The following is a 57098-nucleotide window of genomic DNA, read 5'->3' as shown; positions in this document are numbered from 1 at the left end:
AAGGCTATCAATCGGCCTAACTTTGGCTGAACTAGAAAATATTACTGGAGTTAACAGCAGCCAGATTTCCAGGTTCGAAGCTGCTAGTTTCAAATTCGCCTCAAAAAATTTACAAAAAATATGCAATTTTTTGCAAGTTGAGACCTTATACAAAAACCCGAACACTGATCTTGGGGAAAGAGTGGAAAAATTTGCGGGGAAATCGCCGTTACATCGCCTAGCCGTAGAAGAATTACTGCGAGCAATTGAGCATATTGATTCGATTAAGGCTTCCGATTAGCCAACTTATCATCAATAAAAATATGGTATGCCCGATCACCGATGCCCCTTTGGATCTCCGAACACTTGGAAAAGTCCTTGAGTTTGAAGCTTTGTAGCCACATCAATAGAAAACAGACATCGCGCCAGTATGGCTTGATGTCAATGTTAATCTCATTAACGTCAACACACCCGTCGCACCTCACCAAATCGGCAACCCTTTTCACCTCATTGATTGCGGGCCAAGGATCACCTACCGGCATTGGATTCATAGAGATTTTATTCATCCAGCCTTCTTCCACGTACCCACGGGCTTTGTCTAGGTGATCTTCATATAGATGCAAGCTACCCGCGCAGTGTTGGTAAACCCCAACATCCACCCCGACCGAGCGAGCAATTAGCTCTTGGAGCATGGTGAATGCAAAAACGTCGTGAGGTAGGCCCCAATAGGCATCATTCGATCTCATATTCACCAGTAGATTTAGCTGACCACCTCTAATTAAAAACTGGAGCGTACAAGTACAAGGGATCGATTTATATGGTACAGCTAGGTCAGAAGCATCGAACAATTGTATTACAGCCCGTCTTGAAGAAGGCTTTTCTTGTAACAAATTAATTATATTTTGGATCTGATTTATCCACCCCCCATGATTGAATAGTCGCTCACCATAGCCACTGCGAACTGTAATTCCGTCTTCTGATTCACCTTCATAAAACGACCCAACATAGTATTTTATGAACTTGAGATCATTTTTCCCTGTCAAATACCACAGAAACTCTCCTAAGGCACTGAAAAGCTTTCCCTTGCTCTCACTTCTACTCAACCTGGCACGAGGGTTCGTGAGCAGGAAGGTCGCCCCGAACAGCTCCTTCATGCGGCCGCGACTAGCTTCTACATATTCGTCCAACGACAGGAGTTTTTCTAAAACCTCGTGCATTAAATCGTCAAGCGTTTCTGCTTTAAAAAAGTTTTCCGACATGTCTCACCAGAACTCACCCGAAAGATTTACCTAACTTGTGTTAGAACCATAGAGAAGAATCGCTTCGACATTCAGTCAACGAATTCGAACAACTCACCGACTTCACACTTTAGGTAGCGGCAAAGAGCGTCAATTGTTTCAAGCTCAACGCGGCTAGCGGTCTCATGATAAAGCCGGGTAATAGTGCCCCGGTTCACGCCCGTTTCCCTTGCCACATCAACAATCTTGAGCTTCTTCTCACCCATCAGCTTAGACAGATGGCACTTAATCATTTGGCCCACCAAAGAACAAATTAACCCACAGGAGATCAAAAAGACTTGCAAAAGGTCTTTATGAGTGCATAATGATCTACAGGAGGACATTTTGAGGCGCAACACGAACCTTTTGCCCTCCATGGCTGACAATATCAAAGGAGTTTTCTTATGTCACAGGAATATCTCACTACTGAAGAACTGGCCGAACGGATCAAGTACGACACCCGGACCATTCGCGAACGTTTGAAAGACTCGGTCCTGCTTGAGGGTGTGCACTACTTCAGGCCGTTCGGTGGTCGCAAGATCCTCTACATTTGGGACGTTATCGAGCAGGACATGCTCAATCACTCCAGCAGCCATGCCTTTGCCGTACCAATGGCCGGAGGAGGTGTGTGCCGTGGGTAAGATCGTAGAGCGCCCAGAAACGGGCAAACTATTTTTTGACTTCAGATATGACGGCAAGCGCTGTAGGGAGCAGACAACGCTCGATAGTACGCCGGCAAATCGCAAAAAACTGGAAAGTATCCTCAAGAAAATTGAGGCGGAGATCACGCTCGGCACGTTCGAGTACCACCGCTACTTCCCCAACAGCCCTCGTGCAAAGGAGTTCACCAAACAAGCGGAAGTACAACGAGCCAGGGAGACACATGACACGCCGTTGTTCGAAGCCTTCTCGAAGGACTGGCTCGACGAAATGAAGATCCAGTGGCGCCTGTCACACATCACCACCGTGGAGGGAACATTGAAAAACTACCTCAACCCTTGTTTCGGGGAAAAAGAGGTTGGCCGCATCACCAAAAAAGACGTTCTCGATTTCCGGGCCTCACTCGCCAAAGTTACAACCCAGAGCGAAAAACATCTTTCAGCCAGTCGTATCAACCGAATCATGACGCCTTTGCGCATGATCCTTAGCGAAGCAGCCAACCGATTTGAGTTTAGCTCACCCTATCACGGGATTAAATCACTGAAGGTCCCAAGGACTGATGTCGAACCGTTCAGTATCGAAGAGGTGAAGCAAATCATCGATACCGTTCGACCTGACTTCCGGAATTATTACGTCGTTCGATTCTTCACCGGGATGCGCACTGGTGAGATCGACGGGCTTCAATGGGACCACGTGGATTTCAAAAGGCGCCAGATTCTGGTTCGTCAGGCATTGGTTCAGGGACGTCTGGAATACACCAAAAACGATGGCTCCTTCCGCACCATCGAAATGTCTCAACTGGTTGTGGATGCGCTGAACAATCAGAAGAAAGCGACGGGCAAAATGAACTTCGTTTTCTCCACACGGACCGGTGGCCCGATGAACCACAACAATGTCACTAAGCGGGTTTGGTACCCCCTGCTTCGACACCTGGGCTTACGCAAGCGACGTCCTTATCAAACACGCCACACCGCGGCTACGTTGTGGCTGGCGGCCGGGGAGAATCCGGAGTGGATTGCTCGTCAGATGGGCCACACAACGACTGAAATGCTGTTTCGGGTGTATTCACGGTATGTGCCGAATCTCACCCGACGGGATGGGTCAGCTTTTGAGCGACTTCTTATTACCGAATTCGACAGCAAACCAAAGGAGGTGTCCGATGAAACCTAATCTTACTGTGATTCAGAATAACAACCGGGCCTTGGCACCTGACCCGCAGTTTGTTTATAAGCTTGCTGATGCCCTGAACTGTGCCCTCCAGATCCAATCCGGGCGTCAGCTAATTTACTGGCTTGGCACTGGAGAGGAACTATCCAACCTGGAGGCACTACAGACATGGGTACGTTCTCAATTGCTGGAGCATGGATTACATCCAACTAGTCAGACGCTCGCATTCTTGATGGTCGAGCTGGAAAAGTCGCTGAATCGCTGGGAGGCAGACCAATGAATCGTTTTGCCATGATGAGGAAATCGTCCCATGAGGTCGGCACCTACCTCGTCGTCATGATCATCGCGCAAGAAAGCCGTGAGGAGCAGACTGCAGTGCAACTACTGCTGCAATCAGAGTCTGGCAGCATCCGGGCGTTCCTCGCCCTTCAAACGCAGGAGAATCGGATACCAGGGCTCTACGAACGAATTTTCGCACTTTTACTCATTCTTCATTTTGGCCAACCGCCATACGGTTTCATCGAAGAATTCGTGCAGCTTCCTGACATCCTCTAACTTAAAGTCGTGCCGGTCTGTCACGCTGCGTCCGTGGCAGACCGGCTTCTTTTCCGGGCATCGACCAGGATTCCGCCCACCCTCTCAATCGGCGGCAATAGAATAACGGCAGACACCAGAACAAACTCGACCACCGTCCAGGTACTTCGATTGCCGCGCCTGTCTGGGTAGAAATCAATATGAGCAGTCCCGTTCGGCAAAGGTCGGGATTGACCAGGCTTACCCCCGCGAACCTTGATCCGCTCAGCGGAAACACCCAACGCTTCGGACCAGTATGTCTTCGCTACCTTTGCATCAAGTTCAGGGGCAACCACCAGGTCAACAAAGGCTCGGCCTTTTAATCCAATCGAGTCGATGACTCTGAGAAAATCTCGCTTATCGGCCACGTTCCTGAGTTTGATCTGCGTCTTGGATCGCTGAAAGCTCTTTGCACAAGCGGCCAAAACGTCCATGACCATCGCCGGCTCGCTTGCGAATAACTCCGTTAAATGCCGAAAAACCTTGTCAGACTCTGCCTTCAGCACTTTCTCCCTTGGCGGTGCGATAAGAATTTCTATGGCTGGCGCATGATCGGGACGCGTCTCAGGCAGCGTGCGCTCCTTTCGGTACTGAGTACGATGGAATCTGAGTTGGGGCGTGTTCCGTTGGGTTGTCGTGTTCGAGAGTAGTTCGGCGCGATAAAACCACTCCCGAATCGAAGCAAGCGGAAGATCATAACTATCCGCCAACGCGCGAAACGCGTCACCCTCGGGCATTTGAGCCAGGTGGACATCTCTCTGTGATAGCTTGTCCAACGCTGAAAACATGTCGTACAAAAGCATAGGGGAGACTCGATCAAGCGGACTATTTTCTGTTGCTTGCAATTCAGGTTGGGCGGGAAGTTTGCTTCGAAACCAATGGGTTTTCACGAATGAACGTTTCCATTTCCGCCGCAAGATATACTGGAATTCTTGCGCTCGAGTCTGGCCTGAAAGCCCGTTTCGACCGCGAAACTTTTCGATTCCAGAGTCGCCAACCCCAAGCAGTTGTGCCTGTTGAGTCAACGAGAGCTCCGGATCCCTGCGTTTGCACAAATAAACACCTAACATCCAGTCCAACAGATGGCTGTAAGTTGACATGGTTTCTCCTGGAGACAGGTGCCCACACCAGGTACAGAGCTCCCAAAGATGCGATTGTGTTGGTGCTCCAGCGCTTCCCAGATCCGCCAACTGAGAGAAGTCCTTCGCCCAATGGGGCAGGAGTGCCTTGCCGCGTTCATCCATTACCCAGTGATTGAGGGTCAGCTCGCCAGGCTCAGCCTCCAGCAACCTCAAAAAATTGAACGTAGCGAAGCTGTGCCGGTTGTGATGAAACCTGATTGTCGGATCACCACTGGCCGATTGCATTGCCCGGGTCACCAACTTAAAGCAGTCGTTGTCATAGGCGATTGAGGTGGAACTTCCTTCCGGCGAAAACAAAAAAGCGTTCTGGCGTTCGCCTCCGAGCTCATGCTTTCTCTGCCCAACCCAACGCCGGAGTTTTTGTAGTTCTTCATCAGTAAACAACAGCCAGGCAGGAATTCTCCGGACAGAAGAAAGGGATTTTAGTTTGTGCCCGCGCTGATTCATCATCCGAATCGAGACCTTCCCGAAACCCGGCTCCATCAACCCCTCCAAATCCTGCAGCCGAAGACGGGCCACTTCCCCTCGCCTCATTCCACAGCGGTAAGCGATGGTTAGAACCAAAGAGCAGGTGCTTGCCTGCCGCTGATTGGGGATACACTCCAACCACTCTACCGCCCGACTGTATTCGCGCGGGGTTAAAAAGTTTGCATCAACGTTTCGCGGGGTCGCGGAGTCGTGATCAAGATCCACCTGCGGAACTGAATACTCCCGGCAGAGCCAGGTATGAAACTGATGCAGGCGCTGGCGACGATAAGCCTGGCTCTCGCGGCTGGGGCTGATGAGGATCGCTTTTTCGTACAGCTCAGTCCAATCATCGCCGTCGTAGCTCCCTAGATCTGGATCATCAAGGCTGGCCACAAGCAAAGGTTTGCCGATGGATTGCAGGTATTGTTTCGCCGAAGAAAGAGCCAGCTTTTTCTCATTGAGTGAACGACGACGAAGCCTATATAGCAGCCACTGAGCAATAAGGGTTAAGACAACCGGGCCATCCTGGGAAGCTTCAATAAATCGTTCGAGAGCCCTGGTCGCTTTGGATGTCGAGCGGTCGCTTCCGGCGTCCTCTTTACGCTGTAGGAGGCATTGGTTTAGACGCCTCAAAGCGCCCTTATGGTCCTTGCCAAGCCGTCCGCCGTCTAGCGCCCTTTGAACCGGAATGGACTTCTCGCCCCTTACGGGGGCCCAAAGCCGGTCTTCTTGATGTCCAGTTTCATTGTTCGTGTCCCCGGCAATTAAACCAGTCTGCAGTCGTAACCAGGCTTCTCTCGGGACGGAAGGGCCGGACTCCAAAGAACTCGCGTAATGTATTAGAAAGCCGGGGTAGTCTTTGGCGGCCTCTCTACAGGCGTGTTCCTGCAACCACCGCGTGATTCTGGGGCGCCCATTTTTTTGGGATGTCAGGCGAGGTATATCCAGAGCCTTGGGCAAAGCTAAGGCGTTCAAGAATGCTGCCAAACACACCTCAATCTGATAGTGAGGTGCTTCCTGAGAGAAAGGCCATGATCGCCCAAACTTTCTATACCACCGAAGTAACAACATCGACGTAATCGGATCTGGAAACCAGCGCCGAGTGGCCTGCGCTTTGGTGACATCCAGATCGGATCGGTAGGCCCCGATATCTCTCATACGCAATTCTAGAGATATTCCCATTTCCTCTGACCAAGGGCCTCGTTCAATAGCCTTTGGCAGCGCTGTCACCCAACTCGCGTTGAGCAGCGCGCCTCGAGTAATTGCAGAAAAAATCAGACGGCCTGCTTCGACTTGCGTTGCACTAAAACGGGCTTCTTTGCGACCGGGGATCACGACCTCTGATCGTTGCCATTCCAGATGTTGAGAAGCGATCTGTAGAAGCTCACGATATGGTCGACCTCGTCGCTGGCCGTCGACAGAAATCGCGGACTTCGGGGGGTGATACACTCGAATGGGACTGGGCACGTCCAGTCGCCATCCAAGCTCACGAACCCCTTTAGCGAGCCCGGTGACGAGAAAATTATATCGATCCCGATAATCGTGGTTGCAAGCACCCTCGCCCAAGCATCTCAGAATAGCCTCTAATTCAGTTTGCTCTAGAGAAACGTCTCTCTCACCCAAGAATAACGAAGGGGCCTTTTCTTCCAGGACCTTTAGTGCTTCCCTCTTCTCTTTCAGGCGACGAGCGTCGCGTTTATTTTTACGGTTTCTGTCACCCAGACTTTCCCGGGTTTTAAGCGCTTTCAGAGACCAGCCAACCCATGCCTTCAACTCTGTCACGCCAATCCCTCCAACGCTTCCCAGCCCATCTTTGAAAACAGCTCGCCTATAGACTCTCGAAACTGCTCGTAATAAGTAACCGGATCCATTGTGGAAAAGTGGCTGAAGGGGTTTTGGCTGTCGGACCAGTGCCCCATGAAAGCATCGACTGCCGTTCCGGGCAGACCATCGCGCCTAAAGCTACTTCTTAACAGGTGTCGATTGATATTCAGGGGGAGGTCGTATGTGTCCTGCAGGTATTCGGTCAATGTTTTCTGCCCAACGCTTTCGGGTACCAGTTCGGTTGTCAGAAAGAAAAACAGTGGCAAATTGTCGAAGGCGCCGTCTTGCTTGAGTATGCGGACGCGGTTCAGAACGACGCTACGATGACGAATGTAGTGTTTCAATTGCTTTTGGCACTCAGGAACCAGCGGCACGACGCGGTCTTTCTGTTCGGAATCGCCAGATTTGTCGTTAATCAACACGAGGCTTCGCTGCCAATCAATATCCTCGGCATAGGGTATCGGATCCTGAACGGCACGGTGACCCGTGACAAACAGCACCATCATCACCACGTATCGGGTGTAACTGTTGTGGAAATCGATCCAGGCCTTTGACCCAACGCCCGGCTGCATTGTCAGACGGATCGCTCTCTGAAAATCTTTGACAAGCAACTGAAGTGGTTCAATCTTGGGACAGATCTGGGAGCCCAGCCCCAGCCCATGTTTGTAGGCTCGCCCGCCAGTTCCAACCCACATGTCGATCGGAAACTTGGAGAGTGCGCGGGCGTATGCAGCTGAGATCTGTGACTTCGTGGCAAAGTGATAATAAAGTGATGCAATCTGACCTGTTGTTGGCATTTGTCCGGTGATCAGAGCCGCTTCTGCTCTGTCTCCCTCTCCGACAGTCAGCGCATCGAAGAGGGCCTGTTGGATGCGTAGAAGCGTAAACCTCGTTTGGTGTCGTTTGTTGAGCCGAGAGAGGAGTTCTTTCGCAGGCTCAATGATGTCTTTGGACTTCTGTCGGAATAATGGGCCTGACTTTTCTGGCAAGAGTTCGGACGGAAATTCTTTTATTCGATTGATCAGGATCAATCGCAACTCATAGGGCAAGCGGAGCCGCAAGACGGCTCGAGTCGCCTCAAAGTACGGGAACCAATCAGATTTCCTCGACCTCGCCTGGTTTGGCCGAACCACCCCTCTGCCCCAGATTCCGTCACTTGGCGCGAGAAAAAGTGCGCTCGCTCTGAGCTTTTTTCGAACGTCCGTTGAAGAATTATAGAGCTGGACGTTAGTGACCTCGGCCAGTGAACTGCCGGTAATCAGTGATAGGAGCAATGCAACAGAAATGACCGGGTTTTCTGCATTGCTGTCAGCAATAGCACGAAACAGCACGTAGAGCTCGTAAGCGCTTAACTTTGGCCACCGAGACGGGACTGTCTGCTGATTTTTCACGGCATGCCGGTAGGCGTTTCGACTTCGGTAAGGTTGATGGGAGAGCGATTCCCCCAAACTCGTCTTTACAGGCCGATCTCCGATGACGAGCTTTATCGGAGATAGTGCCTCCTCCGTTGCTGCTCCCGCATCTCTCAGGCTTTTCTGGCTCGGGCCAGACGGCTCGACCTCCTCCCGAATTTTAAAGCACTCTTCACCCACGTATTGATCGTCGGGGTCGGGCAAGTTAAAGCGGGACTCCCAAACCTGCCTGGCGCTTAGCTCCTCTGCTCCCGGTGCGCCTGGATAAAGATTACGATGCGGGGACCGTCGCCGCTTAAAGGAATATGCCAGACATCGCTCGAGGACTTTCCGGGCCTTTGCAAGGCCCTTGTTCGAGGGTGCATAGGGGATGTGTCTAACCAGTTCGTACAAGCGCTCGGACGAGCCCGGTATGGCTGGAAATTGGTCCAACGCATCGGCAGGTAACATTCGCATTCGACGGCAGACTTCCCGACAGTTGTCCAAAAGGCCACCGTGATTACCAACGATTTCATTTTTTCGCTCGACCGCCTGCTGCAAAGTCTTCGCAATCCACAACACATGGCAGCTCAAACGAAGGTACTCCTGTGGCCAACCTTTTCGTGCGCCGATGTGCAATAGCAGTGCATGAACGGGAAAATCCATTTTTAACCCATGGGCGCCAGACGAACGATCGAACGGGTCTTCTTCAAAAGTCGCGCTTTCATCGCCAATCCACCACTGAAGATTCTCCAGCGTCCCTCGATCAAATACACCTCCGTTGATCTCCTCAAGGCACGGTACCAGTTGCGAAAACGCACTCTTCAAATGTCTCTCACCCGACAGATCCTCTCGCAGACCAATTTCTTGAATTGCTTCAGGCGACAGCTCCGGGAAAATACTCATGTACCCTGCCTCCCCAGCGCCAGAAATTCAGAGCGAAAATGCGCAGGTTTTTTGGAAAAGTCTCGCCGGTTAATGCCAACGGCTTCTGCCACTCCTGACCTGCTGACGAATCGCGGTGACAGTTGCCCTCTGTGCCGTTTGTCTTCAAGTTCTCCCCAAAGCAACGGAACCACGAGTGAGGCTGACTCGCGATCCACCACCCGCATAATGACGTCAATAAGCGCCGACTGAGCGGCAAAGATTTTCGGGTCGGGGATACTGTCAGGAGGTAAAATTACCATGGGGACTTTTGCTGCTTCGTCCAGTTGCCTGACGAGGTAGAACGAGCGCAAGCCGCCGATAATACGGTACTTCCCGCTTTTCGATTTGAAGCCAACCAAGGGTGACAAAGCGACTGCGATCTCCACGGCATAACTCGACAACTGCATCGTGTCGAGACGAGCCCCGCAGACATTAGCAACCGCTTCAGCAATCTTTTGAACGGGCTGAAAAAGTTCAACATCACCGACAGAAACATACTTCACGTTACAATTCACCAAGCACTCCTCGGAAATCTTTAACAAACTTATGAAACCTTGAAATAAAGGCAAAGGTCAAATAAAAAAATGCCCGCCATCTATATATGTAAAACTTGTTTTATCTAATGCCAAAAAAACAGAACTGATAATATAAAAAAGAAGATCAGACAAGTTGCACGCGTTCAAAATTTGAGATAAAACTGATGCCATCTGAAAATTAACGGCGGAATACATCACGTATGATGTATTTAACGGGTAGCGGCAATGAGCACTAAATCTTCCATCACATCTGGGCCTATGTTTCACCTTTACCATGAGCTCACTTTGGACTCTGTAGAACCGCAAGACGTTTATCTAGAGCTGGACGATGCCAAAGAGCTAATGATCGAAAAAGAGGGCGAGCATCATGGGCTTAGGGCGCGAATACAGCTGCCCTGCGAGCTACTCGACAAGGTTGCCATTGCCTGGATCAAACATCGAAAACTTCAGGGCGCTGTCGGCGGTCCTGTGGGATTAGAGTGGGGATCACCGGACTGTCCTTACGACTGAAACGTGTTTTTTTCTTTTTGTCCGTAAAACACGTTTCACCTTCGATCTTACCCACTCTTCTGTTGGAATTTATTTAAAGGGTGGAAGAAAAGCGACTACTTACTTTAAGTAAAACGATCAACCGCCCATAATCCACAGCAACCAAGACACAAGGATGATCAGAGCACCATCAGTCCAATGACTATATAAATATTTTGATAATTATACCGGATTAGACCAGCGAAGATCTTTTGTCATTTCCGGGGATGAAAATGTCGTTTACCCAAAATCTTCCAGCTTTGCTGATGAACTGAAAAATAATGTATGAGGAGATTGTCGATGGCGTCCCATACGGGCAATGAACGGAGCACAGAACGAGATCAGAAACGTCTCCGAACCGCGATCCGGATTCTCGATAACTGGGGACTGGACCAGATAGGCCAGGCCCAGATTCTGAGAGTGGAGCCCCAACTACTGAGCTCGCGCGAATTGGTGGGGGCCTTGGGAATTGATCATCTCGCGAGGATTTCCTTTCTATTGAACATCCACGTCTCACTTCGAGAACTATTTCAGAACCCCCAAAACTACTACGGCTACATGGCAGCGGTGAATTACAACCCGCCATTTAGCGGCCAATCGCCTTCAGAGTTCATTCGCGCAGGCGAACTCGCCTCTCTCAAAGAGGTTTTCGAACACCTTGAGTTTCTGAAATATGGCCAGCAATACCAATGATTCGATCGATGAGTTTGCCACCCAGCTCGGACTGGCTCGTCATGAGCTGGATGATCTTCACCTCTGCAACAGTTTTTCAGAGCCTGAGGTTCGGGAATTACTACATCAATTGAGAACAAGACTGATCATATTGATTGGAAATGATCGGGAGAACCTCGCGCATTGGATGCGGGACTACAATTTGGCGCTGAAAGGGGTGCCACTGGACCTGATTCAGACGCCCAAGGGGTTTCGGGCAGTTATGAATTATCTGGATTGGTTCATCGAACGATAGCTAAGAGCTACCGAAATGTTGGTCGAACGACTTGCCCCGGTATTTAATACAACCGCTACCGAGTCATATTCGGACACCTTAGTAGAAGCAAAGGCCTAGGCATAGACTTAGAGCAAAGGAGAGTCCAAGTTGGAGCAGCGACGTCATTACCTGAGTGCAAGTGGACTCAACCCTATATAGTAATCACTCCTAGCCTATAAATGTCGTCCGCCGTCCAACTTCAAACACTCCCCAGTCACATAAATGTTATCCATCAGGTATCGAACAGACTGATAAACGACTTCAGGCCCTGGCTCAATATGGAGCGCCGACTTGGTAAGCGCTTTGGCTTTGTATTCCTCTGAGTCACCCTCATTGAACATGATCAGAAAAGGCGCCACGGAGTTAACCTTTATGTCTGGCGCAAACTGTCGGGCGAATGACTGTGTGAGATTCTCCAGACCCGCTTTTGTCGCGGCATAAGCAACATGCTTGGCGCTACCGTGTTGGGCGACATAATCAGTGAGATGAATGATATCGGCGGGAGCGTCTGCCTCAAAAAGGCCCTTACAGGCCATATTGATCATGTAGGGTGCCTGCATGTGAATCATGAACATAGTCTGAAACGATTCATGACCGCCGTCTTCGCCCAACCAGAGCGAGGCATTATGGATGACTGCCCTGAGCGTGACGTTTCTCGACTTGAGTTCCGCAATGAAGTCTTCGATGCCGCCAATGGTCGAAAAATCGGCCTGAATAACGTCTATACCCTTCAGTGGCGTTTGGGCCCATTCATCACGCATGCGCCGACATGTAATGATGACGTGATGTCCGTCTTCGACAAACCTTCGGGCGCAATGTAATCCCAGGCGCTGTGCTCCGCCGGTGATAAGAATTGAGGGTTTATCGGTCATCAGTCTCTCCCAGTCAAACGATGGTCTTGTCTTTTATAGTCTTTCTGATCAGAAGACATATTGGTGAATTTTGCTCGCGAGTTGCCGATCCCATACTTGCAGCTCTCTCAGGGACCGGTCTAAAAGTTCTTGCTCCCTCTCGCCCCCCAGAGGAACCCGATTATTACTAGACAACACTTCCTCAAGCTCTCGCATAAGCGACGAAGGACGATCAATATCGAGAAATGACCAAAAACTTCCAAAAATAAAGAACAGTCGCTGGAAAAGTAGGCGCGGCGGCATTTCGTTTTTCATTAACGCTTCTTTGGTCGAACAGCTGTCAAGGGGCTTCGTAACCATGCCCTCAGTCCGACCAATTTCGTTTTTTAGCCAGCTCATCACGACGTGATCAGACATATCCTCACGAGCTGCGTGAGGTGGCACAGACCCGGAAAGCTCACTGTGAAGCCACCTTCCAAAACCAATCAAGAGCTGCCCCCACCGATTGCTCTCGATCCAGCCGCTGAAAATTGCCTCGGCGTGGTCATAGCGATCACTCTCATTCAGGCTGACAGATACATCCACCTGGTGATCATCAAAGAAAGCGTCCGTGTGCTCAAACAGCTCCTTTCTAACCGTTTTGGGTATGTTGCAACGGAAAATCTGAAAGTACTGGTGCAACATCCCGAGTTTGCGATGCAGCCTATGGAAACTGAGCCGATCACGCGACGCGTGAAAATGCTCGGAAAGGGACACGATATCGGCTAGCAGGACCTGGCCGATATCCCTCATGACCGTTCGGACTTTCACTGTGCCAGGCCACTTAGGCAGCTCTCGATCATCTGACGGAGCAGTCGGAGCCAACAATCGGTATCCCCGCTCAGACTTACTCAAATCACAAGGCATGAGCGGTGTATCTTTTGCCAGGCTCTGCGCCAACTCAAATATCGCAACGTCTGGCCCCTTTCTGACCTCTAGCTCAAGTTCACAAATCAGTTCAGAGCCTTCTGCAGTTTCGATGGAGCCCTCATCAATCGCTGCTTCCACCTCGATATTTTCACGGTCTCGCTGCCAGCGTATAAGAGATCTCGTTCTCTTGAAGTCTGTACGAAATATAGGAGCGAGCCGCGACTTATCCAGGTTTTTCAGATTCTTTGGCCAGCAACTGCTATCGAGTAGGCTGATATCAAGATCAGGCGACTTGAGGTACCAGTCCCACTCTTGTCGGACAGACATTCCGGCAAGACCGTCGGCGTTGTACTTCAACGTCTGGATATACTGGTCCCCGTCGCGGCGCATACGCAAGGCTACGCCTTCTGAGGCTAACTGCTTATCCGGAGTATCAAAATACTGATTGTAGATAATGCCGGAACGCCAGCCTTCAATCTGGCGCTGTTTAAGCAGAGGGTGTTCTTTTATTGCGCTCGCAGTCTCCGAACTAATCCGTAGCTTTATTTCAGCTTCTAGAAACATACTTTCTCTCAAGGCTTGTCTTTACTGCAACTACACCGACCAGTTCCAGTATCAGGATGACTACCTGAATGTTATCAACCAACTCGCTGAAAATCGCTCGTGAGATGAAAACTTCGATGACCTGAGCGTAGCGCAAACCTTAAGCCGTGGTTTCAGGTCACCGCGAATCATCAAGCATGAATCGCATGCCCCAAAACCTTCAGAGATGCTTCTTGAAACATTTCCCCCATGGTTGGGTGTGCCTGGATAATGCTTTCTATATCGCCAACGGTGGCCCCCATTTCGATAGCCGTAGTAAAAGCCGCGGTCAACTCGGATATGTGAGCCCCAACGGCTTGAACCCCAAGAATTCGATGGGTCCCTGAATGCGCGACTACTCTTACAAATCCGCCAGAATCACCCGCATTCATTGACAGAGCCCGGCCACTGGCCGCCATTGGGAACACGCCCGTGGTTGTGTTAGGTGCTCCAGCGTCGACGCCGACACTCACGATCTCCGGTTCGGTAAAACACACGGCCGGAATCGCGACAGGATCGAATCGACGTTTTTTCCCAGCAATTATCTCAGCTACGACCTCGCCCTGGGCAGACGCTTTATGAGCAAGCATCGGTTCCCCAACCAGATCGCCAATTGCCCAGACATTTTTGGTGGAAGTAGCACACTGCTCATCCACTTTTACAAAACGCCCGTCCATCTCCAGAACCATATTTTCCATCCCCCAGCCTTCAGTCAGGGGTTTACGCCCTACCGTTACCAGGATGTTATCAGCTGGCAGAACGACTTCACTTCCATCGTCTAACTCAACGGCAAGACCGTCATCACGCTCGCCTTTAGCACAGGCATTGAGGTGAAGCTTCACACCGTGCTTCTCAAGCCATTGCCGGACAGGTTCAACAAGTTGCTTGTCATAAAGCGGCAGAATCCGATCGGTAGACTCGACAACGGTCACATCGCTTCCGAGCTTCGCGTAGGCAATTCCCAGCTCCAGTCCAATATAGCCTGCACCGACGACAACCAGTTTTCGGGGCAACTCAGCAAGTGACAATGCCTCAGCAGAGCTGATGACCTTTCCACCCATAGGTAAGAACGGTAACTCAACCGGTGCCGAGCCCGTCGCCAGAATCACGTGCTCACTCTGGATGGTGACAGTACCGTCGGAGGTTTCTACCTGGCAGGTCTTCGCGTCGGAAAAGCGTCCCCACCCCTCGATCACCTTAACCTTTGCTCGTTTGAGAAGTGCGCCCACCCCTGTATTAAGCCGATTAACAATAGAGTCTTTCCAGGCAACAGTTCCTGCAAGATCGAGCTCAGGGGGAGAGGTTAGAGAGATACCAAACTGTGGTTTCCTGGCGGTTTCAACCATCGAGGAAAATTCACTGGCAGCGTGGATCATCGCCTTGGAGGGGATACACCCACGTATCAGGCATGTCCCCCCCAGTTGATCTCCTTCAACAAGTACCGTATCCAGGCCCAGCTGACCGCAGCGAATAGCTGCAACATAACCGCCTGGCCCGCCGCCAACAACCAACACTTTTGTTTTGATGACTTCGCTCATGGTCGCTCCAAGAAAATCAGAGTGGGTCTCTCAATCAATCGTTTGAGTCGCTGGATAAAGCTCGCCGCGTCATGCCCATCGATAATACGGTGATCAAAAGACGACGAGACATTCATCATCGTCCGCACAACACATTGACCATCACGTACGACCGCACGTTCCTCAAGCTTGTTCGGCCCGATGATCGCCACTTCAGGCGAATTAATGATCGGCGTCGCGGAAATACCACCCAGAACTCCGAGGCTGGTCAGAGTAATGGTCGAACCGGTGAGTTCCTCCCGCCGCGCAGTTCCCTGACGCGCTGCCTCCGTCACGCGACTCAACTCTCTGGCGCACTCCCAGATATCAAGCGACTCAACGTGCCTGACAACCGGAACCATCAGTCCTTGCGGAGTCTGCGCAGCTATGCCGATATGGACGCCATCGTATTTATGCAGAACACCTGCATCATCGTCGAACCGAGCGTTTATTTCAGGGAACTCAACTTGCAACTTTGCCACGGCCTGCATAAAAAATGGCAATAGCGTCAACTTGGGAACGCCTTTCTCGCGTTCAGCATTCAGTGCCTTTCGTAGATTCTCCAACTCAGTGAGATCAAAAGACTCAACAAAGCCAAAGTGCGGGATACGTTGCTTGGCATCCTGCATCTTCTCTGCAATTTTCCTGCGAAGGCCGATAATCTTCTGTTCATTAACCGTAGTGCGCGCAACGCGTGCCGAATTAGCTGAACCGACACTACCACCCTGTTCAACGTATGCATCCAGATCCTCCGGAGTGATACGTCCACCCGGGCCTGTGCCGGGAACGAACTGAAGAGGGATGCCCAACTCGTACGCCCGTTTACGCGTAGCTGGGGCGGCCAGAGGTTCGTCACCAGGGTCACGCAAGGGGTAACGATAGCTTGGCCTTTCCGGCTTTTCTCTCGCGGCCTTTAGCGCGACGGGCTCTCCGGAATCAGGCTTTTGCTCAGAACTGTCTTCATTTTTGCGAACAGGCTCCTGACTCGCGGGAGCTTTGGGAGTCTCTTCCACTTTCGAGGCAGACGCATCAACGTTACCCGGACCTTCTACCTCCAATTCGACCAAAGCAGCCCCCACCGCCGCCTGGTCGCCAATGTTTCCATGGATGGCCGTCACTACACCATTGATGGGAGAAGTGATATCTACCGTTGCTTTGTCGGTCATCACGTCGACCAAGGTTTGATCTTCCTCAATCGCATCTCCAACCTTGACGTGCCACTCAACGATCTCTGCTTCGGCGGTGCCTTCACCAATATCTGGGAGGCGGAATACGTATAGACCCATTTTGCTTTCCTCCGTACTCAATTCTGCATCGCCTGGCGCAGTGCTTTGGCAAGTCTGGCAGGGCCCGGAAAATAGTCCCACTCGAAAGCATGGGGATACGGAGTATCCCAGCCAGCTACTCTCCCGATGGGACTTTTAAGATGATAAAAACAGCGCTCCTGCACGAGTGCGGAAAGCTCTCCCCCAAAACCTCCGTAACGGGATGCCTCATGGAGTATCACGCAACGTCCGGTCTTTTTTACGGATGCGACTATCGCATCAATGTCGAGAGGGACAATGGAGCGCAGGTCGAGCAGCTCTGCATCGATGCCGCTCTCCTCAATACCAGCTTTCGCCACATGCACCATTGCGCCATACGCCAACACCGTGACATCGTGGCCTTCTCGAACAGTTGCGGCTTTACCAAGCGGTACCGTGTAATGTCCTTCCGGTACATCCGCACTGGGCTCATTCGCCCAGCTCTTGATCTGACGGTCGTGATGGCCATCGAACGGCCCGTTGTAGATTCGCTTTGGCTCCAGGAACACGATCGGGTCGTCAGACTCAATGGACGAAATCAGAAGCCCTTTTGCATCGTAAGGGTTGGACGGTATGACCGTCTTGATCCCGGTAATATGTGCGAAGATCGCCTCGGGACTCTGGCTGTGGGTCTGCCCACCAAAAATACCACCGCCATAAGGTGATCGAACCGTAATCGGAGCCCAGAATTCGCCTCCCGATCTGTACCGCAATCGCGCGGCTTCCGATACCAGCTGGTCATAGGCCGGAAGAATGTAATCGGCAAACTGGATCTCAGCTACAGGCCGCAAACCGTAGGCTCCCATCCCTATGGCCGTGGAGATTATGCCCCCTTCGGATATGGGAGCATCGAAGCAACGGGTTATGCCGTGTTTCTCCTGCAATTTGTCTGTAACACGGAAAACGCCCCCAAAGTAACCAACATCTTCTCCAAAGATGAGTACATTGGGGTCGCGCTCCAACATTACATCCAGCGCCGAGTTCAGCGCCTGTATCATGTTCATGTTTGCCATTGTTATATTCCCATTTCGCGACGCTGTTCAATCACTCGCCAATCAGGTTCCGAGAAGACCCCCTCAAACATTTCACGAACGCTTGGCTTGGACTTACCTAAAGTACCCACGGCCTCGGCCTCTTTAACCGCAGCTTTCACCTTTTCCGTTAACTCGTCGGTTAATGCCTGATGACGGTCCTCATCCCACTCTCCGGCTGAAATAAGATGCTCTTTGAGACGGGCAAGAGGATCGCCAAGAGGCCAGTGCTCCGCTTCATCCGCCGGACGGTATTTCGTTGGGTCATCGCTAGTGGAGTGGCCTGCTGCGCGGTACGTGAAAAACTCGATCAGGGTAGCGCCAAGATTATTGCGCGCCCGCTCTGCCGCCCATTGCGTGGCTGCCCACACGGCGAGGAAATCATTTCCATCTACCCTCAACCCTGGTAGACCATAGGCGAGTGCTTTTGCAGCAAATGTGGTCGCTTCACCACCCGCAATCCCTGAATAACTCGAGATAGCCCACTGGTTGTTGGTCACGCATAAAATGACCGGAGCCTTGTATACCGACGCAAAGGTCAAGGCCTCATGGAAGTCACCTTCAGCCGTCGTCCCTTCACCGATGTAGCCCAACGCGATTTTATCGTCGCCCTTGTAAGCGGAGGCCATGGCCCACCCCACTGCATGACCAAAACGGCTGCCAACATTGCCGGACAGAGAATAAAAGCCATAGTCACGAGCGGAGAAAAGAATCGGGAGTTGCCGACCCTTCAAAGGATCTCTCTCGTTTGAAAAGATCTGGTTGACCATATCAATGAGAGGGTACTCTCTCGCCATTAACCAGCTCATTACCCGATAGGTCGGGAAACACATGTCCCCGGCGGACAACGCCAATGATTGCGCAGCGCCAATAGCTTCTTCGCCAGTCGACTTCATATAGAAGCTGGTCTTGCCTTGCCGGTGCACGCGGAACAGCCGTTCATCGAAAACTCTTGTCAGGAGCATGGCGCGCAACCCTTGCCTCAAAACATCGGGGGACAAATTGGGGTTCCATGGCCCTACAGCATTACCGGCATCATCCAGAACACGCACCAGCTTGTATGGTAAGTCGCGCATTTCCTCTTCCGGCGCCGCCACATCTGGCCTTCGGGTCTCGCCAGCTTTGGGAACAACAAGATGCTTGAAGCTAGGTTCGTCACCTGGCCGGGCAGCCGGCGCGGGGACGTGTAAGTGAAGTGGTTTAGAGTTCGTCATAGCGTGTCACTCCCTAATTTTTATTGGTTGATGATGTCACGCAAACCAGGGATTTTCTTTGTTATTTCCGCCCTGAAAAGCAGCAGTTTTAGATTGCAATTTCTCACGGAATACTTATATTAGAATTAAATTCTAATTACAAAATATTGATTGTTATGGATGCTACTGATCTCAAAATCGTGCGCTTTCTCCAAGCCCATCCTGAGATATCAATGTCAGACCTGGCGGAAAAGGTGGGGTTGTCACAAACGCCTTGCTGGCGCCGCGTTAAAAAACTCGAGGGCGATGGGGTCATCTCAGGGCGAGCCGTAATTCTGGATCCCAAGAGCTTCGGCATCGTCGTTGACGTCGTTGCGCACCTGAGAGTGGCCCGCCAGGAAGAGGAAACCCTGGAAGCACTGGAGGCGGCGGTGCAGACGCACCCTGAGATAGTGGAGTGTTTTTCTATGAGCGGGGAAAGCGACTACATGCTGAGAGTCATGTCCCGCAGCATTGAGGACTACGAGAAATTTCTCAAAAAAACGCTCGTTCATCTACCAGGGGTGACTGGCGTGAATTCAAGCTTTGTTCTCAAGCGAGTAAAACTGACAACCGACTTACCTCTATAGACGGTAATGTGCCCACCTATAGTTGGGCCTCGCCACCGTCAACAGCGTAGTCTGAACCTGTCACATAACTCGATTCATCTGATAACAGGAACAACACGACCGACGCAACCTCCTCGGCTGTTCCCATACGGCCCATGGGATTGGCCTTGCAAAAAGCGTCTTGCATCTGATCGACCGCCTCATCTGAGCGGCCTGTGCGCTTAAAGAATGGCGTTATGGTCGGGCCGGGGCTCACTGTATTCACCCGCACCTGGCGTGATATCAACTCACGGGCCAAAGCTCTCGTCATCGAACGGACAGCTCCCTTGGCAGCCGAATAGACCGCCCCGCCTGCCATCCCCTTGTCTTTCGCAAGCGAAGACATCAGGACCAGACTTCCCCCATCCTTCACCAGACCGCTCAAAGCCTGCGCGCTAAACAGAGCACCACCAACGTTGAGATCAAAGAGCTCCCGGTATAACTCAGGTGTGATGTTTCCTAAAAGAGCTCCGCCACCTTTTCCGGCATTGATAGAAGCACCGTCTATTCGGCCAAACCGACGCGTGACTTCTTCGGCTAACACCTCTGCAGCGTCAAAATCGGCCGCGTCATTCAACAAACCCTGAATATTACCGTGCGCCTGCTCTGCTGCCCTAAGCCTATCGATGTTGGTTCCCGTCACCAGAACCTGACCGCCTTCTTGAGCAATCGACAAGGCTGTCGAAAAACCTATACCGCTTGTACCTCCGGTAACAACGAACGCCTTATCGACAAAACGAGCCATACGACTTTCCTTTACTCTATTGCAACGACCTATTATTACCCGCGACTAACCAATTGCAGGAACTCCTGACGAGTGTTTACAGACTCGCGGAACGCTCCCAGCATCACGGAGCTATACATCTTCGAGTTCTGTTTCTCGACACCGCGCATCATCATGCACATGTGTCTGGCTTCGATCACAACGGCGACACCGTCGGCCTGAGTCACACTTTGCAACGCTTCTGCGATCTCTCTCGTCAGGTTCTCCTGAATCTGCAGACGTCGGGCGAACATATCCACGATACGGGCAACCTTGGATAAACCAATCACCTTGCCCGAAGGAATATAGGCAACATGTGCTTTGCCCACGAAAGGCAGCATGTGGTGCTCACACAGAGAATAGAGCTCAATATCCTTGACCAACACCATTTCATCGTTATCTGACTCGAACAACGCGCCATTAACAATCTCCTCAAGGGATTGCTCGTAACCATGACAAAGAAATTGCATAGCCTTCGCCGCACGCTTCGGGGTACCAACCAGTCCGCTGCGTGACGGCACAGGATCAAGTCCAGCCAAAATGGCTTCGTACTGTTTCGTCAAGTTTTCAAGGCTCATTGATGCTTCTCTTTTTGTTGAATCCCGTCCTCTGAGGAGCCTGTCATATTTGTGACCAAGACCAACTACCAAACTCGGCTTATCGCAATCGGTAGCGCAGGATTTTTGGATTAACTAGTCCAGTTCGGCCCACCCCTGATAGTAGCCGACTGCAACAATGTACTTCTCAGTAACACTGAACAGCGTGATTTTCTGTTCATTGGAGTTCGTTGTTGGATTGGGCCACAAATATGACAGCCTTCCACTGTCGCTTGTTTCAGCCATCTCTAACATACGCTCGCCGATAGGCTGCTTGTCGGTGGAACGAATAGTATTGAAATCACTTCCAACCAGCCGACGGTTATAGCCATGGGCAATAAACCGTTCTGAATCACGATCAATCACAAAGGCATACAGATCGTCTTGGTGGAATTCCGGCGACAGGCTATTGATTTTCCGGATGGTTTCTTCGGGTTCCTCTCCCATTGCCTGCACAACACGTGTCAGCAGGTTCTTGGCTTCGCTCTCACTCGAGCGGGGAATGTAGTATCCCACTGCAAAAACTTTGTTATCGACACGTGTATAGAAGACACTCTTTTTCTCATGGCGCCCACTGGACCAGTTCTGCCACCGATAGGTGGCATGGTGTACGTCGCCTGATGCAGGACGCTCAAGCGCCTGTTGAAATTCTGCTCTCAGCTCCGGGCCAAGCGTTTTGCTGACATCCCGTCCAATCAAAGTCGCCGAAGGGCCTCCGCTGGCGAGCATCACGCCGTTCGTATCAATAACGTAGACATAAAGCTCCCCATCGGTAAATCGCCCTTGTCTGCTGATAGCAGCCAAGGCGACATCGCCTTCCTCTGTATAATAAGCCACAGCTCTGGCCAACAGATCTTTTGCTCTCCTGGTATCGCCACCATCGATATCAGCGGGTAGGCCCTGGCCAAATGCACTGGCTGTCAAAAACATGCCCAGAACAAGCGCTGTGATCCTTAAACCAAACTGCGTTGTTGCCTTATACATTGCCATGTTCATAGCCCGTCACCTTTATCGATCGGTACTCTTGCTTTAGCGCTCTCGATCTGAAGCTTCAAAATTAGAGCTTTCGGCTGATAATTTCTTTCATGATTTCTGAGGTCCCCCCGTATATGCGGGCCACACGGGCATCGATCCAGGCCTGGCCAATTCGATACTCGCTCATAAAACCATACCCGCCATGCAACTGAAGCATGTCATCAAGCAGCTTTCCCTGCAGCTCCGACCCCATCAGTTTGGCCATGGCGGCAACATCTGCAGGGAGCTCATCATTCATGACACGCTCAAGACAGTTATCAACAAATACTCTCAGCATCGTCGCCTGGGCTTTAATGTCGGCTAACTTAAAGCGTGTATTCTGAAAATCGAATACTGTCTTACCAAACACCTTTCGTTCTTTCGTGTAGCCAATCGTCAGCTCAAGAAAACTATCAATCGACTCAGCCGCTCTAAGAGCAATGATCAACCTTTCCCACGCCAATTGATGCGTCAGGTAGCCGAATCCTGCATTTTCTTCACCAAGCCGGTTTGATACCGGGACACGCACGTCGTCGAAGAACAACTCTGCCGTGTCCTGCCCCTTCAGGCCGATTTTGTCCAGCAGGCGACCTTTAGAAAAACCTTCGCGGTCTGTTTCGACACATACCAACGTCAAATCCTTGCTTGCCGGATCAATTTTGGTGGCCGTAACGACCAAATCTGCATTTCCACCGTTGGTGATGAATGTCTTCTGGCCTGAGATAACGTATTCATCACCATCCTGTCGCAATTGAGTTCGCATGGATCTCAGATCGCTTCCAATGCCAGGCTCGCTCATCGCGATGACACCGATCATTTCGCCACTGACCATCTTGGGCAGCCACTTGTGCTTCTGCTCTTCAGTGCCGTACGACACGATATACGGTGCTACAATTTCAGAGTGTGTTGTGAAACCGATTGCCGTCGCATTAACTCGCGCAAGCTCTTCGATCATCACCGCGGAGTGCCCAAAGTCGCCACCAGCACCGCCGTATTCTTCGGGCACGGTGGAGCAAAGCAACCCCATTTCCCCCGCCTTGCGCCAAACTTCCTTCGGAACAATGCCTTCCTTTTCCCATTCCTCCAAGTGAGGGCATATTTCCCTTTCTATAAACCGTCGGGCCTGTTCTCTGAACATATTATGGTCTTCGCGGAACACGGTACGCATCGAGATCTATCTCCCTTAAATAACTACTGATCCAGAAAGTTCGGTTTGCGTTTTTCAACAAACGATGTAACCGCTTCTTCATGATCTTTAGTGTGATGAGCCAGCGATTGATAGGCTGCGGATAATTCAAGCAATGAATCCAAACGCATATGCTGGCCTTCGCGTAACAATCGTTTGCATAGCCTTAGAGCATGCCCTGGGTTTTCAGCGATACGTGCAGCCAGCGCCAAGGCTTCTGATTCAAGCTCGTCTGGTTCACAGACCTGTTCGACGAGTCCCCAAGCCAAGGCCTGTTCTGCGTCAATCGTATCGCCGGTAAAGGCCATCAAACTTGCCTTGGGAATGCCGATTATCCGGGGAAGCAACCAGGCTCCCCCATCACCAGGAACGATGCCCAATTTGACGAAACTTTCTGCAAACTTAGCAGTCTTGCTTGCAATCCGGATGTCGCACATGCACGCCAGATCCAGCCCTGCGCCGATAGCCGCGCCGTTTACTGCCGCGATAATCGGAATATCAAGGTCGTAAAGGCACAGAGGAATCTTTTGAATACCATTACGGTACGTATCACGGAGCTCATAAGGCGAGCCCGCGAATATGCCCTCGCGGCGTTGCATATCTTTGATATTGCCGCCAGCACAGAAAGCTTTTCCACTTCCCGTGAGGACCACAGCTCTCACACTATGATCAGTCCGGAGCTCTGCACACAGATCAACGAACTCCTGCATCTGACTTGGATCGCTAAGGGCGTTGCGTGTATCGGGACTGCTCATCCGGACCACAACAACATTGCCCGTGCGTTCAATGTTTAGAAACTGAGCCATAAGCGCCTCTAACCTTCGGTCGTTAGTTTTTGTTGATGAGGGTGAGTGATCGACGACCAGAATTGTTCAGGTCCGGACGCGCAGATATGGTTACCCAACACCTTGCTCCAATGGGTAGCGCTACCAAACTCTCCGCGCCAGGCCCACAGTCGACGAGTTAGCAACTGCAGCTCGTATTCCTGTGTGAAACCAATAGCACCATGTACGGAGTGCCCGATCCGGGCAGCCTCACTCGCGCCGTCCGACGTCGTCACTTTCGCCGCAGCGATTCGAAAATGGCTCAGGTCTGGATCGGATGCCACAAACGCCGACTCTGCTGCCACATTGGCAGCCGCAGTTTGCTCAGCCAAAATGGCCAGTTGCTGCTGAATGGCCTGAAACTTGGCAATTGGGCGGCCAAACTGTTTCCTTTCCGCTGCATAATCGGACGCCAGCTCCATAACCCTCGTCATTGCTCCAGCTATCTGTGCGGAACGCAGCATTGCGCCACCATAGCCTAAAGTAGAGGCAGAAAGCGTCTCGGGAAGGTTTCCGGATGCGGCCGGAAGTGCTGACGAGAAAACCATGGTATCTCGCGGCTCACCGGCGATATTTGTGCCCTCATGGAGGGAGTTCGCACCCGCTGTTTGCAGTAAGACCACACTTGCTTGCTGCCCTTCCGTGACCACTGCAACAACAGAATTCGCGTACCGTCCCCATGGCACCTGAGCCAGCTCGCCCGATACCCGGTCTCCAGACCATTCAAGAGTTCCTTCAGGAGCGATCGTCACGATACCGTCGCTGGCCTCAATACCCGCCAGGCCCAAAAGCCAGTTTGCCAGTAGCATCTCAACAAGGGGCACCGGCGCCATGTGCCTGCCGGCAGCACGTGCGACAACGAACAAATCTTGCCAGCCCGCCCCAATACCTCCGCTTTCCTCGGGTGCACTGGCCAATGTAAAGCCATTCTCTTCCAGGGCCTCCCATACGGCCTGCGGCCATACGCCATTTTCAGCGCTCCGAACACATTCAGAGGTCGAAAGATCAGCCAGAAGGCGCTCAATAGTTGATTCAAATAACTCACGCATTATCGAAGCCCCAACCCACGTGCGATGATTCCACGAAGAATTTCACGGGTTCCCCCGCGTAGTGAAAAAGAGGGCGCCATCTGCGTTAAGTAAGCAAGAACACGCGCATACTCCGATCCGCCACTTACCTGTGGCTGCTCATCAATAAGAAGTTGCAGAATTTCCGGAATTTCTTGCTCAAAAACGTTGCCCAGGTCTTTAACGCACGACGCGGCCCAGGCGGGGTTCTCACCGTCACTGAGTTGCTGTGTCACAGACAGGGACATATCCCGCAAAGTCAGCAGTCGGGCGGTAATTCTTCCTATGTCCCGTGACTGTAATGCATCCGGCTTGGTGCCGATGACGTCAAGCGCGGCATAAATGAGTGCGATGCTGCTCAGAAAGCGCTCAGGCCCACTTCTCTCAAAGGCGAGCTCTGCAGTTACCTGTTGCCAGCCAGCACCTTCCTGTCCGATCAGTGCACTGTCATCGAGCTCGACGTTATCAAAGAACACTTCGTTGAAATGCTCACTCCCGGTCAGGTCGGGAATAGCTCTTACGGTGATACCGGGCAAACTGAGGTCGACGATGAACTGCGACATCCCGCCGTGGCGGCCGGTCTCCTCTTTATCACCCGTCCGAACCAGCGCGATCATGTAATGTGAGTGATGAGCGTTGGTTGTCCAGACCTTCTGACCGTTCAGCAGCCAGCCATCCTTCGTCTTCTTCGCATTAGTCTTGATGGAAGCCAGGTCAGAGCCGGAGTCTGGCTCACTCATACCAATGCAGAAATAGCTCTCTCCCCGACAGATTGGGGGAAGATACTTTTCTTTTTGCTCATCGGTGCCAAATCGTTGAATTAATGGACCACTTTGGCGATCTGCGATCCAATGTGCTGAAACAGGCGCACCTGCCGCCAGCAGTTCTTCTATAACAACATAGCGTGAGTAGGGTGATGCTGCTGCGCCACCATACTCAACGGGCAGGGACATTCCCACCCAACCCTGCTCCCCCAACTGGCGGCTAAATCCTGCATTAAACCCCATCCAGGAATGAGCCCGGTCAGTCAGCGGATAATCAGCAAGTTCATCCCGTAGAAACGCTCGAACTTTTGAACGGAGCATTTCAGCTTCAGGCGGAATAGAGCTATGGCGGAATTGTGAAATACTCATCGAAAGGCATCCTCAGCCGCCAAGGTGTGACAGCTCAGTATTAGTTTTGACCAAACCTCCCGTTTCCAGCTTCTGGGAAACGGGAGGTTTCATTCACCGCCGGATTTAGATAGCGGTCTTGGCATCTGCCTTTTCAAACATCGACGTAATGTCGCCGGAAGTGACCGGCTTTCCGTCTTGTTTCGTGACCTCAGCACCGCCAAGGCCCAGTGCCGGCTCAGTGCTTACATGCGTTGCCTGCGCTCGAAGTGCACCAACAGTGCAGTTCTCCCGGCCAAGGATGGGGAACGGATCGTAGGAGAACTCACGCATTGCGTTCAGGTGAGTCACCTTATTGATCTGTTCTTCAGTCAGACCCTGCAAATGGTCCCAGGTGGTTTCCGGGGAATGCGGCCACGTGCAATCGGAGTGCGGGTAGTCGCTTTCCCAGGTCACCATGTCTTCGTTCATGAAGTGCAGATTCTGAAGGCCAAACTTATCCTCAATGAAGCAGGTCACAAAGTGCTTGAAGAAGATATCGCTCGGCATCTTCCCGCCGAAATCTGCGTTGGTCCAGGCATGGTGATGGCGATGCGTGAAATCAGCACGCTCCAACAGATAGGGCACCCAACCAATGCTGCCCTCTGACAACGCCATGCGAAGCTTCGGATACTTCTTCCACATCGGCGCCCAGATCCAGTCGGCTGCGGCGTTGGCAATCGAAATCGGCATGGTTGTGATCCAGGCGTCAATCGGCGACAGGTCTGAGGCGTGTTCAGCTTTACCGCCCGAACCGATGTGACAGCAGATCACAACGTTGTTGTCTTCACAGACTTTCCAGAGCGGATCCCAGTACTCATCATGGATGGATGGGTAGCCCAAACGTGCGGGATTGTCAGAGAAAGAAAGCGCGTGCACGCCCTCCTTGGACAGCCTCTTGACCTCGGCGACGGCTGCCTTCATATCCCAGAACGGCACCAGCATCAGGGGGATAAAGCGGCCTGGTGCGGCATTACACCAATCGTAAAGGTGCCAGTCGTTGTACGCCTGAATCGCCGCAAGGGCAATGTCGCGCTGCGGATGATTCTGGAAGCGCTGCCCCGCAAACCCTGGAAATGTCGGGAAGCACAGAGAGCCCAGCACGCCATTCGCGTTCATATCGTCAACGCGCGCCTTAACGTCCCAGGTGCCTCGGCGCATCTGGTCATATCCGAGCGGCTCCATGCCGTATTCTTCCTTGGGGCGCCCTACTACCGAGTTAAGCCCCATATAACCAGTTGCTTCTTCCTCGAACACCCATACATCTCGCTCGCCACGTTTCTCAACGTGCGGCTCACGGCCTTTGAAACGCTCCGGCATATGGTGTTTGAAGGCATTGGGTGGCTCGATGGCATGATCGTCCACACTAACGAGAATCAAATCTTCAAGTTTCATGGTGGGTCCCCTTCGCATTTCGCGATTTGTGATTGTTCATCTAGTATAGGTCACACACTTTATAAATTAAACAGTTTTTTTGTTTCTGTACAACTACATCAATAAAAATTCTGTTTTTTGTGGGGAGGCCGATAAACCTCACCCTCGATGGGTTCGAGTTCCACTTGATTTAAAGGGAGTTTTTATAGCGCGGAGAAACTGTAGACAGGAGGTCAGGCCCTCCACCGTGCGGGCAAATGTATCCGCAGGCAGGGGGCCAGTGTTTACAGCCTATAAGCTGATAACTGAAGGACAGGAAAACAATCCGGGAGTGTTGAGTCGGCGACGACCAAAAACAATCAGTCCCAGATAACGGGTAGATTGTGAGGCCCCCTTAACTGGGCTCCCTTGATCTCCGGAGCTGGCTTGGAAGGATCCAGCCTAATGTTTGGCATCATGTCGAGAATGGCGTTTACGGCACAATTGATTTCGGTTTTGGCTACGAACTGGCCAATGCACATGTGGGGGCCAAAACCGAAACCGAATGACGGTTTTTGACGACGATCAATATTGAACGTATCTGCATCCTCAAAAACGTCTTCATCCCGGTTCGCCGAGCTTACGATGCATGAAACCATAGCGCCCTTTGGCACTTTTACGCCGCGAATTTCAGTATCTTGCGATGCCTGACGAACCTTGAAGGTTGCCACTGGCTCGTAACGGACAGACTCATCAATGGCCTTATTAACCAGGCTTCTGTCATCCTTGACCCGAGCCAACAGCTCGGGCCTTTCAAGCAACAGAGTCATCAACGTGCCGAATGTCCGGGTGGTCGTTTCCCCGGCAGCTGGCAAGAGCGAACGAACAAAGGTAGTAATCTGATGGTCATCCAACGATTCCCCTTCGTACTCCGCCACAATAAGGCGGCTGATCAGGTCATCACCGGTGCCGCCCTCGGCGCGCCGTTGCTCTACAACCTCTCGAATCGCTCCATAAAGAGCATTTACCGCTTCCATTGCTTCCTTCTTTGCTGCCGCAGCCTTTTCCGGGTCGACTTGTGGACCTTTCAGAATGGCCAGAGCCCATGCAGCGTACTGCTTGATTTCTTCGGGGCGATCCTCGGGGAATCCGATCAGTGAATAGATTACCCGGATGGGAAAATAGAGTGCGAAATCCATCAGGTCAGCCTGCTTATCCGCAATCATCGGCTCCAGGAACTCTTCCCGAATGACCCGATCAATACGATCCTGCTTCCAACGGTTGACTGTATCTGGCATAAACACCGGCTGCAGTAGGTTTCGCATCTTCTTATGCTCATCACCGTCCATGGCCGTGAGTATGAGACCGTCAAAAAAAGCCCCTAGCCCTTCGGCAATGAAACCACTGGTAAATTGAGCACTATCGCGCATGACGCGCATCACATCGTCGTATTTAAACAGCGTATAACAAGGACGATCCGGATCAACGCCCGCAATCGAGGGCACCCCAAGTTTCTCCATGAAATTCTCGGGCAGGACGGGGCTGTCCTCACGCATCTTCGCATAGGCCGCGTGCAGATCGATGTCTGCCCCACGGTAGTTACTTGCAACGTCTTCAAAGACACTCTCTAGTTTGTTTTTCGACAATTCAGCCATGTCCAACTCCCGTTATTGTTTTCCACGCACAACCAGAAATCCCAGAAATTCGACCGTCCGGCTGGTAAAAGCGCCATAAAAAATTAGACTAAATTTAAACTTATGCCCAACTAAGCCTCAAAGCAAGTGCTTCTTCAAGACATCCAGAAACCTCTCATCTGTTACCTCAATATCCGGGGCGAAGCGGGCAACGACTTCCCCATCACCATCAAGTAGAAATTTTTCAAAGTTCCACTGCACTTCCGGAGGCATGTTTGGCTCGATGCCATAACCGCTGAGCTTTTCTCGCAAAGGCCCATCACCAATCACACTGGGAGCCGATCGGGTTAAAGCCTCATAGAGCGGATGCTTACCAGCACCACTTACCGATATTTTTGAGAACAAGGGGAACGTGACGTCGTATTGGGTTGAACAAAAACTGGCAATTTCTTCATCACTTCCAGGTTCCTGCTCCCGGAAATCATTTGAGGGAAAGCCCAAGATCACCAGACCGCGGTCCTTCCACTCGCGGTACAGAGCCTCCAACGCACGATATTGCGGCGTCAGACCACATTTTGAAGCGACATTCACCACCAGGTACGCCTTGGCTTTGCAGTCGAATAAACCAGCTTCATCGCCATCAATAGTTTTGATCGAAATCTGTCGCAGTTCGGAATTCATCAATATCCTCAGTAAGCTTTCTGAACGTAAGTCATTCGCCCACCCGCTAACATTAGCGCACAGTACATATTGAGCTCTGCTATTTCTTCAACGCTGTAGTGCTGCGCCATTGCCTCGTAGTGCTGGGCTTCAATTGCCATGTAGTCAGCCGCGAAAAGCTCAGCAAATTTGAGGGCTGCCTGTTCTGGCACGGTGAAATAGGCACTGTCAGCCGACAAACAGGCAATGTCCCTTTCGCTGACAGTGTCCGATTTTCGTGCCAACTGGCACGCCTGGCATTGTGTAATGCTGGCAATCTTAAGCCGCACCAGTTCACGTAACCTCTCGCCCAGAAGGCTGTGGGCATGAAATTGCTCTAGCAGGTCAAGCCAACCTTGAGCAATCGCTGGACGGTGAGCCCAAACCTGAACCGGTACACTGGAGCTCAGCATTCCCGATTGAAGCCCTTGCTTCAGCGTTCTTTGCAGGCCTTCTGGCATCTTGGAAACAGGCACCAGTGGAATATGAGTCATGCTCCCTCCATCGCCACGGCATTCACGGATTCACTCAATCCGTTCTATAATCGTTGCCGTACCCATACCGCCAGCACAACAAATGGCTTGCAGGGCGTAACGTCCTTCCCGACGCTCAAGCTCATTCAGCATGGACGTCATAATGCGAGCGCCGCTCGCCCCAAGTGGGTGCCCAAGCGCAATAGCTCCACCATTGACATTCAGGCGCTCCGGTGAAGCCCCGATCTCTTTTAGCCAGGCTAGTGGTACCGAGGCGAACGCCTCGTTGATTTCAAACAGATCCACGTCATCCACGCCCAAGCCGGCTTTCTCAAGCACCTTGCGGGTTGCGGAAATCGGGCCAGTCAACATCAACGTAGGGTCTGCACCAACCGTCGTGATTGCCTTAATACGAGCTCTGGGTTTGAGCCCCAGTCTCTGGGCAGTTTCAGATGACATCAAAAGCAGGGCCGCACAACCATCCGAAATCTGTGAGGAATTGCCCGCCGTGATCCGACCGTTTTCTTTTCTGAAACTAGTCTTTAGCGTCGACAACTTTTCCAGTGATGTATCTCTGCGAATGGTTTCATCACGCTCAAAAAGACCCGTGAATGCTTCAGTTCCTTCTTCGCAGTACTCCGCAACCGGAACCGGTACTGTTTCAGCCTCGAAAAAACCGGCATCGGCTGCCTCGGCGGCGCGGCGATGGCTCTCAAGAGCAAACGCATCCAGCTCCTCGCGACTGATCTCCCACTTTTCCGCAACACGCTCTGCAGCCTCGCCTTGGGAAGTCAGTTCGTACCGATCAGACGCCAGCCGGCCAAACGCATCACCATGCAGATCACGGTTGCTACCCATCGGAACGCGACTCATATTTTCGGCGCCACCGGCCACGACAATATCTGCCGCACCGGATGCAATCGCTCCCATTGCAGCATGTACAGCGGCCTCACCAGAACCACACTTCCTGTCAATCGTTAAACCTGGAACCGATGTCGGCCAGCCGGCCCCTAGGAGAGAGGTTCGGGCAATATTCGCAGACTGCTCACCGATCTGCGTTACGCAGCCGAATATGACGTCATCGACAGACTCAGCTGCCAAGCCGTTACGCTGCAAAAGTTCGTTCAGAACGACTGCACCAAGGTGATCTGCACGAACACCTGCCAGACTGCCCCGAAAACGGCCCACTGGTGTTCTGACCGCATCCACGATAACGATATCGTTCATGACACACTCACCTTAAGACCGGATCCCGGAACACGCTTCCCATCCTCATACTCGTATACGCCATGGCCAGACTTGCGCCCAAGGCGACCTGCAGCGACCATTTTGATAATCAATGGACAAGGCCGAAACTTCTCACCAAGCGTGGAGTGAAGGTATTTCAACACTGATAATCGCGTGTCCCACCCCGTCAGATCACCCAGCTCAAGCGGCCCCATTGGGTGGTTAAAGCCCATTCGCAATGCGGTATCAATATCTTCCGCACTCGCGGTGCCTTCCTGAAGCATATACATGGCTTCGTTGCCGAGCAGAGCAGACATGCGGCTCGTTGTCAGTCCAGGAGATTCGTTGACGACAATTGATGTTTTGCCGATCAACTCACACAATTCCCGAGTCTTCGCAACGGTCTCATCGCTCGAAGCGAGTCCTCGAACCAGTTCCACAAGCTTCATCTTGTGAACCGGGTTAAAGAAATGCATTCCAATGAAACGCTCGGGCGCAGGCAAGATAGAGGCAATCTCTGTAACACTGAGCGCAGAAGTGTTGGTAGCGATGATGCCGTTGTCCGCCATCACGTCATAAGCGGTACTAATGACCGCTTTTTTCGCTTCCAGATTCTCCGAAACAGTCTCGATAACCCAGTCTGCGTTTTTCGCACCAACGGAGAGTTCCCGTTCAAGCGTCAATGTCCCCAGCGCCGCATCCGCTGCCTCTTCAGTCACCTTGCCAAGCTTGACGCCTGTTTTCAGAATCTCGGTGATATTGCTGTATGCCCTGTCCAGGGAATCAGTACTGATGTCTACAAGCACGGTTTGAAATCCTGAAATCGCAAAAGCATGCGCAATTCCGGTGCCCATAAGACCTGCGCCAACAATCACAACTTTTACTTTATTGTTGCCGTTCATTTTTCAAGCCTCTTGTTAATCTCTCACCAACAACATTTCGTAGCGTTCCGATTCCCTCAACACTCGCCTCTACCACGTCTCCCGGGTTCAAGAACCTTCCAGTCGCCATACCTACACCTGCTGGCGAACCCGTGAAAAGCACATCCCCGCACGCGAAACTCGATCGAGCCTGAACAAATGAAACCAACTCCCCCACACTCCAGGTCATTTCGGAGGTATTGCCGTCCTGACGCATTTCACCATTGACCAACAAGGTCAATCGCAGCTCAGGAGCGCCTTCGGAAAACTCATCACGGGTAACAATCCATGGCCCCAGACCCGTTGTTTTGTCCTGGCTTTTTGCCGCAAATAGGTCCATGCCGATTCCCTTTGGACCGCTGCGCTGCAAGTCTCTGGAACTAACATCGTTACCGACGGTGTACCCGAGCACTGAGGCATAAGGATCATTCGGATCAATCTCATTACTTCCAATGACAGCAACAAGCTCTACTTCGTAGTCAAGCTCTTCCGTCAGAGGCGGGTAGCGGATTGGATCATTGGCACCAATAAGCGCGCCATAGGCCTTGAGAAATGCTATCGGCTGCTTCGGAGCCTCCAGGGAGAAGTCTTCCTTCAGATGCTTGAGGTAATTGGCCCCTGCCACCACAACTCGATTGACTGGATCAATCGGTGGCAGCAGCGTTACCGCTTTCAAAGGTAACGGTCCGGAAGAAAAGGACAATGCGCTAATTCCGGCACCCGCGGTTACCCGAGGCGCCCATTCGGTGAACGCCTCCCGTATCGGATTGACCTCTTCATGCTCGAGATCAATCACCCCCCAGAAAGGAGCTCCACCGTTATAAGTACATCGTGCAAGTTTCATTAGCCCCCAACCTTACCCAACTTATTAGGGTCCAGATGCAACAGTTCACAGGCATTTTTCCAGCGAATCTTGTCAAGATCCTCTTTGGACAATTTCAGGTCGTCCGTGAGGTCATGACGGACCGCATCACTGCCCCCGAAATTGGAGCCGTAGAGCACCCGATCGGCACCAATGACCTCTACCATAGCCTGGCGCATTGGGACCTCATGCAGTTCAACGTCAAAGTAGAAGTTCCTCAGATACTCGAGGAACGGCTTCTTATTGTGATAGGTATCAAGGTTGGGGTTGGTCTGGGCCATACGCCCGAGCTGGTAGGGAACGAAACCGCCGCCATGGGTGATATAAACCTTCAGATTCGGGAATCGATCGAAAACACCACCGTTGATCATGTACCAGAAACACTTCGACTCATCGTAGTTCATGCCAACAATGGCCGTCGTTTCGTAACGATCGGTATTTGCGTCTTCGCCCCAGGTAACCGATTGGTTGTATCCATGGACAAACATGGGCAGATCAAGGTCACACAAGGCCTCCCATACAGGATCCATCTCGGGCGAATCGAACTCCAGTCCGCCAAAGTTCGAGCCTCCGGCTACCAAGCCCTTGGCGCCCAGTTCAGTACACGCTCTCCTGATTTCCTTCGCAGCCTCAACCGGAACGTTCAAAGGCGCATGCGCCCAGAACATAAGACGGTCGGGCGCCTCAGAGCAGTATTTCGCCAAAGAGTCGTTCACCTTCTGGGCAAATGGAATGCCGAACTCAGGCTCAGCCCAGTACATGTAGCAGTGGCTTGGCACAGACAGAACTTGGGCATTCTGACCCGCCGCGTCCATCCCCTGCAGGCGATGTTTTGGATCTCGCCACTTGGCCATGTATTCCTGAACATCCAGGGTCTCTCCGCGCGCATGAGCTTCACGCAATGCCTGTTTACGCTCAGGGGCGCCGAGACTCAAGACCCAGTGACCGACCCGGAGTTTGATATCCCCGTCCGACTGGAGTTCAAAAGCTGGCCCCCAGTGGGGATGCTGGTCGTAATAGTCAGGGTGCGGTGCGTGAGCGTGAAGATCAATCAGCATGATAAAGCCCTCTATGTTGTTCTATTTGAGTCGTGCGTACTGCTTAAGATGTCTAGAAGCATAATACAGATTTACTCATAAATACAAAAACTGTTCAACTATTGACGTAACAGAGGCGCGGGAAATATAGCTCGATGGCTGTTCTTGAGGTTGAGTAAATATTTCAAGTTTTTGTTTTATAGGCATTTATTATATTTTCAGACAATCTATGCAAAGAGATATAGATAGAGAAACAGCTCAGATCACTCCGCATGAGGCTTCAGGGTAGGACGGGGAAAATTTATGTAAATTCAATTAAAACAATGAGATATAAAATTAATTCTTCTAGGAAGGGGCGCAGGGGAGGCAAAGAAAAGTCGATAAAGACAGAAAAATATAAAATGGCTAAAAAATCGGGAGGAATTAAGCCTCCCGATTCACGATTAGCGGCGGGTGCGCGCAGTCGACCCCATTGTCAAAGACGCCACCAACCGCTTAACCCTTGCTGGGAGCAACCTGCGACCGCCATCCTCCGGCACAAGAACCTCGCTAAGTACATAGCGAATGATCATTTCGCAGATCAGTTCACGATCCAGTTTCACACCGAGCTTTTCATCCCAGTCATCAAACACGATATCCAGAGCGTCCTGAAATCGAAGAATCGAGTCATGAAAGATGCGCCGAAAGAAACTTAGAGCGTACTCGGGGGCCACCACCAACAAACGCCGAGCTCGAGTTTCTTCCAGATAGTCATCTATGAAGCCGATCAGGCTATCCAATCGAGCTTCTGGATCCTTGACCGATCCGACGGTTTCCATAAGGACACGGTGAAAATTATCTCGCTTGTGTCGCGAGAAAGTATCCAGCAGATCTTCCTGGGAGGAAAAGTAACGATAAAAGGTTCCCCGGGAAATGCCTGCTATCTTGCACACATCAAGAATAGAGATACGATCCGCACCAGAGCGGAGAACCACCTCCTCCGTGGCCTCCAGAATGCTGTTGATGGTTTCTTCTGATCGACGATTCGGCTTTACGGTACGAGCCTTCCTATGGCGCTTGCTGGGCTGACTGACCACGTCATCGGATCGAGAGGGGCTTTCCTTTGCCTGCAAAGCATTTGGGGTATCCAATTCTTGCTCGACCATGCGTTACTCCGTAGCAAATAAATTTTTAGCTATCATATCAGGTAAACTAGCCACGATCAGCAATTTCTGTTCAACTTCCCTAGAGACAACAGGCAAAATTCAATATAGAATTGAATTCTCCATTTAAAATAAAACTTGGAAGCTCCTTGCTGGAGCCACACCGTGGGAGAATGACTATGAGTGGTACTGGAAACCCGGAGACCTGGTCGGTGGGAGAACGCGACACGGTTATTTCAGCGCTAGACCGCGCTGTAGCCAGCCACCCCGACCGTATTTTCCTCGACTTCACTGGAAATTATTACACTTATAGAGAAGTTGACTTACTATCTACGAAACTGGCTCATTCACTGGCCAATCTTGGCGTCAAACGCGGCGAAACTGTAGTCACAATGCTGGACAACAACATTGACGCCATTCTTTGTTGGCTCGCCATCAACAAGCTTCGCGCAGTCAGCGTTCCTCTCAATACGGCCTTACGCGGGGAATTTCTACGACATCAGATTGCTGATGCGGATGCAGCCCTGATGATCTGCGAGTCGACCTACATTGACCGGGTTGCCCACATAAGTGACCAGCTCGAAACCCTGAACCTCATCCTGCAGCGGGGGGACCCTAAGTCCTCGGGCAACTGCTCTATTGCTATCGAGTCACTCGATGAGCATCGGGGCAATGACGAAACGCCGATATCTGACAAGCCCGATCCAGCTGACCTGGCCTGCCTGATTTATACGTCTGGCACCACGGGCCCCTCCAAAGGGTGCATGGTTAGCTACAACTTCATGTGCAACCTGGCAAGGCTCCAGCTCAAGGCAGGACCAGCCACAGCACAAGACGTCACGATCACCCCTCTCCCGCTGTTTCACATGAACGCACTGTGCGTCGGCGTCATTGCTACTGCGCTTGTCGGCGCAAGAGTGGCAATTCTTCCACGATTCTCAGTGTCCAATTTCTGGCCCGAGGTCGAGCGAAGCGGTGCAACCATTGCCTCAATTCTAGGCGGAATGGGAGGCCTACTGGCCCAAGCCCCCGACAACGACGCCATGAAGCGCTGCTACGGACAAATTCACACGGCTCGTGGCAACCCCTACACAGAGGAAACCAAGGAAATCTGGCGCACCCGCTTTGGCGCCAAGCTCGTTGGCGGCAACGGCTACGGACTGACAGAAGCCTGTGTCATCACCTCTCTCGCTGCTGGTGAATACGCAAAACCCGGCTCTTCCGGCAAACGTATTCCTGACTTCGACGTGCGGATCGTTGATGAAGATGACAACGAGCTTCCCGCCAACCAAGCCGGAGAAATAGTCGTTCGCCCGTTGCGTCCGGACGTCATGTTCCAAGGCTACTGGAGGCGCCCTGAAGCAACACTGAAAGCAATGAACAACATGTGGTTCCATACGGGCGACATAGGAAAATTCGATGACGATGGATTCTTCTATTTTGTCGATCGGAAAAAGGACTATCTGCGCCGGCGCGGCGAGAACATTTCAAGCTTTGAAGTAGAGTCCGCATTCAGCAATCACCCTGCAATTGCTGAAGTCGCCGTGCATGCAGTGCTTTCTGACAAAGGCGAGGATGACGTTAAAATAACGGCCATCCTCCATGAAGGAGCAGACCTGACGGAGGAGTCACTGTTCCACTGGGCCACCGACACGGTTCCATACTATGCGCTGCCCCGTTACATCGAGTTTCGGACAGACCTGCCGAAAAACCCACAGGGCCGGATACTCAAGTATCAGCTGAGAGACGAGGGTAAAACCTCAACAACCTGGGACCTGGAAGACACCGACATAAAAGTCAGCAAACAATAACCATTGAACCAACCGCATGCCAGCAGGACGCTCGGCATGCGGTTGTTCAGCACTACTAGCGTGAACACCCGCCCCTTAGCCGGATATAGTCTCAACGCTAATACTCTCTGACAGGAACATCTGAAGGACGGGAGTTATAACCCGGCAAGTGCAGACCACCGTCCACATGAATCGACTCCCCCGTCACAAAACGGGACATATCAGAAGCCAGAAACGCCACAACAGGACCGATATCAGCTTCTGGTTCGCCACACCTTCCCAATGGCCGCATCGCGGCAGAGCGCTCTTTAAAGCCTGGATTTTCCGACGCCAGTTTGTGGAAGGTAGCACCCATCGCGGTAGGCGCAATCGCGTTGGCCCTTATATTGAAACGCCCCCATTCGGCGGCCGCACTGCGAGTAAGCCCTAGAACGGCTGACTTTGCGGTGTTGTAGTCGCCATGCAGCCAGGCGCCAATCTCCGTATCGATAGAGTAAAAGTTAATAATGGAACCACCGCCTCTTTGGCACATATGTGGGAATGCTTCTTTCATTGCCCACCAAGCGGCCCAAACTGTCGTGTTTAGGGTCTGGTGTAGCATCTCATCAGTCTTTTCTTCCAACTTTACGTTTGGGGTCGGCGCAAATGCATTGTTGACCAGGATATCAATCCCGCCAAAATGACTGACAGCCGCCTGAATCGAATCCGCGATCGACGCTTTGTCAGAGACATCCGTCCGACAGTACACTGCCTGACCACCTTTTGCTCTCAAATCAGATGCAACTGCCTCGCCTTGATCTTCATTGAGCTCAGCAATCACAACCGCCGCGCCCTGACTGACAAAATACCGCGCAACACCTTCACCAATGCCACCACCGGCACCCGTTATCAGCGCCACTTTGTTCTCTAGCAGTTTCATGATTTTTCCTTTTTGATAAACACTTTTTTTGTTACTGTTCATATTAATGCATACGAAGGGTGTCATCTACCCCTAATTCGCGATCTTGTCCAGAGGACTACTCAATGCTGTTTAGGCGAAGAATCGAAATCAACGCAGTTAGTCAGGACGAGATCAGAGCTACCCTGGAGGATGATTTTCACCATTTCAGAGTGGCGATCCGCTACGCCAACGGCAAAGTGACCGATGTTCATGGTTACGCGGATCGTTACCCTTATTCAGCCTGCCCTTCCGCTGCCGACCCGCTCAAATCGTTGATAGGGATGGAGCTGTCTGAGATAGCGCACAGCGTGACCCGATATACGGATGCCCGGCATCAATGCACCCATATGCTGGATCTAGCCGGCCTTGTGATCGCCACCGCCAATAGACAGAGCGATAAACTTGTCTATGACATTGCCGTTCCGATGCGAGTAAACGACAAAACAACGGCCGAACTGCGGCGGAACGGGAAGCCTTATCTAACATGGAATGTTGAGAAAACACTCATTACCAGCCCGCCCCCCTACGATGGTGTTGACCTGAATCATGGCATGGCAAGGTGGGCAATCGACCACTTAAGCCCCGAAGAATCCGAGGCCGCACTGGTGCTGAGACGCAGCGTCATCATCTCTCGCGGCAGAGAAAGAAACCTGGATCTACAAGAACACGCAAGGCCACTGGGTGTGTGCTTCAGCCAGCAACCAGTTCGGGCTGAACAGGCAATCCGAGTGAAAGGCTCAACACTTGACTTCACGAACGCCCCGGGACTGCTGTGCGCTGAAGATGAGACCTGGCTCCACGGCAACACTCATTCCTGAGCTGGAAAACTTGTGCATCGGCCACAAAAAAGCCTGCCACGAAGGCAGGCCAAGGGGTAGAACAAACGTGGAGAGCTAGAGGCTAGAGGAACACCGCCAAATTGGGCGTCCCCAGCACAGACTGGTCAAGAAGCGCTTCGCGACGCGCCAATTTGAACTCACCCGTCTCTTCCCGACGAATGATATCCCGGCGTTCACAACTGATCACATCAACATCATCAGCACTAAAGCGACTACGGGTCATCATCAAGTAACTCGTCACTGCGAACTCGTTGGGACACGACGTTTCCCGAACCAGAACATTTGTCACCATTCGCCTGGTCCTGCTTGGGGGATCTTCCGCCCAAGCACTCTTACCCGACAACCTCATAATTCGCCCAAGAATAGAACGGTAATTATCATGGAAGTGCTGAACCGAGCGAATGAAGGTCTTCTCATGATCCACCCCTAAACGGGTTTGGCGCAAAGGCGCCGTATAGACCAGATCCGTTGCCAGTCGCTCACTCCATTCCTGTAAACGAAGGTTGTCGAGCAGCATCGCCTCTTCGTACAAAAAGCTTACGATCTCACTATAAGCCTCTGAACCAATGGGAACGTATGCACCCACTTCTACACCGTCTTGTTTTTCCTGATTCGTTTGCATCACAGGCCTCTTCAATTTATACCCAAGAGAGTTGCATTATTCTGCGTTCATCAGCTCGTTCCAGTAGAGCCACCAATGCCACTGGGTATCGTCCTTAGTAAAACCTTCGTTGACTATTCCCGGCCCGGGCCATCCTTCGGGAGCTCCCTTTTCGAACACAGCCTGATACTTCAGGGTCATGTGCCTTCCCATCGCACCTTTGGCGGAGAGCGTCATGTGAGGCCATGTGTCCGAGTCATCCTGCTCCACCATTCCCGAGGTACCAAACAACTGAATTGTTTGTTCCAGCATCTTCTGCCGGAGTTCTGGTGGTGCGTCTTTCTCAGCGAAAATCCAGTTACAAAACTCCAGCTTATCGGGACCGCGCGGAATGTAGGTGTGCATGGTCATCGAACCCACTACGGTTCCATCGGGCTGCGGGATATATACAAACCCGAACAGGATATTGGGGAACATCCCCCCTACCTGTGGCGGCATGGAAGTGAGAACTTTCAGCTGGTCTTCCGAGAGGTTATTCTTCAGCTGATCGACCATATCCACCGTCATACCCGCAGGCGGTAACGCTTTAAGCTTTTCTTCAACATCGAGTTTTTCCGGATCTAGACCGGTGATTCGACGAATCTTACGTGCCAAGTCAATGCACCGGAGTGCGTGCCCATGGGGAGAACTGACTTCAACACCGTACATCTCCGGGCTCAGATCGCCACCTTCACCTTCACCTTCACCTTTTTTGGAGTAGTTACCAATCTCTCCCAACCAACGATGCAGTGTCAGTGTATGAAAGCCATCAGCAGCTGACTGTTCACCGGCTGTCTTCCAGTTCGCGTTGACAATAAATCTCTGGGGTGGCCCCAGGACTTCCATTCCTTTGTCGCTGCGAAGAAACAGCAAATCGTAATACCATTTCGCATCACCCAGGAACTCTTCGAACGAAGGCCCTTCAATATTCCAGGTCGCGAAAATGAGCCCCCCGTAGAGAGTACAGCGCGCACGCTTCAGGCCCAGCTCGGCTTTCTCCAGCATGGAACCGTGCATTTTCTCCTTCTCAACAGGGGCACCCACGAAGTCACCATTCGCACGAAACGCCCAGCCATGATAAATGCACTTGTGGATCTGGCTGTTGCCGCAATCAGTGAGGGTGACCCGCATGCCCCTGTGAGGGCATACATTCAACAGAACATGAACCTCTCCGCTTTTGTCTCGCGACACAATGACCGAGTCCTCGCCCATGTCACGAACCATAAAGTCGCCTGGATTCGGTATCTCCGACTCATGCCCAAGCATCAGCCATGTCTTGCCGAAGATCTTGTCCATTTCCAGTTCGTAGATCTCACGGTCCGACAACACGCGCATTTGTACTTCCCGCGTATCTGGATATATCAGGTCAGAAACCCGGGTACCGTCCGAAAGCACCGGATTGGTTTTTGTTAGCATATCTGCCTCCATTTCATTCACCGTCTCACCAGGGCCACTCAACAAGCTGGCGCTATTCTCTTTCGTTTGATTACAGCACGACTTGCTCAACCAACCTTTGTTCTTAGCGTCCCAAGTTTTTCAACTTCAAGCTCCACTACATCGCCGCGCTGCAAGTAACGCAACTGTTCCAAGCCGCACCCGTTCCCAACGGTTCCAGAACCGAGGAACTCTCCGCTATGCAAAGTCTCCGACTGGGATACATGAGCTATAACATCCTCGAATTTCCAACGCATGTCGCGAGTATTGCCCCGCCCCCACTCTTCGCCGTTGACCCGGGCTATCATCTCCAGGTTATAGGGGTCCTCCAACTCATCGGCTGTCACCAAGCAAGGCCCCATCACATTTGCAGTATCGAAGTCCTTGCTTTTTGCGGGCCCCAACATGCCAGCCATTTCCTTGGACTGCATATCCCTCGCGGAGATATCGTTGAAGATCGTGTATCCGAAAATATGCTCGCGAGCCGTTTCCCTCGTAATGTCTTTGCCGGGCCGACCGATATAGCAACCAAATTCCAGTTCGAAATCCAGGGCCTTGCTAAACGCTGGCCATTCAAACTGATCATCCATGCCAACAACCGCAAACCTATTGCATTTGTAATAGATTGGTTGCCTGTTAAACGTGTCAATGACACGGTCATCAGCCCGGGTATTCATCGCCTTTAGCGTTGCCTCAGGGTCTGGTGTGCGCGATGCGCGAGCACGTCGCGCCGCGGCAAAACTCTGGCGAAGGTGTAACTCAAAACACGAAAAGTCACGCATCTGAGGAGGCGGCTGAATAGGTGCCCGAAGCTTCACCCTAGAACGCTTCACGACCGCTTCAACTGGCGCCTTTGCAACCAGCTCGAGAGCCAACCCATGCCCGTCCTTACCGGCTTCGGCAAGCGCCAGTACGCTTGAGAGAACGCGAGTTTCACCGCCTTTGACAAGAGAGTAGGCGTGCTGGAGATCAAGGACAGCTTGATCCTCATCAATGAGTGCTCCCGCCCTTTCTTCGCCATTTTCTTTTACAAATGTCACCAACCTCATCAGTTTCTCCCAAGCTGCAAAACTGGCTAGACACGGCCCGATACGGGAACACAGGCCCCGGTAACAGCCTCACCCGCGTCTGACAGTAAGAATGCAATCACCTCAGACAGTGCTTCCGGCGTCACCCAGGCAGAGAAATCGGCGTCCGCCATGGCCTCTCTGTTGCTCGGCGTATCAATAATGCTGGGCATTACCGCATTGACGGTAACATTACGCTGTTTCAGCTCTTCTGCGAGAGATTCGGTGAGGCGAGCCACACCCGCTTTCGAGGCCGCATAGGCAGATACACCCAAACCAGCCTTGAGCGCTGCAAGGGCGCTGACATTTACAACACGACCACGATCACCCTTCAGCAAATAGGGCAGCACTGAATTCGTCGCAACCACAGCCGTACGAAGATTCATCTGATACTGCCTGTCCCAGGTTTCCAGGTCGCCTTCTTCAAAGGTTTCCCAAGCAAACCCACCTGCCACATTGACAATACTGTCGATGTGTCCAAATACCTCTGCAGCTCTTTCTAACGCCTGGCTTGTAGATGAGGCATCAGTCAGATTAACGCCACCAAGAGGCAGATAATTATCGGCTTGAGTCAAGTGTTCAGGCGTATCACTCAGGTCCAGAGCGACCACTCGGGCCCCGCGATCACAAAGCAAAGCGGACAGGGCGCGTCCGAGGACTCCAAAGCCGCCGGTAACGATGATTGTCCGGCCTGTAAACGGAAGATTCATTAGAAGACCTCCATAGATTGAATTTGTTGTAGGAGCATGTCTCAAGGCTATCTCAATTTTTTTTAAATTAGAACACTTTTTTATTTTTTGTGCAATTGATAAGCTAGCGGAAGATAACGAGGCCGACACAGGATCCGGTAATGCCCAGAAAACTCCCTGCATTGAACGCTGATAACCGTGCATTCTGGCAAGGTGGAAAAAGTGACGCCCTGCTGATGCACTACTGCCATTCGTGCACGCGCTTTTTTCACCCTCCCGGGCCTGTCTGCCCAAATTGCGCGAGCTTTGACGTTAACCCCCGACGAGTCTCGGGCAGAGGCAAAGTTGCGAGCTTTACAATCAATCACCAACCCTGGGTCCCGGAACTCAACGAGCCATTTGTCATCGCTATCGTTGAACTGGAAGAACAGGCAGGCCTCCGATTCGTCACCAACATCGAAGATCTGGCAGTCGAAGACGTATTTATCGGTATGCCAGTGCGGGTTCGCTTTCGGCAAGAGGACGATGTCTGGCTGCCTCTTTTCATTAAGGAATAACCATGCTCGACCGAGTTTACGAAAAAGATGTCGCCATCACAGGAATCGGCCAGTCAGAAATTGCTCGCCCCTCGCAATTATCGGGCATGCGCCTCACTGTTGATGCATGCCTCGAAGCCATAGCAGACGCCGGCTTAAAGCGCTCAGATATCGATGGTATTGCGTGCTGGCCAGGCGACAATAACAACGGCAACAGCTTTTCTCCTGTTGGCCCAAATGCGCTTCAAAATGCACTTGGCTTGCAGGTGAACTGGTTTGGCGGAGGATACGAGGGGCCCGGCCCCCTTGCCGGAATTATTAACGGCGCCATGGCAATCGCGAGTGGACTTTGTCGAAACGTCCTGGTGTTCCGAACGATTACCGAATCCACTGCAAGACAATCGAATAAAGAAGCTTCTGCACTGAGCAATAAAACACAAGGCAGGGACAGCAGTTTCGCGTGGCAATGGTATACGCCGTTTAATGTCTTATCCGCCAGCAACCTGATCGCGATGTACGCACAACGGCATTTCCACGATTATGGGACAACACCCGAACAGCTCGCTCAAATTGCGCTCAACGCACGCCGCAACGCGCAAGTTAACCCCAAAGCAATTTACCGCACCCCCATGACAATGGACGACTATATGCAATCGCGGATGATCTCTAGTCCACTGCGAATGTTTGACTGTGATGTTCATTGCGACGCTTCCACTGCCATTGTGCTGTCTCGAAAAGACGTAGCACGAGATGCCCCCAACCCGCCTATCCGTATCGAGGCCATTGGTTCGGCGTTAAATCAACCGTGGTCGTGGGATCAGATTTCGCTGACGGAGGGGGCTGCGTTTGATGCTGGAAAAATGATGTGGTCTAGAACCGACTTAAAACCGTCCGATGTTGGTGCAGCACAGCTCTACGATGGTTTTTCCATACTAACGATGATCTGGCTGGAAGCACTGAACCTGTGTCCCAAAGGAGAAAGCGGGTCCTTTGTTGAAGGAGGACACCGCATAGCGAGAGATGGCCCCCTCCCGATTAACACCAACGGCGGCCAGCTCTCTGGCGGAAGAACTCACGGGCTGGGGTATGTCCACGAGGCCTGCCTCCAACTATGGGGAAAAGCAGGCGACCGTCAGATAGCTGAACACCAGGTCGCCGTTACCGCTGCGGGAGGTGGACCATTGGGTGGCAGCCTTTTATTAGTGAAAGACTAGAAAAGTACCTTTTCCAGGTCTCGACCCAAAGTGCAAAGGGACTCGCCAAGTTCAGCGATTTCAGCGTCGTTCTTCTGGCCGCGAAACATGACAGCGGAAACCGTGAAATCGATGTTTCCCGACGATGAATACACAGGGGCGGCAACCGCAAGGATGCCTATGGAGAAGTAACCATCGTCTATCGCCCAGCCCTTGTTCGAAGCCTGAGTAACCTGGGCACGATATTCGTCAAATGAGAGCGCTGTCCCCCAACGAATATTTTCAAACATGGATTTGATACTATCACTTTGGAGGTCTAGCTGGGACGCAAAGAGGCGACCACTAGCGCCCATGAGAATGGGCAGCCTTTGTCCTTCGGTCATATCAATTCGAACATCAGTGGGGCACGCGGCAGAGCTAACGATCACGATTCGGTCATTGCCCATTCTTCGCCAAAGCGTGACAGTCACTTTTGACCGCGCCGCAAAATTTTCCAGCAAAGGCTTGGCCATTTGAACTTTTTGCCCCTGAGTAACAAACTGTTCCACTAACCTTGCCAGCCCAAGGCCGGCTGAATACCGTTTCGACATCGGACTGAAATCAACCATATCTTCATTGACCAAGGTCCGAAGGATGTTGAAACAGGTACTGGGGTTAATCTCAAGTTTACGCGCTATGTCGACAGCACGTTCCGGCGCCGCTGACTCACTCAAAAACCGTAGAATTCGTATCGCATTAACGACAGGTTTGACCGTGACAGGCGCTGATTTGGATGTTTTGGTTGTCATTTCTGATGTAGCATCTGAGTCCATCGCGTAGTCATCCCCGAAAACATAAATTGTCTGAACTATTTCATTCTATATCAAGAATGAAATTTTGACATCACTTTTTCTTGGAACGAACTACTGAACTTAGCGCCTGACCTGGAGGCTGAAAGAATCAGGGATGAGCAAAACTGGATATAAAGTACTCAGGAATAGCCTTAAGGCGCCCCAATAGGCCCGCGTTGACGGTGAGGTGATAATCTCCGGGGCTTTGAAACAGCGTTCCGCAATGTACCGATTTTTTCGATATAGGCCTCCATGATATCGCCTGGCTGAAGAAACAGCCCAGATTCAAGCCCTACCCCGGATGTTGATCCAGTGAACACCAGATCTCCTGGCCTCAGAACGCAACGTGCATCGATGTAGTTAAGAATCTCATCGAGGGAAAAAATCATCTCCCGGGTATTGTCCTTTTGCCGCACCTGACCATTTACTGTCATCGTTAGGTCGAGTGCTGGCTGACCAGCACCACCCGCACCATCAATGGTCTCAACCCAAGGGCCCAGTGGCGTGGTTCGATCCATCGCTTTCTGAGTAAAAAGATCCAGGCGCCCCAAAGCCCGTCCCGCATCTCGAGCGCTAACGTCATTGCCGATCGTATACCCAAGAAGGCACGAAGATGCATGCGGGGAGTCCGCAAGTTCACACGCGACCACTGCAACCAGTTCTATTTCATAGTCCAACTGCTGGGTCACCGCTGGATAAATCACGTCTTCATTCGGACCAACTATTGCCGATTCAGGCTTGAGATAGGAAAGAGGGTGAGGAGGAGCTGACGAACCAAGGCGGGTCAGGTGCTCCAGATAATTGAGACCAACACCAAATATCCGGGCACCAGGCTCGATGGGTGCAAGCAGACGAAAGCCGTCTGCTTGAAGCTGCCCACTTGCAAGCTCTATTTCGGAAATCGACCCAAGAGCCACCAAAGGTGCCCAATCAGAAAATCGACCCCTTATCCAGCGTGCACAACCTGAGTCGCTCTCCAACAGAGCCCAACCAACCTCCCCTTCCGCACTCAGTACTCTGCCAATGCGCATGTTCCTAGCCGTTTTTCGGCTTGAACTCAGGATCCCGGACTTCTTCAGGGGTTTTGATGAAAGAGCCCAGCATAGGGCCCACCATTTCATGCCCCCACACACTCATTACTTCCGGGTTGAGCTCAAAGCCATCATCATGCCACGGCTCAATTTCGCCAATGCACTCGAAGGCAAACCCGGATGGGTTGTAATGGTAGAACGATACGTGTGGATCCTGGGAGTGCTGACCCAGAGTCATCAGCAACTGTAAGTCCTTCTTTTTGACAATGTCGTAGGTTTCACCAACATCACGAATACTGTTCACAAACACACCAATGTGATGAACCCCCATACGCCCAGGAGCATGTCCATAGGCAATATCGTGGCTGGTATACTCATTGAGCTTGGAACGGAAAAAGCCAGTCTTTCCTTTTCCGGCACCGGAGCCGTACCAGCGGAACCCCATGATGTTAATCAAGAAATGTTCCAGCTCACGGTTGTATTCGGGCGACATCAAAACAATGTGCCCCAACCCGCGCTTGCCGGCCAGGTATCCACCATGTCTACGGCCGGGAACAAATGACTGCGGCGTCCACTTTTGACCATAAAACAGCTCGTGGCGAAAGCCAACCGGATCCAGAAAGCGAATAAGCTCCTTCACACCACGCTTTTGGCACAGTTCTTCGTCTGCGACCTCAAATTCAACGCCTTCGTCCCGGAACTTCTTCAAAGCGGCCATATACTCAAGCCGGCCTTTCGCTTCCCAACCGATATAGGCCAGGCGATCCACTTCGCCAGGATGCAGGGCTAGCCGGTATCGACGGTCATCCATTCGGAGATAAAGAGACTCAGAGTCGTTCTCCGGGTTGCTTCCAATCCCAAACCCCATTACTTCTGGGCCGTAGCTACGCCACGCATCAACATCAGTGCATTCAAAGCCGAGATAGCCAATACCAATAATGTCCATTACCTTCTCCAGTTATTTGTTGTTAAACATCTCAGACCATGTATGTTCTGCGGTACTCGCACGACGTGTCAGATAGCCAGTAATCCGCCATCGATAACAATGTCTGAGCCCGTAATAAAGGATGCTTCACTAGAGGCAAGGAACAGCGCCATCGCCACAACTTCCTCGGGTTTCCCCGGTCGGTCAAGAAGCACGCCATCCAGCAAAGCGGCGCGAGTTTCAGGGTTATTCATAAACTCTGCAGTCCCAGGTGTTGCAACGAACCCCGGACTTAAACTCACAGCCCGGATACCAGACGCAGCACCCTCAACAGCAAGCTGACGGGTAAACGAAACCACCGCACCTTTGGCTGCGGCATGGGCTGAAATACCCGCAATTTTCGAACCGCCCCAGGCTGCAGTGGACGATACATTGATGATGATGCCTTTTGTTTCTGCGAGAAACTTCCAGGCGTGCTTGGTGGTATAGAAAAGCAGATCTACTTCATTGCGAATGGTGAATTGCCAATCCTCGACTGACATTTCGTGGACCGGAGCAAAACGAGCGGCTGACGCATTGTTATACAGAATATCAATCTGTCCATGTTCCGCTGCCGCGGCCTCTACCCATGCCTGGGCCTGATCTGGATCCCCTAGATCAACTGGTGCTTTGCCGTACAACACATAGCCTTCTTTGGCTAGCAACTCGGCAGTCGCAGTATTCTCTTTTTCATTGGTATCGCAACCAACGACGATCGCGCCCTCGCGGGCAAAACGCAACGCTGCCTCCCGGCCCTGTCCACCGCCAGTACCCGTAATAAGAGCTACTTTCTTGTCCAAACGTCCCATACATAACACCTCTAGAAGAAATCAACGCGACTGGAAACAGTGACGGCTAGTCCTCGATTTCTTCCAACCAAATAGCCTCTGCGGGACAAGCTTCAACACCTTCGCGAGCGGATTCTTCCAGCTCGGGAGTCACCTCGTCGTTTTCAAAGTAGACCAGCCCATCCGCATCCAACTTGAACACCTCAGGGCAAATTGCAGCGCACAGCCCATAACCACAACAAGCCCCTCGATCGGCGACGGCACGGAGGTTTTTCTTTTCCGAACTCATAATTGTTTCCTCTTTTCCAGTTCAGCATTCCACGATAATGAACAAAAATCTTATTTTTGTAAAATAAATTTTATATTTTCTTAAATAACAAACATTTAACGGACTAAAAACAGTATAAAGACACGAACGCCTTGCTAGAGCACTTACCTACCCTACAGATGCGGCATTGGCCTGGCATGGAATAAGACGCTATATCTGGAAGTGGGCCACGGACTGCCCCAGCTCTTCCGACAACTCCCGCAAAGAAGCAACAGACGTCCGCACTTTGTGCGATATCTCATTGCCGTCTTTACCCATCTCTGCAATCCTCTCAATACTCTCCGCTATTTCCTTGCCCCCTTTGTTTTGTTTGTGGACAGCTTCGGCAATTTCATCAACCCCATCACTGGAACTTCCAACCAGTCGCGTTGCTTCGGACAAGACTCTCTCCAAAGCCTCAAGTAAGGACTGACTTCCGTCGAGTGCAGAGGACCCTTCCTCAAGCGCTACGTTTACCTTTTGTGACTGATCTTCAAGATTGTCGGTAAGCTCATTGATGGAGTTTGCGGCCAACGCAGAGCGTTGTGCCAAACTGCGCACTTCTTCAGCGACGACGCTGAACCCACGACCGTTTTCACCGGCCCGCGCAGCTTCGATCGCCGCATTCAGCGCTAAAAGATTGGTTTGTCCGGATAGATCCTTAACCTGATTAATACTGCTGGTAATCTCCGTTGTGCTCGCAACAAAATCGCCAACGGAGTGGTTGATCGACGAGAAAGCCTCCCCGACCCGTGAGATTTCCCGCACCATCCGGTTGAGTGCCTCACGCCCCGCTTTCGACCCCTCCAAACTTTCCTTCGCTGACGCTCGCAAATCTTCGACATGCGAGGCAATCGAAGCGATATCCTGGCTCATGTTCTCCATGGTCGTGGCCGCCTGCACCGCCGCCCCTGCTTGCTCGTTTGCACCGTGAGCCACACGATCGGACGTCACAACGAGCTCCTCAGCGGAGTCACCAACCGATTTTGCAACATGCACGACCTTCTTTACGGAATACTGAAGACTGCCAATGAGGTCATTGAACGCAGACGCTGTTTGAGCGATCTCGTCCCGCCCAACAACCTCGACTCTATGGGTCAGGTCGCCTTCTTTTAATCGCAACGCTGCTATTTCAATAGATTTGATCGAGCGAAGCACCTGCCGTCGAACCATCAGAGCTATCAACAAAGCCAGTACAATGGCTACGACAATTGAAACTTCCAACGAGAGTGCCACATCCTCTGCAGTGGAATTAGCTTCAGAAAATGACGCGCTTGCCAACGATTTCTGCTTTTCTATCAACAAACCAAGCAACCCTTGCAAGCGATTATAATCAGCACGGACATATCCCAATTGAGATGGGGCCAGGTATGGGTCATCTAAAATGGCGTCCCCAAGATCACCAATACCCTTTGCCAGGAATCCGGCCTGTTCCACCAACTTTTCGTGAATAGCAAGCTCTTCCTCGCCAATGCCGGACCTATTGCTCCGACTTTCTGCCACACCTTCGAGCATGTCGTTAACACTCGCCTGCATTTCGTCCACGTAGGCCTGCAAAGCTTCTTTGGATATACTGCCCTGAGCCCTCATCAGCTGAACGATAGCTGCATAGGAGCCGACCATGGCAGCTTGGGAGGCCGAGGAGACTTCCAGTGCTCGCTGAAGCTCAGCGAATCGCGTCTTCTCTATTTGATCCAGAACACTCTGTTGGCGGTTCAGGCCTTCATACGCCACCACCGAAATGCCAATCAGCATAAGAATAATCAGCGTGGGCGCAGCCAACAGCTTTGCCCCCATAGAAAATCGACTAAGCCACACCATCTACTTCCCCCTGCCTCTATTATTGTTATGCCCCGTCCTGGCACCTTGAGGTGGACATTAGGCAACGCATCAAATATTCTGGTATCAGCTTACCGTTCTAAATGCAGAAATCAATAAGAGCGGGAGGCTTGACTTTAAGCCTCACACACAACAACAAACGAAGGTCGCACTATGCATTCGCCGACAAAAAGCGACGCTGCGGTTGACTTAACGGAGTTCCGGCAAAGCTGGCGCATACTGGTGCTGTCTGTCATAGGCATCGCAATCAGTATCAACGCCTCGCTCCTATACGGCTTTGGTACGCTTGTCATTCCGCTGAAAGAGGCTTTTGGGTGGGATAAAAGCTCACTACAGGCATCGATCACGTTTCTGTTTGCCAGTGCGGTGATCTCGCTACAGATAGTGGGATGGCTGAATATGCGTTACGGGATGAAACGCGTCACCATGACATCACTTGTCCTCATTTCTCTGGGGTATCTGGGAACGACCCAGATAGAGGGCTCAATATGGACACTCTATCTTGCTTTCTCAGTTCTGCCGTTGCTCGGGATGGGGTGTCTGGCGGTCACGTGGACTCAATTACTGAATATCTGGTTCGAGAAAAATCGTGGGCTGGCTCTGGCAATTGGCCTGAGCGGCACGGGGATCACTGCCGCCATTGTGCCGCCAATTCTTTCATGGGGCATTGAAACCTGGGACTGGCGGGCAGCATTTGTCATTCTCGCGTTGATGAATACCGCCATACTGCTGCCCTTCACCGCCAAATGGTTATCACTCCCACAATTTTTGCCGGAAGCATCCGGGCAGGACGTCGATGCTGAGGCCGTGCCAGGAGTTACCTACCGCGAGGGCCTGGTATCGAGAAAGTTCTGGACATGTAACATTGCTCTCGCACTGGTCATCTCCTCTATTGTTGGAATGGTTACCAGTACCGTCCCAATGCTCAGAGACATGGGCCTATCAGCCGAAAATGCCAGCCTGGTGTTTAGCTTTTTCGGGGTATCCCTGATTTTCGGCCGAATTGCCGTCGGCTATCTATTAGACCGCTTCTGGCCGCCAGCAATAGCGGCCATAAGTCTTGCGTTGCCCGCCATAGGCTGCCTTATCTATTTGCAAGGGGGTACTGAGTTGGTACCGCTCATGGTCGCTGCTGTCTGCGTCGGATTCGGTGCCGGTGCCGAGTTTGATATCGCAGCGTTCCTGATTGCGCGCTATTTTGGGCTCAAGGACTACGGCCGTCTATTCGGCTTCCACCAGGGTTTGCTAACGGTGGCGTCGGCCCTGGCTCCACTTCTGTTCGCAAGCCTTCTCAGCTACACGGGGGGCTATACGGCAATGCTGATTTACAGCCTTGCATGCTCCATTATTGGCCCAGCATTGCTAATGACCCTGGGGAAAGTGCCGAAACACTCATCGGTTTCCGCCCTTAGCTCCAGCCAGGCAGCCTCATCATAGAAGGAGAAACTCCATGCCTACCATTACATTGATTGAATCGAACGGTACTGAACACATGCTGACCGGCCAGAATGGCCAGTCCATCATGCAAGCGGCTCTTAATGCCATGATTCCTGGCATTCAGGGAGACTGCGGCGGCGCCTGCAGTTGCGCGACCTGCCACGCCTTTGTTGACGAAAACTGGGTCAGTGTTCTACCCAAAATGGAAGATACTGAATCCGACATGCTGGATTTTGCCAGTGAACGACAAGATAACAGCCGACTGACCTGCCAACTCACGCTTGATGAGAGTATGGACGGAATGGTCCTTCGTCTGCCCGAGTCACAGTACTGATCAATTGGAGTCCACATGTCACTTTCTTCTGTCACGATAGTCGGTGCCGGGCAGGCAGGGTTTCAGGTCGCAGCATCTCTGCGACAAGGGGGCTTCGAGGGCAAGATCTCATTGATTGGTGACGAGCCAGACCTGCCCTATCAACGTCCACCGCTGTCTAAAGCCTACATGCTTGGAAAAATAAAGCGTGAGAACCTCGCTTTTCGTCCTGAAACGTTTTTTCAGGAACAAAATATTGAGCTGATTCATGACACAGCCGTCGAGATTGATCGCCAAAACCGGCGTGTTGTGCTCAAAAACGGCGAGGCCTGCGACTACGAACATCTGGTGCTGGCCACAGGAGCCCACAACCGCCCTCTTGCGCTCCCCGGCGAGGACCTGAACGGCGTATTTGGTATCAAGACCCTCGCGGATGCGGATGCCCTATCTCCAGCCGTCAAAACGGCGAGGAATGTTGTTGTTATCGGAGCTGGCTTCATAGGCTTGGAGTTCGCCGCCATCGCCGTTCAGAGCGCGAATGTCCATGTTATCGACATGGGCCAACGTGCCATGGCTCGCGCTATTTCCCAGGAAATGTCCGAGGTTTTTGAGGATACCCATCGGGAATGCGGCGTCACGTTCCACTTCAACCAAGGCGTCAACCGATTGGTTGGCAACCAGGGAAAAGTAACCGGTGTGGAGAAGGCGGACGGCGAAACCCTGGAGGCAGATCTCGTCGTCTATGGGATTGGTGTGATCCCGAATATCACTCTGGCCAGTGAGGCGGGCCTTCATATTGAAAATGGGATCAAAGTGGATTCAGATCTGTTGACCAACGATCCCCAGATCTCAGCGATTGGCGATGTAGCCTGCTTTCCCTGTGTTCACAACGAAGGACAACCAACGCGCATCGAATCTGTGCCAAATGCAATGGACCAGGCCAGAGCTGTCGCAGCCAGGTTGTTGGGCAATCCATCGCCGTTCACCAGTGTTCCGTGGTTTTGGACGGATCAAGGCAGCCTGAAACTCCAGATTGCAGGGTTATCAACGGGCTTCGACACCACCGTCACCCTAGGCGCACCCGAATCCCGCCAATTCTCGGTACTCTGTTTCCGCAAAGGCCACTTCGTTGCCGTCGAAGCCTGCAATCGCCCAGGGGATCACCTGGCCGGCAAAAAAATTCTTGCGCGTCCGCCAGAACTGACTTCCACCGAAGCGAGCGCCGAAGGCTTCGATCTAAGAGAGTGGGAAAAAGAACATCGCGGCTGAGTTTCGAAAAACGCTTAATAAGGACAGATGATGAGCATCTTTACGCACATTACATTGGGGACCCGGGATCTTGAGCGAGCCACCTCGTTTTACGACACCATCCTGGCTCCGTTAGGCCTGAAACGATTGGTCAATGTACCAGGCAGAGCCTCTGCCTGGGGGCTGGACCAACCTTCCCTGGTCGTCCTTTACCCGATAAATGGTGAAGCGGCTACGGCTGGCAACGGTGTAACCGTCGGACTCCAGGCTGAAAGCCGGGATATGGTTGATGAAGTCCATCGACTGGCTTTGGAGGCCGGGGCCACTGACGAGGGCGCTCCCGGTCCCCGCCCCGTTGCGAAAGATGCCTATGCCGCCTATATCAGGGATCATGACGGACACAAAGTCTGTATTGGGTGTCGAACTGGAGAATAGTCTCGTCGACTTACGATCTCGACCAAACACAAGATCAGCAATTCGACTAACGCTACAGCAACCACATTAACCTTCCATTGACCTGCTCATACATCGAATGAGCGCACGGATCGTGCGCTCCGCATGTCTTGCTGTTCCAGACCCAACATCCCGGCTAAGAACCGACGCTGGCAGGAGTTCCCGTTTTATGAAATTGTCAAAACTGGCGTCATTTTTCCCGGGCTGGCTATTCCTTCTAGCCATGCTGACAGCGCTGTCTCCGCTGTCCGTTGATCTCTATTTGCCCGCGTTTCCGGCTATTGCGGCCAGCCTCAATGTGGATTCATCGCAAGTGCAGATAACACTGGCGGTTTATCTATTGGGCATGTCAATCGGCCAACTTCTATACGGTCCACTGAGTGACCATTTCGGACGCAAACCCCCTCTCTATTTTGGTCTCGCGCTTTATATTCTGGCGTCTGTGGCCTGTGTGTTTGCCAACGACCTTACGACCCTTACGCTGGCTCGTTTCATTCAGGCACTCGGAGGCAGCTCCGGCGTGGTGATCAGTCGAGCCGTCATTCGCGACCGAACTACCCCCGCCCAAGGTGCCAGAGCATTCTCACTGCTCATGCTGGCACTGGGCCTGGCACCGATACTGGCGCCATTAGTCGGCGGGTTCCTTCTCTACATCATGGGTTGGCGCGGTATTTTCGGAGTTCTGTGCGCCTCGGGTATCGCACTCATCATCGGTATGCACTACACCATGCAGGAAACACATGTCCGCGAAGCAGGCGCGCGGCTGAGCTTGTGGGGCGCACTGACTCAATACCTGGACCTTCTGGGAGAGTGGCAATTCCAAAAATACGTTCTGGTTGCAGGCATGTTATTTGGAGGTATGTTTGCCTATGTTGCTGGATCGCCGTTTGTCGTCATTGAGCTATACGGTGTTCCGGCCAAGCATTTCGGGTGGTTTTTCGGCATCAACGCCGTTGGGATGATCGCGGGATCCCAGTTCAATGCGAGCCTGGTCACGAGATACGGCCCCGAGACATTACTAGGGACGGTCATTTGGGTTCCCTTCATCGCCTCCCTGGTGGCCCTGACTGCCACCCTATTGAGCCTCGATTCCCTGGTGTTACTGATGTTCTGCCTGTTCGCCTTCATGACCTCCATGGGCATCCTCGGTCCCAACGCGATGGCGCTCGCTATGGCAAATCAGGGACACCGTGCCGGCTCAGCATCGGCACTGATGGGCGCAACTCAGTTTCTTATCGGCACCCTGGGCTCAATGGCCGTGAGCCTGCTAACTTTTCCGGGCGCCCTTCCACTCACAGGGGTATTGCTGTTTTCAGCTACCGCCAGTTTATTGGTCTACCAATTTGGAAGAGTCCATAAAAGCAAGCATCACGCCCAACGTAAATCGTTTGAGAACAACTGATACCGCCCGACCCGAGGTCCGCCTGGAACCGGCGTAAATAGCGCCGGTGCATACTTCGCCGCAAAACATTTCGCCCTCGCAATTCTTTAATCAGAATTAAATTCTTTATAGTGGATATTCAGGAGAAACTTTGCTAAATTGGTATTGGCTACAAACGCCTAAATGACGACTGAAACAACAAGAAAGATGATTGGACTATAGACCCTTGGTTTAAGTTTGATCGAACCCATGACACGCAGTGTCGGGAGGCATCATGAAAACAAAAAATATTGCTGTTGGATTTATGATTATTGGTTTTGTCATTGTTCTAAAGTTTGTGATCATTTTGGTTGCCAGCAGCCCCGCCGGCAGCAGGCAACAAAGCCAACTTTGTCAGTTCGATCCAAGCTACTGTGCCGTTCCCCAGAATTTAAGTGACTATCATATGTTCCCGCGTTGAACACGACGTATCGTGTTTCCGGTATGTACAGGGGGGACGAATCGGTCAGTTCGCCCTCCCTACATTGACGGCATCTAACCGTTCATAACCGGTGGTGCTTGTAATTTTCAGGTAGGTCTCCAAGCGTAGTGCTGCGATTTGAGTGCAAAATCTCAATCCAAAAACCTAGTTTCGTACACCTTTACGTTATCCGATCTTTCCATATCCCTTTACATCAAAAGATGCTCTTTTACGACTCAATGCGAGAACCGTTTTATTCCGAGTAAAACGGTTTTCTTTGTTCTAAAAACAAAGCCTATCGCCGCAGCCGGCGATGTACAGCGCCTTTCTAACTGTGACCAACAGCCTGTCAACACTTTGCCATTTTTTTCTTCATTTAGAATTCAATTCTTTACTGTGGATACTAAGATTCGGTTTTGCTAGCTTGATCTTGCGATACGTCGAGCCCCAGATCTACGACGACTAGGCAAGTCAAACAAAAAACATCCTTACGATACAAACAATAAATAGGGAGAACGTGATGAAACCATCCCTCGTGTTATGTGTTGCCCTTGCAGCAATGTCCTCCGCTTCGATCGCAGCGGTCAGCCCCGAAAAAGCGAGCAAACTCGGTAACGAACTTACCCCTTGGGGTGCCATCAAAGAAGGCAACGAAGAAGGAACCATTCCACCTTATACCGGGGGGTTACGAACAGCTCCGGACGATTTTGAACCTCAGAGCGGAAAATGGGCCAACCCGTACGAGAACGAAAAGCCCCTATTTCGGATCGACGCCAGTAATGTCGACGATTACGCCGACAAACTGAGCGCTGGACAAAAAAAATTACTCAGGGAAGAGCCTGGCTATTATATGGACATCTATCCCAGCCACCGCACTGCGGCCTACCCCGATAAGGTTGAGAAAGCCACCATTCGCAACGCAACTCAGTGCCACACCGCCAAGGGCGGTCTCGCCGTAGAAACAAATTGTCGAGGCGGGCTCCCCTTCCCAATTCCTCAAAATGGCAATGAGGTGATCTGGAATCAGCAACTGCGTTACAAGATCGGTCCTGGTTATTCCACTACTAGCGCATCTAAAAGCTGGATCGTGGACGCCAACGGCAACGTCATCAAAGCCGCGGAACAGGAAACCCTGGAGGAGCAACCGTACTATCAGGTGGATCGGGATGACCGTAAACCAAACATGTACGCCCGGGTATATTCCCTGAACAAATACCCCGCTAGGCGCGCCGGTGAGGTCACGATACTGGCCGACTTTCTTGATCCGATTGATCAGTCTCGCAGAGCGTGGAGCTACAGCCCCGGCCAGCGCCGCATCAAGCTGGCCCCCGAGTTTGCGTTTGATACCCCGGTTGCCAGCCAGGGTGGCGTAACACTGTTCGATGAACTGCAGATGTTTTCCGGCAGTCAGGAGCGTTTCGACTACAAATTGATTGGC

The 57098-nt window shown here is 51.9% G+C and carries 58 protein-coding genes (2 of these 58 running past the window's edge); 20 read left to right on the top strand and 38 right to left on the bottom strand.

Annotated features, from left to right (window positions below; all coding sequences use genetic code 11):
• A protein-coding gene (locus tag FCS96_RS10130; protein ID WP_138440223.1) for a helix-turn-helix domain-containing protein crosses the window boundary here: on the top strand, window positions 1–280 show its 3' portion. The gene continues 59 nt to the left of window position 1, outside the view; only the last 280 of its 339 coding nucleotides appear in the window; its start codon lies off the left edge, out of view; the stop codon is at window positions 278–280.
• On the opposite strand, the gene FCS96_RS10125 is transcribed toward FCS96_RS10130, so the two are convergent.
• Both FCS96_RS10125 and FCS96_RS10120 read right to left on the bottom strand, forming a co-directional pair.
• On the bottom strand, window positions 264–1238 hold the full coding sequence (locus tag FCS96_RS10125; protein ID WP_138440222.1) for a thymidylate synthase: 975 nt from the start codon (window positions 1236–1238) through the stop codon (window positions 264–266). The genes FCS96_RS10130 and FCS96_RS10125 overlap by 17 nt on opposite strands.
• Window positions 1239–1309: 71 nt before the next feature.
• Window positions 1310–1510, bottom strand: coding sequence for a helix-turn-helix domain-containing protein (locus FCS96_RS10120; protein WP_138440221.1), 201 nt, complete (start codon window positions 1508–1510; stop codon window positions 1310–1312).
• A 150-nt stretch (window positions 1511–1660) separates the two neighbouring features.
• Between FCS96_RS10120 and FCS96_RS10115 the strand changes: the two genes are divergently transcribed.
• The 4 genes from FCS96_RS10115 to FCS96_RS10100 are packed head-to-tail and all read left to right on the top strand — an operon-like array spanning window position 1661 to window position 3638.
• Entirely contained in the window at window positions 1661–1897 is a 237-nt protein-coding gene (locus FCS96_RS10115) for a hypothetical protein (protein ID WP_138440220.1), read from the top strand.
• Window positions 1890–3086: an Arm DNA-binding domain-containing protein gene (locus FCS96_RS10110; protein WP_138440219.1), complete on the top strand. Its 1197-nt coding sequence runs from the start codon at window positions 1890–1892 to the stop codon at window positions 3084–3086. The genes FCS96_RS10115 and FCS96_RS10110 overlap by 8 nt, the downstream gene beginning before the upstream one ends.
• The gene (locus tag FCS96_RS10105) at window positions 3076–3363 is read left to right on the top strand and encodes a hypothetical protein (protein WP_138440218.1); all 288 of its coding nucleotides are present in this window, start codon (window positions 3076–3078) and stop codon (window positions 3361–3363) included. The genes FCS96_RS10110 and FCS96_RS10105 overlap by 11 nt, the downstream gene beginning before the upstream one ends.
• Window positions 3360–3638, top strand: coding sequence for a hypothetical protein (locus tag FCS96_RS10100; protein WP_138440217.1), 279 nt, complete (start codon window positions 3360–3362; stop codon window positions 3636–3638). Before FCS96_RS10105 ends, FCS96_RS10100 begins: the two co-directional genes overlap by 4 nt.
• 20 nt (window positions 3639–3658) lie before the next feature.
• On the opposite strand, the gene FCS96_RS10095 is transcribed toward FCS96_RS10100, so the two are convergent.
• The 3 genes from FCS96_RS10095 to FCS96_RS10085 are packed head-to-tail and all read right to left on the bottom strand — an operon-like array spanning window position 3659 to window position 9923.
• Complete coding sequence (locus FCS96_RS10095) at window positions 3659–7048, bottom strand: tyrosine-type recombinase/integrase (protein WP_138440216.1); 3390 nt, start codon at window positions 7046–7048, stop codon at window positions 3659–3661.
• On the bottom strand, window positions 7045–9387 hold the full coding sequence (locus tag FCS96_RS10090) for a site-specific integrase (RefSeq protein WP_138440215.1): 2343 nt from the start codon (window positions 9385–9387) through the stop codon (window positions 7045–7047). The genes FCS96_RS10095 and FCS96_RS10090 overlap by 4 nt, the downstream gene beginning before the upstream one ends.
• Window positions 9384–9923, bottom strand: coding sequence for a hypothetical protein (locus tag FCS96_RS10085; RefSeq protein ID WP_138440214.1), 540 nt, complete (start codon window positions 9921–9923; stop codon window positions 9384–9386). The genes FCS96_RS10090 and FCS96_RS10085 overlap by 4 nt, the downstream gene beginning before the upstream one ends.
• A 306-nt stretch (window positions 9924–10229) precedes the next feature.
• Here FCS96_RS10085 and FCS96_RS10080 point away from each other — a divergent pair, with 306 nt between their 5' ends.
• The 3 genes from FCS96_RS10080 (at window position 10230) to FCS96_RS10070 (ending at window position 11439) form a co-directional block, all read left to right on the top strand.
• On the top strand, window positions 10230–10454 hold the full coding sequence (locus FCS96_RS10080) for a hypothetical protein (protein WP_228264067.1): 225 nt from the start codon (window positions 10230–10232) through the stop codon (window positions 10452–10454).
• A 318-nt stretch (window positions 10455–10772) separates the two neighbouring features.
• Complete coding sequence (locus tag FCS96_RS10075) at window positions 10773–11165, top strand: hypothetical protein (RefSeq protein WP_138440212.1); 393 nt, start codon at window positions 10773–10775, stop codon at window positions 11163–11165.
• Window positions 11146–11439: an MbcA/ParS/Xre antitoxin family protein gene (locus FCS96_RS10070; protein ID WP_138440211.1), complete on the top strand. Its 294-nt coding sequence runs from the start codon at window positions 11146–11148 to the stop codon at window positions 11437–11439. The genes FCS96_RS10075 and FCS96_RS10070 overlap by 20 nt, the downstream gene beginning before the upstream one ends.
• 194 nt (window positions 11440–11633) lie before the next feature.
• On the opposite strand, the gene folM is transcribed toward FCS96_RS10070, so the two are convergent.
• The 6 genes from folM to FCS96_RS10040 form a co-directional block, all read right to left on the bottom strand.
• Window positions 11634–12332, bottom strand: a complete 699-nt coding sequence (folM, locus tag FCS96_RS10065) for a dihydromonapterin reductase (RefSeq protein WP_138440210.1) — start codon at window positions 12330–12332, stop codon at window positions 11634–11636.
• A gap of 48 nt (window positions 12333–12380) precedes the next feature.
• Entirely contained in the window at window positions 12381–13784 is a 1404-nt protein-coding gene (locus FCS96_RS10060; RefSeq protein WP_138440209.1) for a CYTH domain-containing protein, read from the bottom strand.
• 170 nt (window positions 13785–13954) lie between these two features.
• Window positions 13955–15340 (bottom strand): dihydrolipoyl dehydrogenase, encoded by a 1386-nt coding sequence (gene lpdA / locus FCS96_RS10055; protein ID WP_138440208.1) that lies wholly within the window; start codon window positions 15338–15340, stop codon window positions 13955–13957.
• A complete protein-coding gene (locus tag FCS96_RS10050; protein ID WP_138440207.1) occupies window positions 15337–16644 on the bottom strand; it encodes a dihydrolipoamide acetyltransferase family protein in 1308 nt (435 codons plus the stop codon). Before FCS96_RS10050 ends, lpdA begins: the two co-directional genes overlap by 4 nt.
• A 17-nt stretch (window positions 16645–16661) precedes the next feature.
• Entirely contained in the window at window positions 16662–17675 is a 1014-nt protein-coding gene (locus tag FCS96_RS10045; protein ID WP_138440206.1) for an alpha-ketoacid dehydrogenase subunit beta, read from the bottom strand.
• A 2-nt stretch (window positions 17676–17677) separates the two neighbouring features.
• Window positions 17678–18907: a thiamine pyrophosphate-dependent enzyme gene (locus tag FCS96_RS10040; RefSeq protein ID WP_138440205.1), complete on the bottom strand. Its 1230-nt coding sequence runs from the start codon at window positions 18905–18907 to the stop codon at window positions 17678–17680.
• Between the two features lie 155 nt (window positions 18908–19062).
• Here FCS96_RS10040 and FCS96_RS10035 point away from each other — a divergent pair, with 155 nt between their 5' ends.
• Window positions 19063–19515, top strand: coding sequence for an Lrp/AsnC family transcriptional regulator (locus FCS96_RS10035; protein ID WP_138440204.1), 453 nt, complete (start codon window positions 19063–19065; stop codon window positions 19513–19515).
• Between the two features lie 16 nt (window positions 19516–19531).
• On the opposite strand, the gene FCS96_RS10030 is transcribed toward FCS96_RS10035, so the two are convergent.
• The 16 genes from FCS96_RS10030 to FCS96_RS09955 all read right to left on the bottom strand — a co-directional run bounded on the left by FCS96_RS10030 (window position 19532) and on the right by FCS96_RS09955 (window position 35484).
• Entirely contained in the window at window positions 19532–20278 is a 747-nt protein-coding gene (locus FCS96_RS10030; RefSeq protein WP_138440203.1) for an SDR family oxidoreductase, read from the bottom strand.
• A 35-nt stretch (window positions 20279–20313) separates the two neighbouring features.
• The gene (gene folE, locus FCS96_RS10025; protein ID WP_212747069.1) at window positions 20314–20874 is read right to left on the bottom strand and encodes a GTP cyclohydrolase I FolE; all 561 of its coding nucleotides are present in this window, start codon (window positions 20872–20874) and stop codon (window positions 20314–20316) included.
• Between the two features lie 114 nt (window positions 20875–20988).
• Window positions 20989–21888 carry a cache domain-containing protein gene (locus FCS96_RS10020; RefSeq protein WP_138440201.1) on the bottom strand — a complete coding sequence of 300 codons (900 nt, stop codon included), beginning with the start codon at window positions 21886–21888 and terminating at the stop codon, window positions 20989–20991.
• A 61-nt stretch (window positions 21889–21949) separates the two neighbouring features.
• Window positions 21950–23080, bottom strand: coding sequence for an acyl-CoA dehydrogenase family protein (locus FCS96_RS10015; protein WP_228264082.1), 1131 nt, complete (start codon window positions 23078–23080; stop codon window positions 21950–21952).
• Between the two features lie 17 nt (window positions 23081–23097).
• On the bottom strand, window positions 23098–23898 hold the full coding sequence (locus tag FCS96_RS10010; protein ID WP_138440199.1) for a crotonase/enoyl-CoA hydratase family protein: 801 nt from the start codon (window positions 23896–23898) through the stop codon (window positions 23098–23100).
• Window positions 23899–23906: 8 nt separating this feature from the next.
• Window positions 23907–24965: an acyl-CoA dehydrogenase family protein gene (locus FCS96_RS10005; protein WP_138440198.1), complete on the bottom strand. Its 1059-nt coding sequence runs from the start codon at window positions 24963–24965 to the stop codon at window positions 23907–23909.
• Window positions 24965–26116, bottom strand: a complete 1152-nt coding sequence (locus tag FCS96_RS10000) for an acyl-CoA dehydrogenase family protein (RefSeq protein ID WP_138440197.1) — start codon at window positions 26114–26116, stop codon at window positions 24965–24967. The genes FCS96_RS10005 and FCS96_RS10000 overlap by 1 nt, the downstream gene beginning before the upstream one ends.
• A 105-nt stretch (window positions 26117–26221) precedes the next feature.
• Window positions 26222–27529 (bottom strand): amidohydrolase family protein, encoded by a 1308-nt coding sequence (locus FCS96_RS09995; RefSeq protein WP_138440196.1) that lies wholly within the window; start codon window positions 27527–27529, stop codon window positions 26222–26224.
• 338 nt (window positions 27530–27867) lie between these two features.
• A complete protein-coding gene (locus tag FCS96_RS09990) occupies window positions 27868–29142 on the bottom strand; it encodes a cytochrome P450 (protein ID WP_138440195.1) in 1275 nt (424 codons plus the stop codon).
• 117 nt (window positions 29143–29259) lie between these two features.
• Window positions 29260–29802, bottom strand: a complete 543-nt coding sequence (locus FCS96_RS09985; protein ID WP_138440194.1) for a glutathione peroxidase — start codon at window positions 29800–29802, stop codon at window positions 29260–29262.
• Between the two features lie 8 nt (window positions 29803–29810).
• Window positions 29811–30314 (bottom strand): carboxymuconolactone decarboxylase family protein, encoded by a 504-nt coding sequence (locus tag FCS96_RS09980; protein WP_171040727.1) that lies wholly within the window; start codon window positions 30312–30314, stop codon window positions 29811–29813.
• 30 nt (window positions 30315–30344) lie between these two features.
• Window positions 30345–31520 (bottom strand): thiolase family protein, encoded by a 1176-nt coding sequence (locus tag FCS96_RS09975; RefSeq protein ID WP_138440193.1) that lies wholly within the window; start codon window positions 31518–31520, stop codon window positions 30345–30347.
• Complete coding sequence (locus FCS96_RS09970; protein WP_138440192.1) at window positions 31517–32422, bottom strand: 3-hydroxyacyl-CoA dehydrogenase; 906 nt, start codon at window positions 32420–32422, stop codon at window positions 31517–31519. The genes FCS96_RS09975 and FCS96_RS09970 overlap by 4 nt, the downstream gene beginning before the upstream one ends.
• Window positions 32406–33284 carry a fumarylacetoacetate hydrolase family protein gene (locus FCS96_RS09965; RefSeq protein WP_138440191.1) on the bottom strand — a complete coding sequence of 293 codons (879 nt, stop codon included), beginning with the start codon at window positions 33282–33284 and terminating at the stop codon, window positions 32406–32408. The genes FCS96_RS09970 and FCS96_RS09965 overlap by 17 nt, the downstream gene beginning before the upstream one ends.
• Window positions 33284–34360: an amidohydrolase family protein gene (locus tag FCS96_RS09960; RefSeq protein ID WP_138440190.1), complete on the bottom strand. Its 1077-nt coding sequence runs from the start codon at window positions 34358–34360 to the stop codon at window positions 33284–33286. The genes FCS96_RS09965 and FCS96_RS09960 overlap by 1 nt, the downstream gene beginning before the upstream one ends.
• Before the next feature lie 422 nt (window positions 34361–34782).
• Complete coding sequence (locus tag FCS96_RS09955; RefSeq protein WP_212747068.1) at window positions 34783–35484, bottom strand: TetR/AcrR family transcriptional regulator; 702 nt, start codon at window positions 35482–35484, stop codon at window positions 34783–34785.
• Between the two features lie 176 nt (window positions 35485–35660).
• Here FCS96_RS09955 and FCS96_RS09950 point away from each other — a divergent pair, with 176 nt between their 5' ends.
• Window positions 35661–37292: an ATP-dependent acyl-CoA ligase gene (locus FCS96_RS09950; protein ID WP_138440189.1), complete on the top strand. Its 1632-nt coding sequence runs from the start codon at window positions 35661–35663 to the stop codon at window positions 37290–37292.
• Between the two features lie 97 nt (window positions 37293–37389).
• Here FCS96_RS09950 and FCS96_RS09945 read toward each other — a convergent pair whose 3' ends face one another.
• A complete protein-coding gene (locus FCS96_RS09945) occupies window positions 37390–38190 on the bottom strand; it encodes an SDR family NAD(P)-dependent oxidoreductase (RefSeq protein WP_138440421.1) in 801 nt (266 codons plus the stop codon).
• 104 nt (window positions 38191–38294) lie between these two features.
• On the opposite strand from FCS96_RS09945, the gene FCS96_RS09940 reads away from it, so the two are divergent.
• Window positions 38295–39029: a DUF2889 domain-containing protein gene (locus tag FCS96_RS09940; RefSeq protein ID WP_138440188.1), complete on the top strand. Its 735-nt coding sequence runs from the start codon at window positions 38295–38297 to the stop codon at window positions 39027–39029.
• An 82-nt stretch (window positions 39030–39111) separates the two neighbouring features.
• On the opposite strand, the gene FCS96_RS09935 is transcribed toward FCS96_RS09940, so the two are convergent.
• From FCS96_RS09935 to FCS96_RS09920, 4 genes are all read right to left on the bottom strand, one after another.
• Entirely contained in the window at window positions 39112–39672 is a 561-nt protein-coding gene (locus tag FCS96_RS09935; protein WP_138440187.1) for an aromatic-ring-hydroxylating dioxygenase subunit beta, read from the bottom strand.
• A 36-nt stretch (window positions 39673–39708) separates the two neighbouring features.
• Entirely contained in the window at window positions 39709–41106 is a 1398-nt protein-coding gene (locus FCS96_RS09930; RefSeq protein ID WP_138440186.1) for an aromatic ring-hydroxylating dioxygenase subunit alpha, read from the bottom strand.
• Window positions 41107–41192: 86 nt separating this feature from the next.
• Entirely contained in the window at window positions 41193–42173 is a 981-nt protein-coding gene (locus FCS96_RS09925; protein WP_138440185.1) for a fumarylacetoacetate hydrolase family protein, read from the bottom strand.
• A 26-nt stretch (window positions 42174–42199) separates the two neighbouring features.
• Entirely contained in the window at window positions 42200–42901 is a 702-nt protein-coding gene (locus tag FCS96_RS09920; protein ID WP_138440420.1) for an SDR family NAD(P)-dependent oxidoreductase, read from the bottom strand.
• A gap of 140 nt (window positions 42902–43041) precedes the next feature.
• On the opposite strand from FCS96_RS09920, the gene FCS96_RS09915 reads away from it, so the two are divergent.
• The gene (locus FCS96_RS09915) at window positions 43042–43437 is read left to right on the top strand and encodes a Zn-ribbon domain-containing OB-fold protein (RefSeq protein ID WP_138440184.1); all 396 of its coding nucleotides are present in this window, start codon (window positions 43042–43044) and stop codon (window positions 43435–43437) included.
• Between the two features lie 2 nt (window positions 43438–43439).
• On the top strand, window positions 43440–44630 hold the full coding sequence (locus FCS96_RS09910) for a thiolase family protein (RefSeq protein WP_138440183.1): 1191 nt from the start codon (window positions 43440–43442) through the stop codon (window positions 44628–44630).
• Here FCS96_RS09910 and FCS96_RS09905 read toward each other — a convergent pair.
• From FCS96_RS09905 to FCS96_RS09880, 6 genes are all read right to left on the bottom strand, one after another.
• Window positions 44627–45421: an IclR family transcriptional regulator gene (locus tag FCS96_RS09905; protein WP_138440182.1), complete on the bottom strand. Its 795-nt coding sequence runs from the start codon at window positions 45419–45421 to the stop codon at window positions 44627–44629. The two genes, FCS96_RS09910 and FCS96_RS09905, sit on opposite strands and share 4 nt — an antisense overlap.
• A gap of 170 nt (window positions 45422–45591) precedes the next feature.
• Window positions 45592–46470: a fumarylacetoacetate hydrolase family protein gene (locus FCS96_RS09900; protein ID WP_138440181.1), complete on the bottom strand. Its 879-nt coding sequence runs from the start codon at window positions 46468–46470 to the stop codon at window positions 45592–45594.
• A gap of 4 nt (window positions 46471–46474) precedes the next feature.
• Window positions 46475–47416, bottom strand: a complete 942-nt coding sequence (locus tag FCS96_RS09895) for a VOC family protein (RefSeq protein WP_138440180.1) — start codon at window positions 47414–47416, stop codon at window positions 46475–46477.
• A 68-nt stretch (window positions 47417–47484) separates the two neighbouring features.
• Window positions 47485–48243, bottom strand: a complete 759-nt coding sequence (locus FCS96_RS09890) for an SDR family NAD(P)-dependent oxidoreductase (protein WP_138440179.1) — start codon at window positions 48241–48243, stop codon at window positions 47485–47487.
• A gap of 46 nt (window positions 48244–48289) precedes the next feature.
• Entirely contained in the window at window positions 48290–48511 is a 222-nt protein-coding gene (locus tag FCS96_RS09885; protein WP_138440178.1) for a ferredoxin, read from the bottom strand.
• A 189-nt stretch (window positions 48512–48700) separates the two neighbouring features.
• Window positions 48701–50350: a methyl-accepting chemotaxis protein gene (locus FCS96_RS09880; RefSeq protein WP_171040725.1), complete on the bottom strand. Its 1650-nt coding sequence runs from the start codon at window positions 50348–50350 to the stop codon at window positions 48701–48703.
• A 171-nt stretch (window positions 50351–50521) separates the two neighbouring features.
• Between FCS96_RS09880 and FCS96_RS09875 the strand changes: the two genes are divergently transcribed.
• The 7 genes from FCS96_RS09875 to FCS96_RS09845 all read left to right on the top strand — a co-directional run.
• The gene (locus tag FCS96_RS09875; protein ID WP_138440177.1) at window positions 50522–51805 is read left to right on the top strand and encodes an MFS transporter; all 1284 of its coding nucleotides are present in this window, start codon (window positions 50522–50524) and stop codon (window positions 51803–51805) included.
• 13 nt (window positions 51806–51818) lie between these two features.
• Window positions 51819–52139 (top strand): 2Fe-2S iron-sulfur cluster-binding protein, encoded by a 321-nt coding sequence (locus FCS96_RS09870; protein ID WP_138440176.1) that lies wholly within the window; start codon window positions 51819–51821, stop codon window positions 52137–52139.
• Between the two features lie 15 nt (window positions 52140–52154).
• A complete protein-coding gene (locus FCS96_RS09865; RefSeq protein WP_138440175.1) occupies window positions 52155–53387 on the top strand; it encodes an NAD(P)/FAD-dependent oxidoreductase in 1233 nt (410 codons plus the stop codon).
• 30 nt (window positions 53388–53417) lie between these two features.
• Window positions 53418–53801: a VOC family protein gene (locus FCS96_RS09860; protein WP_138440174.1), complete on the top strand. Its 384-nt coding sequence runs from the start codon at window positions 53418–53420 to the stop codon at window positions 53799–53801.
• Between the two features lie 187 nt (window positions 53802–53988).
• A complete protein-coding gene (locus FCS96_RS09855; protein ID WP_138440173.1) occupies window positions 53989–55221 on the top strand; it encodes a multidrug effflux MFS transporter in 1233 nt (410 codons plus the stop codon).
• A 253-nt stretch (window positions 55222–55474) separates the two neighbouring features.
• The gene (locus FCS96_RS09850; RefSeq protein WP_138440172.1) at window positions 55475–55660 is read left to right on the top strand and encodes a hypothetical protein; all 186 of its coding nucleotides are present in this window, start codon (window positions 55475–55477) and stop codon (window positions 55658–55660) included.
• 520 nt (window positions 55661–56180) lie between these two features.
• A protein-coding gene (locus tag FCS96_RS09845) for a DUF1329 domain-containing protein (protein ID WP_138440171.1) crosses the window boundary here: on the top strand, window positions 56181–57098 show its 5' portion. It continues 447 nt past the right edge of the window; the window shows 918 of its 1365 coding nt (coding positions 1–918); it begins with the start codon at window positions 56181–56183; its stop codon lies off the right edge, out of view.

The sequence above is a fragment of the Marinobacter alexandrii genome, from assembly GCF_005871205.1.
Taxonomy (GTDB): domain Bacteria; phylum Pseudomonadota; class Gammaproteobacteria; order Pseudomonadales; family Oleiphilaceae; genus Marinobacter; species Marinobacter alexandrii.
This window is presented reverse-complemented; position numbering and strand designations above follow the sequence as displayed.

Excerpts from the sequence above, each read along its gene's own strand:
- FCS96_RS09950 (WP_138440189.1), top strand. The coding sequence starts at position 35,661 with ATGAGTGGTACTGGAAACCCGGAGACCTGGTCGGTGGGAGAACGCGAC.
- FCS96_RS09985 (WP_138440194.1), bottom strand. The coding sequence starts at position 29,802 with ATGAATTCCGAACTGCGACAGATTTCGATCAAAACTATTGATGGCGAT.
- FCS96_RS09975 (WP_138440193.1), bottom strand. The coding sequence starts at position 31,520 with ATGAACGATATCGTTATCGTGGATGCGGTCAGAACACCAGTGGGCCGT.
- folM (WP_138440210.1), bottom strand. The coding sequence starts at position 12,332 with ATGACCGATAAACCCTCAATTCTTATCACCGGCGGAGCACAGCGCCTG.
- FCS96_RS10020 (WP_138440201.1), bottom strand. The coding sequence starts at position 21,888 with ATGAACATGGCAATGTATAAGGCAACAACGCAGTTTGGTTTAAGGATC.
- FCS96_RS09915 (WP_138440184.1), top strand. The coding sequence starts at position 43,042 with ATGCCCAGAAAACTCCCTGCATTGAACGCTGATAACCGTGCATTCTGG.
- FCS96_RS09925 (WP_138440185.1), bottom strand. The coding sequence starts at position 42,173 with ATGAGGTTGGTGACATTTGTAAAAGAAAATGGCGAAGAAAGGGCGGGA.
- FCS96_RS10045 (WP_138440206.1), bottom strand. The coding sequence starts at position 17,675 with ATGGCAAACATGAACATGATACAGGCGCTGAACTCGGCGCTGGATGTA.
- FCS96_RS09885 (WP_138440178.1), bottom strand. The coding sequence starts at position 48,511 with ATGAGTTCGGAAAAGAAAAACCTCCGTGCCGTCGCCGATCGAGGGGCT.
- FCS96_RS09940 (WP_138440188.1), top strand. The coding sequence starts at position 38,295 with ATGCTGTTTAGGCGAAGAATCGAAATCAACGCAGTTAGTCAGGACGAG.
- FCS96_RS09930 (WP_138440186.1), bottom strand. The coding sequence starts at position 41,106 with ATGCTAACAAAAACCAATCCGGTGCTTTCGGACGGTACCCGGGTTTCT.
- FCS96_RS10115 (WP_138440220.1), top strand. The coding sequence starts at position 1,661 with ATGTCACAGGAATATCTCACTACTGAAGAACTGGCCGAACGGATCAAG.
- FCS96_RS10000 (WP_138440197.1), bottom strand. The coding sequence starts at position 26,116 with ATGAGTATTTCACAATTCCGCCATAGCTCTATTCCGCCTGAAGCTGAA.
- FCS96_RS09980 (WP_171040727.1), bottom strand. The coding sequence starts at position 30,314 with ATGACTCATATTCCACTGGTGCCTGTTTCCAAGATGCCAGAAGGCCTG.
- FCS96_RS10035 (WP_138440204.1), top strand. The coding sequence starts at position 19,063 with ATGGATGCTACTGATCTCAAAATCGTGCGCTTTCTCCAAGCCCATCCT.
- FCS96_RS10010 (WP_138440199.1), bottom strand. The coding sequence starts at position 23,898 with ATGGCTCAGTTTCTAAACATTGAACGCACGGGCAATGTTGTTGTGGTC.
- FCS96_RS10120 (WP_138440221.1), bottom strand. The coding sequence starts at position 1,510 with ATGATTAAGTGCCATCTGTCTAAGCTGATGGGTGAGAAGAAGCTCAAG.
- FCS96_RS10090 (WP_138440215.1), bottom strand. The coding sequence starts at position 9,387 with ATGAGTATTTTCCCGGAGCTGTCGCCTGAAGCAATTCAAGAAATTGGT.
- FCS96_RS09945 (WP_138440421.1), bottom strand. The coding sequence starts at position 38,190 with ATGAAACTGCTAGAGAACAAAGTGGCGCTGATAACGGGTGCCGGTGGT.
- FCS96_RS09970 (WP_138440192.1), bottom strand. The coding sequence starts at position 32,422 with ATGAACGGCAACAATAAAGTAAAAGTTGTGATTGTTGGCGCAGGTCTT.
- FCS96_RS10075 (WP_138440212.1), top strand. The coding sequence starts at position 10,773 with ATGGCGTCCCATACGGGCAATGAACGGAGCACAGAACGAGATCAGAAA.
- FCS96_RS09855 (WP_138440173.1), top strand. The coding sequence starts at position 53,989 with ATGAAATTGTCAAAACTGGCGTCATTTTTCCCGGGCTGGCTATTCCTT.
- FCS96_RS09900 (WP_138440181.1), bottom strand. The coding sequence starts at position 46,470 with ATGCGCATTGGCAGAGTACTGAGTGCGGAAGGGGAGGTTGGTTGGGCT.
- folE (WP_212747069.1), bottom strand. The coding sequence starts at position 20,874 with ATGAGCCTTGAAAACTTGACGAAACAGTACGAAGCCATTTTGGCTGGA.
- FCS96_RS09895 (WP_138440180.1), bottom strand. The coding sequence starts at position 47,416 with ATGGACATTATTGGTATTGGCTATCTCGGCTTTGAATGCACTGATGTT.
- FCS96_RS09865 (WP_138440175.1), top strand. The coding sequence starts at position 52,155 with ATGTCACTTTCTTCTGTCACGATAGTCGGTGCCGGGCAGGCAGGGTTT.
- FCS96_RS10125 (WP_138440222.1), bottom strand. The coding sequence starts at position 1,238 with ATGTCGGAAAACTTTTTTAAAGCAGAAACGCTTGACGATTTAATGCAC.
- FCS96_RS09880 (WP_171040725.1), bottom strand. The coding sequence starts at position 50,350 with ATGGTGTGGCTTAGTCGATTTTCTATGGGGGCAAAGCTGTTGGCTGCG.
- FCS96_RS09850 (WP_138440172.1), top strand. The coding sequence starts at position 55,475 with ATGAAAACAAAAAATATTGCTGTTGGATTTATGATTATTGGTTTTGTC.
- FCS96_RS09995 (WP_138440196.1), bottom strand. The coding sequence starts at position 27,529 with ATGAAACTTGAAGATTTGATTCTCGTTAGTGTGGACGATCATGCCATC.
- FCS96_RS10060 (WP_138440209.1), bottom strand. The coding sequence starts at position 13,784 with ATGTTTCTAGAAGCTGAAATAAAGCTACGGATTAGTTCGGAGACTGCG.
- FCS96_RS09960 (WP_138440190.1), bottom strand. The coding sequence starts at position 34,360 with ATGCTGATTGATCTTCACGCTCACGCACCGCACCCTGACTATTACGAC.
- FCS96_RS09910 (WP_138440183.1), top strand. The coding sequence starts at position 43,440 with ATGCTCGACCGAGTTTACGAAAAAGATGTCGCCATCACAGGAATCGGC.
- FCS96_RS09860 (WP_138440174.1), top strand. The coding sequence starts at position 53,418 with ATGAGCATCTTTACGCACATTACATTGGGGACCCGGGATCTTGAGCGA.
- FCS96_RS10030 (WP_138440203.1), bottom strand. The coding sequence starts at position 20,278 with ATGGCTCGTTTTGTCGATAAGGCGTTCGTTGTTACCGGAGGTACAAGC.
- FCS96_RS10040 (WP_138440205.1), bottom strand. The coding sequence starts at position 18,907 with ATGACGAACTCTAAACCACTTCACTTACACGTCCCCGCGCCGGCTGCC.
- FCS96_RS09890 (WP_138440179.1), bottom strand. The coding sequence starts at position 48,243 with ATGGGACGTTTGGACAAGAAAGTAGCTCTTATTACGGGTACTGGCGGT.
- FCS96_RS10070 (WP_138440211.1), top strand. The coding sequence starts at position 11,146 with ATGGCCAGCAATACCAATGATTCGATCGATGAGTTTGCCACCCAGCTC.
- FCS96_RS09870 (WP_138440176.1), top strand. The coding sequence starts at position 51,819 with ATGCCTACCATTACATTGATTGAATCGAACGGTACTGAACACATGCTG.
- FCS96_RS10050 (WP_138440207.1), bottom strand. The coding sequence starts at position 16,644 with ATGGGTCTATACGTATTCCGCCTCCCAGATATTGGTGAAGGCACCGCC.
- FCS96_RS10105 (WP_138440218.1), top strand. The coding sequence starts at position 3,076 with ATGAAACCTAATCTTACTGTGATTCAGAATAACAACCGGGCCTTGGCA.
- FCS96_RS09935 (WP_138440187.1), bottom strand. The coding sequence starts at position 39,672 with ATGCAAACGAATCAGGAAAAACAAGACGGTGTAGAAGTGGGTGCATAC.
- FCS96_RS10100 (WP_138440217.1), top strand. The coding sequence starts at position 3,360 with ATGAATCGTTTTGCCATGATGAGGAAATCGTCCCATGAGGTCGGCACC.
- lpdA (WP_138440208.1), bottom strand. The coding sequence starts at position 15,340 with ATGAGCGAAGTCATCAAAACAAAAGTGTTGGTTGTTGGCGGCGGGCCA.
- FCS96_RS09920 (WP_138440420.1), bottom strand. The coding sequence starts at position 42,901 with ATGAATCTTCCGTTTACAGGCCGGACAATCATCGTTACCGGCGGCTTT.
- FCS96_RS09990 (WP_138440195.1), bottom strand. The coding sequence starts at position 29,142 with ATGGCTGAATTGTCGAAAAACAAACTAGAGAGTGTCTTTGAAGACGTT.
- FCS96_RS09905 (WP_138440182.1), bottom strand. The coding sequence starts at position 45,421 with ATGGACTCAGATGCTACATCAGAAATGACAACCAAAACATCCAAATCA.
- FCS96_RS09955 (WP_212747068.1), bottom strand. The coding sequence starts at position 35,484 with ATGGTCGAGCAAGAATTGGATACCCCAAATGCTTTGCAGGCAAAGGAA.
- FCS96_RS09875 (WP_138440177.1), top strand. The coding sequence starts at position 50,522 with ATGCATTCGCCGACAAAAAGCGACGCTGCGGTTGACTTAACGGAGTTC.
- FCS96_RS09965 (WP_138440191.1), bottom strand. The coding sequence starts at position 33,284 with ATGAAACTTGCACGATGTACTTATAACGGTGGAGCTCCTTTCTGGGGG.
- FCS96_RS10005 (WP_138440198.1), bottom strand. The coding sequence starts at position 24,965 with ATGCGTGAGTTATTTGAATCAACTATTGAGCGCCTTCTGGCTGATCTT.